At 71.9% G+C, this 56,319-nt stretch carries 53 protein-coding genes (1 of these 53 only partly in view); 14 read left to right on the top strand and 39 right to left on the bottom strand.

Features of this window, described 5'->3' with window-relative positions:
* The 9 genes from LUM46_RS24965 to LUM46_RS24925 form a co-directional block, all read right to left on the bottom strand.
* On the bottom strand, positions 1–2,586 hold the 5' portion of the coding sequence (locus LUM46_RS24965) for an NADH-quinone oxidoreductase subunit G (protein ID WP_274997805.1). The gene continues 9 nt to the left of window position 1, outside the view; only the first 2,586 of its 2,595 coding nucleotides appear in the window; its start codon is at positions 2,584–2,586; its stop codon lies off the left edge, out of view.
* Positions 2,586–3,929, bottom strand: a complete 1,344-nt coding sequence (nuoF, locus tag LUM46_RS24960; protein WP_274997804.1) for an NADH-quinone oxidoreductase subunit NuoF — start codon at positions 3,927–3,929, stop codon at positions 2,586–2,588. The genes LUM46_RS24965 and nuoF overlap by 1 nt, the downstream gene beginning before the upstream one ends.
* Positions 3,926–4,744: an NADH-quinone oxidoreductase subunit NuoE gene (gene nuoE, locus LUM46_RS24955; protein ID WP_274997803.1), complete on the bottom strand. Its 819-nt coding sequence runs from the start codon at positions 4,742–4,744 to the stop codon at positions 3,926–3,928. The genes nuoF and nuoE overlap by 4 nt, the downstream gene beginning before the upstream one ends.
* Positions 4,741–6,042 (bottom strand): NADH-quinone oxidoreductase subunit D, encoded by a 1,302-nt coding sequence (locus tag LUM46_RS24950; RefSeq protein ID WP_374727007.1) that lies wholly within the window; start codon positions 6,040–6,042, stop codon positions 4,741–4,743. Before LUM46_RS24950 ends, nuoE begins: the two co-directional genes overlap by 4 nt.
* 62 nt (positions 6,043–6,104) lie before the next feature.
* Positions 6,105–6,869: an NADH-quinone oxidoreductase subunit C gene (locus tag LUM46_RS24945; RefSeq protein WP_274997801.1), complete on the bottom strand. Its 765-nt coding sequence runs from the start codon at positions 6,867–6,869 to the stop codon at positions 6,105–6,107.
* Entirely contained in the window at positions 6,866–7,417 is a 552-nt protein-coding gene (locus LUM46_RS24940; protein WP_274997800.1) for a NuoB/complex I 20 kDa subunit family protein, read from the bottom strand. Before LUM46_RS24940 ends, LUM46_RS24945 begins: the two co-directional genes overlap by 4 nt.
* A 79-nt stretch (positions 7,418–7,496) precedes the next feature.
* On the bottom strand, positions 7,497–7,856 hold the full coding sequence (locus tag LUM46_RS24935; RefSeq protein WP_253876038.1) for an NADH-quinone oxidoreductase subunit A: 360 nt from the start codon (positions 7,854–7,856) through the stop codon (positions 7,497–7,499).
* A 58-nt stretch (positions 7,857–7,914) separates the two neighbouring features.
* Positions 7,915–9,219, bottom strand: coding sequence for a geranylgeranyl reductase family protein (locus tag LUM46_RS24930; protein WP_274997798.1), 1,305 nt, complete (start codon positions 9,217–9,219; stop codon positions 7,915–7,917).
* 146 nt (positions 9,220–9,365) lie between these two features.
* Positions 9,366–9,809 carry a hypothetical protein gene (locus LUM46_RS24925; RefSeq protein ID WP_274997796.1) on the bottom strand — a complete coding sequence of 148 codons (444 nt, stop codon included), beginning with the start codon at positions 9,807–9,809 and terminating at the stop codon, positions 9,366–9,368.
* A gap of 109 nt (positions 9,810–9,918) precedes the next feature.
* Between LUM46_RS24925 and LUM46_RS24920 the strand changes: the two genes are divergently transcribed.
* Complete coding sequence (locus tag LUM46_RS24920) at positions 9,919–10,944, top strand: helix-turn-helix transcriptional regulator (RefSeq protein ID WP_274997795.1); 1,026 nt, start codon at positions 9,919–9,921, stop codon at positions 10,942–10,944.
* A gap of 10 nt (positions 10,945–10,954) precedes the next feature.
* Here LUM46_RS24920 and LUM46_RS24915 read toward each other — a convergent pair whose 3' ends face one another.
* Positions 10,955–11,707, bottom strand: a complete 753-nt coding sequence (locus LUM46_RS24915; protein WP_274997794.1) for a response regulator — start codon at positions 11,705–11,707, stop codon at positions 10,955–10,957.
* A complete protein-coding gene (locus LUM46_RS24910; RefSeq protein ID WP_274997793.1) occupies positions 11,704–12,957 on the bottom strand; it encodes a sensor histidine kinase in 1,254 nt (417 codons plus the stop codon). Before LUM46_RS24910 ends, LUM46_RS24915 begins: the two co-directional genes overlap by 4 nt.
* A gap of 133 nt (positions 12,958–13,090) precedes the next feature.
* Between LUM46_RS24910 and LUM46_RS24905 the strand changes: the two genes are divergently transcribed.
* Positions 13,091–13,897: an ABC transporter ATP-binding protein gene (locus tag LUM46_RS24905; protein WP_274997792.1), complete on the top strand. Its 807-nt coding sequence runs from the start codon at positions 13,091–13,093 to the stop codon at positions 13,895–13,897.
* Complete coding sequence (locus LUM46_RS24900) at positions 13,882–15,582, top strand: hypothetical protein (RefSeq protein WP_274997791.1); 1,701 nt, start codon at positions 13,882–13,884, stop codon at positions 15,580–15,582. Before LUM46_RS24905 ends, LUM46_RS24900 begins: the two co-directional genes overlap by 16 nt.
* A gap of 40 nt (positions 15,583–15,622) precedes the next feature.
* Here LUM46_RS24900 and LUM46_RS24895 read toward each other — a convergent pair whose 3' ends face one another.
* On the bottom strand, positions 15,623–16,318 hold the full coding sequence (locus tag LUM46_RS24895) for a demethylmenaquinone methyltransferase (RefSeq protein WP_274997790.1): 696 nt from the start codon (positions 16,316–16,318) through the stop codon (positions 15,623–15,625).
* A gap of 98 nt (positions 16,319–16,416) precedes the next feature.
* On the opposite strand from LUM46_RS24895, the gene LUM46_RS24890 reads away from it, so the two are divergent.
* Positions 16,417–17,871, top strand: a complete 1,455-nt coding sequence (locus LUM46_RS24890) for an isochorismate synthase (RefSeq protein WP_274997788.1) — start codon at positions 16,417–16,419, stop codon at positions 17,869–17,871.
* A gap of 87 nt (positions 17,872–17,958) precedes the next feature.
* Here LUM46_RS24890 and LUM46_RS24885 read toward each other — a convergent pair whose 3' ends face one another.
* Both LUM46_RS24885 and LUM46_RS24880 read right to left on the bottom strand, forming a co-directional pair.
* Positions 17,959–19,674, bottom strand: a complete 1,716-nt coding sequence (locus LUM46_RS24885) for a DUF6114 domain-containing protein (RefSeq protein WP_274997787.1) — start codon at positions 19,672–19,674, stop codon at positions 17,959–17,961.
* On the bottom strand, positions 19,665–20,258 hold the full coding sequence (locus LUM46_RS24880) for a DUF6230 family protein (protein ID WP_274997785.1): 594 nt from the start codon (positions 20,256–20,258) through the stop codon (positions 19,665–19,667). The genes LUM46_RS24885 and LUM46_RS24880 overlap by 10 nt, the downstream gene beginning before the upstream one ends.
* 128 nt (positions 20,259–20,386) lie before the next feature.
* Between LUM46_RS24880 and LUM46_RS24875 the strand changes: the two genes are divergently transcribed.
* Entirely contained in the window at positions 20,387–21,016 is a 630-nt protein-coding gene (locus LUM46_RS24875) for a TetR/AcrR family transcriptional regulator (RefSeq protein WP_274997783.1), read from the top strand.
* Positions 21,017–21,054: 38 nt separating this feature from the next.
* On the opposite strand, the gene LUM46_RS24870 is transcribed toward LUM46_RS24875, so the two are convergent.
* The 5 genes from LUM46_RS24870 to LUM46_RS24850 form a co-directional block, all read right to left on the bottom strand.
* Positions 21,055–21,594, bottom strand: coding sequence for a GNAT family N-acetyltransferase (locus LUM46_RS24870; RefSeq protein WP_274997782.1), 540 nt, complete (start codon positions 21,592–21,594; stop codon positions 21,055–21,057).
* 164 nt (positions 21,595–21,758) lie between these two features.
* Positions 21,759–23,330, bottom strand: a complete 1,572-nt coding sequence (locus LUM46_RS24865) for a S1C family serine protease (RefSeq protein WP_274997781.1) — start codon at positions 23,328–23,330, stop codon at positions 21,759–21,761.
* An 84-nt stretch (positions 23,331–23,414) separates the two neighbouring features.
* Positions 23,415–25,205: a 2-succinyl-5-enolpyruvyl-6-hydroxy-3-cyclohexene-1-carboxylic-acid synthase gene (menD, locus tag LUM46_RS24860; protein ID WP_274997780.1), complete on the bottom strand. Its 1,791-nt coding sequence runs from the start codon at positions 25,203–25,205 to the stop codon at positions 23,415–23,417.
* Positions 25,202–26,179, bottom strand: coding sequence for an o-succinylbenzoate synthase (locus tag LUM46_RS24855; protein ID WP_274997779.1), 978 nt, complete (start codon positions 26,177–26,179; stop codon positions 25,202–25,204). The genes menD and LUM46_RS24855 overlap by 4 nt, the downstream gene beginning before the upstream one ends.
* A 104-nt stretch (positions 26,180–26,283) precedes the next feature.
* On the bottom strand, positions 26,284–26,907 hold the full coding sequence (locus tag LUM46_RS24850) for a gamma carbonic anhydrase family protein (protein ID WP_274997778.1): 624 nt from the start codon (positions 26,905–26,907) through the stop codon (positions 26,284–26,286).
* 77 nt (positions 26,908–26,984) lie between these two features.
* On the opposite strand from LUM46_RS24850, the gene LUM46_RS24845 reads away from it, so the two are divergent.
* Both LUM46_RS24845 and LUM46_RS24840 read left to right on the top strand, forming a co-directional pair.
* Positions 26,985–27,617, top strand: coding sequence for a MarR family transcriptional regulator (locus tag LUM46_RS24845; RefSeq protein WP_274997777.1), 633 nt, complete (start codon positions 26,985–26,987; stop codon positions 27,615–27,617).
* Between the two features lie 303 nt (positions 27,618–27,920).
* Entirely contained in the window at positions 27,921–28,874 is a 954-nt protein-coding gene (locus tag LUM46_RS24840; RefSeq protein ID WP_274997776.1) for a 1,4-dihydroxy-2-naphthoyl-CoA synthase, read from the top strand.
* 91 nt (positions 28,875–28,965) lie between these two features.
* On the opposite strand, the gene LUM46_RS24835 is transcribed toward LUM46_RS24840, so the two are convergent.
* The 3 genes from LUM46_RS24835 to LUM46_RS24825 form a co-directional block, all read right to left on the bottom strand.
* Entirely contained in the window at positions 28,966–30,621 is a 1,656-nt protein-coding gene (locus LUM46_RS24835; protein WP_274997775.1) for an ABC transporter transmembrane domain-containing protein, read from the bottom strand.
* A complete protein-coding gene (locus LUM46_RS24830; protein ID WP_310243009.1) occupies positions 30,608–31,816 on the bottom strand; it encodes a P-loop NTPase family protein in 1,209 nt (402 codons plus the stop codon). The genes LUM46_RS24835 and LUM46_RS24830 overlap by 14 nt, the downstream gene beginning before the upstream one ends.
* 117 nt (positions 31,817–31,933) lie before the next feature.
* Complete coding sequence (locus LUM46_RS24825; protein WP_274997772.1) at positions 31,934–33,013, bottom strand: DUF3048 domain-containing protein; 1,080 nt, start codon at positions 33,011–33,013, stop codon at positions 31,934–31,936.
* A 113-nt stretch (positions 33,014–33,126) separates the two neighbouring features.
* Between LUM46_RS24825 and LUM46_RS24820 the strand changes: the two genes are divergently transcribed.
* Both LUM46_RS24820 and LUM46_RS24815 read left to right on the top strand, forming a co-directional pair.
* A complete protein-coding gene (locus tag LUM46_RS24820) occupies positions 33,127–34,383 on the top strand; it encodes an AMP-binding protein (RefSeq protein ID WP_274997771.1) in 1,257 nt (418 codons plus the stop codon).
* A gap of 85 nt (positions 34,384–34,468) precedes the next feature.
* Entirely contained in the window at positions 34,469–35,338 is an 870-nt protein-coding gene (locus LUM46_RS24815; RefSeq protein ID WP_274997770.1) for a 1,4-dihydroxy-2-naphthoate polyprenyltransferase, read from the top strand.
* A gap of 12 nt (positions 35,339–35,350) precedes the next feature.
* Here the strand turns inward: LUM46_RS24815 and LUM46_RS24810 are convergent, their stop codons facing one another.
* Positions 35,351–35,632, bottom strand: a complete 282-nt coding sequence (locus tag LUM46_RS24810; protein ID WP_274997769.1) for a DUF4229 domain-containing protein — start codon at positions 35,630–35,632, stop codon at positions 35,351–35,353.
* Positions 35,633–35,738: 106 nt separating this feature from the next.
* On the opposite strand from LUM46_RS24810, the gene LUM46_RS24805 reads away from it, so the two are divergent.
* The gene (locus LUM46_RS24805) at positions 35,739–36,125 is read left to right on the top strand and encodes a PLDc N-terminal domain-containing protein (protein WP_274997768.1); all 387 of its coding nucleotides are present in this window, start codon (positions 35,739–35,741) and stop codon (positions 36,123–36,125) included.
* Positions 36,126–36,217: 92 nt separating this feature from the next.
* Here the strand turns inward: LUM46_RS24805 and ccsB are convergent, their stop codons facing one another.
* The 6 genes from ccsB to LUM46_RS24775 form a co-directional block, all read right to left on the bottom strand.
* Positions 36,218–37,201, bottom strand: coding sequence for a c-type cytochrome biogenesis protein CcsB (ccsB, locus tag LUM46_RS24800; RefSeq protein ID WP_274997767.1), 984 nt, complete (start codon positions 37,199–37,201; stop codon positions 36,218–36,220).
* 2 nt (positions 37,202–37,203) lie between these two features.
* Entirely contained in the window at positions 37,204–39,051 is a 1,848-nt protein-coding gene (gene resB, locus LUM46_RS24795) for a cytochrome c biogenesis protein ResB (protein WP_274997766.1), read from the bottom strand.
* Complete coding sequence (locus tag LUM46_RS24790; RefSeq protein ID WP_274997765.1) at positions 39,051–39,860, bottom strand: cytochrome c biogenesis CcdA family protein; 810 nt, start codon at positions 39,858–39,860, stop codon at positions 39,051–39,053. The genes resB and LUM46_RS24790 overlap by 1 nt, the downstream gene beginning before the upstream one ends.
* Positions 39,860–40,456 (bottom strand): TlpA family protein disulfide reductase, encoded by a 597-nt coding sequence (locus tag LUM46_RS24785; protein ID WP_274997764.1) that lies wholly within the window; start codon positions 40,454–40,456, stop codon positions 39,860–39,862. The genes LUM46_RS24790 and LUM46_RS24785 overlap by 1 nt, the downstream gene beginning before the upstream one ends.
* Positions 40,456–41,100: a histidine phosphatase family protein gene (locus tag LUM46_RS24780; RefSeq protein WP_274997763.1), complete on the bottom strand. Its 645-nt coding sequence runs from the start codon at positions 41,098–41,100 to the stop codon at positions 40,456–40,458. Before LUM46_RS24780 ends, LUM46_RS24785 begins: the two co-directional genes overlap by 1 nt.
* A gap of 77 nt (positions 41,101–41,177) precedes the next feature.
* Positions 41,178–41,690 carry a MarR family winged helix-turn-helix transcriptional regulator gene (locus LUM46_RS24775; protein WP_274997762.1) on the bottom strand — a complete coding sequence of 171 codons (513 nt, stop codon included), beginning with the start codon at positions 41,688–41,690 and terminating at the stop codon, positions 41,178–41,180.
* A 135-nt stretch (positions 41,691–41,825) separates the two neighbouring features.
* On the opposite strand from LUM46_RS24775, the gene LUM46_RS24770 reads away from it, so the two are divergent.
* Positions 41,826–42,377 (top strand): YceI family protein, encoded by a 552-nt coding sequence (locus tag LUM46_RS24770; protein ID WP_274997761.1) that lies wholly within the window; start codon positions 41,826–41,828, stop codon positions 42,375–42,377.
* An 87-nt stretch (positions 42,378–42,464) separates the two neighbouring features.
* On the opposite strand, the gene LUM46_RS24765 is transcribed toward LUM46_RS24770, so the two are convergent.
* The 4 genes from LUM46_RS24765 to LUM46_RS24750 all read right to left on the bottom strand — a co-directional run bounded on the left by LUM46_RS24765 (position 42,465) and on the right by LUM46_RS24750 (position 45,948).
* Entirely contained in the window at positions 42,465–43,661 is a 1,197-nt protein-coding gene (locus LUM46_RS24765) for a hypothetical protein (RefSeq protein ID WP_274997760.1), read from the bottom strand.
* Positions 43,662–44,305: 644 nt separating this feature from the next.
* Positions 44,306–44,953 (bottom strand): redox-sensing transcriptional repressor Rex, encoded by a 648-nt coding sequence (locus LUM46_RS24760; protein WP_274997759.1) that lies wholly within the window; start codon positions 44,951–44,953, stop codon positions 44,306–44,308.
* A gap of 60 nt (positions 44,954–45,013) precedes the next feature.
* Positions 45,014–45,262 carry a glutaredoxin family protein gene (locus tag LUM46_RS24755; RefSeq protein WP_274997758.1) on the bottom strand — a complete coding sequence of 83 codons (249 nt, stop codon included), beginning with the start codon at positions 45,260–45,262 and terminating at the stop codon, positions 45,014–45,016.
* A 14-nt stretch (positions 45,263–45,276) separates the two neighbouring features.
* Positions 45,277–45,948 (bottom strand): Pr6Pr family membrane protein, encoded by a 672-nt coding sequence (locus tag LUM46_RS24750; protein ID WP_274997757.1) that lies wholly within the window; start codon positions 45,946–45,948, stop codon positions 45,277–45,279.
* Between the two features lie 77 nt (positions 45,949–46,025).
* On the opposite strand from LUM46_RS24750, the gene LUM46_RS24745 reads away from it, so the two are divergent.
* Complete coding sequence (locus tag LUM46_RS24745; protein ID WP_274997756.1) at positions 46,026–46,820, top strand: HAD family hydrolase; 795 nt, start codon at positions 46,026–46,028, stop codon at positions 46,818–46,820.
* Between the two features lie 83 nt (positions 46,821–46,903).
* Here the strand turns inward: LUM46_RS24745 and LUM46_RS24740 are convergent, their stop codons facing one another.
* The 3 genes from LUM46_RS24740 to LUM46_RS24730 all read right to left on the bottom strand — a co-directional run bounded on the left by LUM46_RS24740 (position 46,904) and on the right by LUM46_RS24730 (position 49,342).
* Positions 46,904–47,002: a 30S ribosomal protein bS22 gene (locus LUM46_RS24740; protein WP_003792170.1), complete on the bottom strand. Its 99-nt coding sequence runs from the start codon at positions 47,000–47,002 to the stop codon at positions 46,904–46,906.
* Between the two features lie 206 nt (positions 47,003–47,208).
* Positions 47,209–47,877: a potassium channel family protein gene (locus LUM46_RS24735; protein WP_274997755.1), complete on the bottom strand. Its 669-nt coding sequence runs from the start codon at positions 47,875–47,877 to the stop codon at positions 47,209–47,211.
* Between the two features lie 64 nt (positions 47,878–47,941).
* Positions 47,942–49,342 carry a TrkH family potassium uptake protein gene (locus LUM46_RS24730; RefSeq protein ID WP_274997753.1) on the bottom strand — a complete coding sequence of 467 codons (1,401 nt, stop codon included), beginning with the start codon at positions 49,340–49,342 and terminating at the stop codon, positions 47,942–47,944.
* 112 nt (positions 49,343–49,454) lie between these two features.
* On the opposite strand from LUM46_RS24730, the gene LUM46_RS24725 reads away from it, so the two are divergent.
* Complete coding sequence (locus LUM46_RS24725) at positions 49,455–50,627, top strand: acetoin utilization protein AcuC (RefSeq protein WP_274997752.1); 1,173 nt, start codon at positions 49,455–49,457, stop codon at positions 50,625–50,627.
* A 146-nt stretch (positions 50,628–50,773) separates the two neighbouring features.
* Entirely contained in the window at positions 50,774–52,087 is a 1,314-nt protein-coding gene (locus tag LUM46_RS24720) for a phytase (protein WP_274997751.1), read from the top strand.
* Positions 52,088–52,158: 71 nt separating this feature from the next.
* Here the strand turns inward: LUM46_RS24720 and mmsB are convergent, their stop codons facing one another.
* The 3 genes from mmsB to chvE form a co-directional block, all read right to left on the bottom strand.
* Positions 52,159–53,340 carry a multiple monosaccharide ABC transporter permease gene (gene mmsB, locus LUM46_RS24715; protein WP_274997749.1) on the bottom strand — a complete coding sequence of 394 codons (1,182 nt, stop codon included), beginning with the start codon at positions 53,338–53,340 and terminating at the stop codon, positions 52,159–52,161.
* A complete protein-coding gene (gene mmsA, locus LUM46_RS24710) occupies positions 53,337–54,908 on the bottom strand; it encodes a multiple monosaccharide ABC transporter ATP-binding protein (protein ID WP_274997748.1) in 1,572 nt (523 codons plus the stop codon). Before mmsA ends, mmsB begins: the two co-directional genes overlap by 4 nt.
* A gap of 155 nt (positions 54,909–55,063) precedes the next feature.
* Positions 55,064–56,236 carry a multiple monosaccharide ABC transporter substrate-binding protein gene (gene chvE, locus LUM46_RS24705; protein WP_274997745.1) on the bottom strand — a complete coding sequence of 391 codons (1,173 nt, stop codon included), beginning with the start codon at positions 56,234–56,236 and terminating at the stop codon, positions 55,064–55,066.
* Positions 56,237–56,319: the final 83 nt, after the last annotated feature.

Here is a 56,319-nt window from a genome sequence, read left to right as displayed (position 1 = left end):
GGTTCCTTCCGAGCGATCTGCGACGGCGACGGCGACCGTGACGGTGACGAGGTCGCCGGCCGCCGCGCCGAGCGTGTCGTGCACGCGGCAGCCGGCGCTGTTGAGCGGCAGCCACACGACACCGTCGACCATGCCGTCGGTGACCACGGCGGGCGCCTCGATGGCACCGCGCTGCGTGCTGACGGTGACCCGGTCGCCGTCGGCCGCACCGAAGCCGGCCGCCGTGGCGGCGGACATGCGGGCCACGGGCCGCTTGGCCGTGCCGGCGAGGAACTGCTCGCCGTCCTGGCCGCGCCCCGCGTCGAGCTGGAGCCGCCAGGTGGCGAGCACCGCCTGACCCGGACCGATGGTGGGCGGCTCGGCCGGCGCGCCGGCCTCGACCGCCAGACGGTCACCCGCCCAGGCGCTGCGCTGCGTCACGGCGATGGACAGGTGGGCGTCGGTCGGCGACGCCGCCTGCAGGTCGACGTCGAAGTGCTGGGCCAGCACGTGCAGCACGCGGTGGTCGGGCAGTGCGCTCGACTCGAGCGCGGCGCCGAAGGACCGCACGCGGCCCTCCCAGTTCCAGTACGAGCCGGCACGCTCCACGGGCGGCGCGACGGGCAGCACGATGTCGGCCCGCTCGGTCACCTCGGAGGCACGTACCTCGAGGCTCACCACGAAGCCGGCTGCGTCGAGCGCCGCACGTGCGGCGGCCGGGTCGGGCAGGTCGGCCAGCTCGACGCCGCCGACGACCGCACCGCCCAGCGTGCCGTCCGCCAGCGCCGCGAGGATGCCGGCGGTGTCCCGGCCCGGGGTCTCCGGGACCTCGGTACCCCAGGCCTGGGCGACCTCGGCGCGTGCGGCGGCGTCCGCCACCGGGCGACCGCCCGGCAGCAGGCCGGGCAGCAGGCCCGCCTCGACGCCGCCCCGCTCACCCGCACGGCGCGGGATCCACGCGAGCCGCGCGCCCGTCGCCTCAGCGAGGCCGAGAGCCGCGGCGTACGCACCGGGCGACCCCGCGAGGCGCTCGCCCACGAGGATCACGGCGCCCGGCTGGGCCAGGGCGCTGGTGTCGATGTCCGACGTCGGTGCGTCGGCCGGGGACAGACCGCCACCGAGCGTGGTGGTCAGGCTGGTCAGCCACTCGGCCTCGGTGCCGGGCGCGGCCGGCAGCAGCGTGCCGTTCATGCGGGTCAGACCACGCGTCGCGTAGGGGGCCACCGCGAAGACCTTCGTCCCGGCCTTCCCCGTGGCTCCCTTGCGCAGCCGCAGGAACGTGATGCCCGCCTCCTCCTCGGCCTCCAGGCCGACGAGCAGCACCGCGGGCGCCTGCTCGAGGTCGCCGAACGTGACACCGACGCCCGAGCCGGCCACCACGTGGGCCAGGAACGCGGCCTCCTCGGCGGAGTGCACGCGCGAGCGCTGGTCGACGTCGTTGGTACCCAGCGCCGTGCGCGCGAAGCGCGACCAGGCGAAGGCGTCCTCGACGGTGAGCCGGCCGCCGGGCAGCACTCCGACGCCGCCGTCCTGCCGGGCCTGCGTCAGGCCTGCCGCCGCGATCTCCAGGGCCTCGACCCAGGAGGCCGGCCGGAGCTCGCCGTTCTCCCGGACCAGCGGCGTGGTGATGCGGTCCGCGGAGGACTGCCAGGTGAAGGCGAAGCGGTCCTTGTCGGTGATCCACTCCTCGTTGACGACCGGGTCCTCGCCCGACAACCGGCGCAGCACCTGGCCGCGGCGGTGGTCGATGCGGATCGCGGAGCCGCAGGAGTCGTGCTCCGCGATGCTCTCGGTGCTGACCAGGTCGAAGGGGCGCCCTCGGAAGCGGTAGCCCGCGCCCGTGAGCGCACCCACCGGGCAGATCTGCACGGTGTTGCCGGAGTAGTAGGACGAGAACGGCCGGCCCGAGGTGTCGTTGGTGGCCTCACCGACCGGGCGGTCGACGGGACCGACGGGCTCGCCCGCGAACCCGAGCACCCCCTCGTCGAACCGGCCGATCTGCTGGTGCGCGCCGCGGTCCTGCAGCGCGATGAACGCGTCTCCGGCGATCTCCTCGCTGAACCGCGTGCAGCGCTGGCACAGCACGCAGCGCTCGCGGTCGAGCAGGATCTGCGTGGAGAGCGCGATCGGCTTGGGGAACGTCCGCTTGACGTCGGTGAACCGCGAGTCCGGACGGCCGTTCGACATCGCCTGGTTCTGCAGGGGGCACTCGCCGCCCTTGTCGCACACCGGGCAGTCCAGCGGGTGGTTCATGAGCAGCAGCTCCATGACGCCCTGCTGCGCCTTGTCGGCGACCGCGGAGGTGTGCTGCGTCTTGACGATCATGCCGGGCGCGACCGTCATGGTGCAGGACGCCTGCGGCTTCGGCATGGGCCGGACGTTGCCCTCCCGGTCCGGCATGGACACCTCGACGAGGCACTGCCGGCAGGCGCCGGCGGGCGCCAGGAGCGGGTGGTCGCAGAACCGGGGGATCTGGATCCCTGCCTGCTCGGCGGCCCGGATGATCAGCGTGCCCTTGGGGACGCTGATCTCCGTGCCGTCGATGGTGAAGGTGACCAGCTCGACCGGTGCGGCCTCGGTGCTGGGGTTGTTCGTGGTGACGGTCATCAGTGACCTCCCGCGCCGGCGCCCGCGAGGGCACCCGGAGTGCGTGTCTTGGGGGTGTACGCGAAGAGTGCCGACGCGCTCGGGTCGAACGGGCAGCCGTGGCCGTCGATGTGCGCCTGGTACTCCTCGCGGAACAGCTGGACGCTGGAGGTGATCGGCGAGGTGGCGCCGTCACCCAGGGCGCAGAACGCCCGGCCGAGGATGTTGTCGCACAGGTCGAGCAGCAGGTCGAGATCGCTGTCCTGCCCCTCGCCGGCCTCGATGCGGTGCAGCACCTGCTTGAGCCAGTAGGTGCCCTCGCGGCACGGCGTGCACTTGCCGCACGACTCGTGCGCGTAGAAGTCGGTCCAGCGCGACACCGCGCGGACGACGCACACCGTCTCGTCGAAGATCTGCAGCGCGCGCGTGCCGAGCATCGACCCCGCGGCGCCCACGGACTCGTAGTCGAGCGGGACGTCGAGGTGCTCGGCCGTGAAGATCGGCGTGGAGGAGCCACCCGGGGTCCAGAACTTCAGCTCGTGCCCCTGGCGCACGCCGCCCGCCAGGTCGAGCAGCTCGCGCAGCGTGATGCCGAGCGGTGCCTCGTACTGGCCGGGCTTCGTGACGTGCCCCGACAGGGAGAACAGTCCGTGGCCCTGCGACTTCTCGGTGCCCATCGAGGAGAACCAGTCGGCACCCTTCGCGACGATCGCGGGGACCGAGGCGATGGACTCCACGTTGTTCACCACCGTGGGCCGCGCATACAGACCGGCGACCGCGGGGAACGGCGGCTTGAGCCGCGGCTGGCCGCGCAGACCCTCGAGCGAGTCGAGCAGCGCCGTCTCCTCGCCGCAGATGTAGGCGCCGGCCCCGGCGTGCACCGTGACGTCGAGGTCGTAGCCCGAGCCCAGGATGTTCTTGCCCAGGTAGCCCGCCCTGTATGCCTCCTCGACGGCGTTCAGCAGCCGGCGGTAGACGTGCAGCACCTCGCCGCGCACGTAGATGAACGCGTGGTCGCAGCCGATCGCGTAGCTCGTGATCGCCACGCCCTCGATCAGGTGCTGCGGGCTGGCGAGCATGAGCGGGATGTCCTTGCAGGTGCCCGGCTCGGACTCGTCGGCGTTGACGACGAGGTAGCGCGGACCGCCGTCGGGCGGGGGGAGGAAGCCCCACTTCATGCCCGTGGGGAAGCCGGCGCCGCCGCGGCCGCGGAGGCCGGAGTCCTTCACGGCCTGCACCAGGTCGGCGGGCTCCGTCTTCAGGGCCTTCTTGAGGCCGGCGTAGCCGCCGGCGCGCTCATAGGTCGCCAGGCGCCACGAGCGGTCCTTGTCCCACGTGTCGGTCAGTACCGGTGTGAGGGTCACTTCGCGTCCTCTCCGGGCTTCTTGTCCTTGCCGACCTGGGTGTCCGACGGCGTCGTGGGCGGGCGTTCCGCGCTCGACCCGGGCTCGCCCGTGATGGTCTCGCCCCGCTTGTCGGGCTCGGAGTCCGGGCCCTCGGGCGCCGTCCAGCCGCGTTCGCGGGCGATCCGCAGGCCGGCGAGCGTCGGCTCACCCGTGCCGGCGTCCTCGTCGGCGCGGCCGTCGTTGAACCCGGCCAGGACCCGGCTCATCTGCTTGAACGAGCACACCGACGCCGCGCCCCGGGTCGGGGCGACGTCCTCGCCGAGGCGCAGCCGGTCCGCGAGCGCCGTCGCCGTCTCGGGCGTCTGGTTGTCGAAGAACTCCCAGTTGACCATCACGACGGGGGCGTAGTCGCAGGCGGCGTTGCACTCGACGCGCTCGAGGGTGATCGCGCCGTCGTCCGTCGTCTCGTCGTGCCCGACGCCGAGGTGCTCGCTCAGCTCGTCGAAGATCGCGTCGCCGCCCATCACCGCGCACAGCGTGTTCGTGCACACGCCGACGGTGTAGGTGCCGTTGGGGTGGCGCTTGTACTGGGTGTAGAAGGTGGCGACCGCCGAGACCTCGGCGGCGGTGATGCCGAGCATCTCGGCACAGAACAGGATGCCGTCCCGGCTCACGTAGCCGTCGACCGACTGCACGAGGTGCAGCATCGGCAGCAGGCCGGAGCGAGGGTTCGGGTAGCGCTCCATGATCGCCGTGGCGTCGGCGGTCAGCGCGGCCAGGGTGTCCGCGTCGTAGCGGGTCCTCGTCGCGGTCTCGACCGGTTCTGCGGTCATCGGTCCACACCTCCCAGCACGGGGTCCAGCGACGCGACGGCGACGACGACGTCGGCCACCTGGCCGCCCTCGCACATCACGGACACGCCCTGGAGGTTGTTGAACGAGGGGTCGCGGAAGTGCGCGCGGTAGGGGCGGGTGCCGCCGTCGGACACGACGTGCACGCCCAGCTCCCCCCGCGGGTGCTCCACGGTCTGCCACGCCTGGCCGACGGGGACGCGGAAGCCCTCGGTGACCAGCTTGAAGTGGTGGATCAGGGCCTCCATGGAGGTGCCCATGATCTTCTTGATGTGCTCCAGCGAGTTGCCCTGGCCGTCGCCGCCGACCGCGAGCTGGGCCGGCCAGGCGATCTTCTTGTCGGCCACCATGACCGGCTCGCCCTCGGTGCGGTCGAGCCGCTCCAGGGCCTGCTCGACGATCTTGAGGGACTGGTAGCACTCCTCGACGCGGAGCACCACGCGGTCGTAGCAGTCGGCACCCTTCGAGGTGGGGACGTCGAAGTCGTACGTCTCGTAGCCGCAGTACGGGTTGTCCTTGCGGACGTCGTACGGCAGGCCGGTGGAGCGCAGCACCGGGCCGGTCATCGCGAGCGCCATGCACCCGGAGAGGTTGAGCACGCCGACGCCGGTCAGGCGCGCCTTGAAGATCGGGTTGGCGAGCATGAGGTCGCTCAGCTGCTTGAGGTAGCCGCGCACGTTCGTGAGCGCCGCGCGGGCCTGCGTGGTGAACCCCTCGGGCACGTCGACGGCGACACCGCCGGGCCGGATGTACGCGTGGTTCATGCGCAGGCCGGTCACGGCCTCGAAGAGACGCAGGATCTCCTCGCGGGCGGTGAACCCGATGGTCATCACGGTGGTGGCGCCCATCTCGTTGCCGCCGGTGCCGAGGCAGACGAGGTGGGAGGCGATGCGGTTGAGCTCCATCATCAGGACGCGGATCACGGAGGCGCGCTCGGGCACGTCGTCGGTGATGCCGAGGAGCTTCTCCACCGCGAGGCAGTAGGCGGCCTCCTGGAACAGGGGCGCCACGTAGTCCATGCGGGTGCAGAACGTGGTGCCCTGCGTCCACGTCCGGAACTCCATGTTCTTCTCGATGCCCGTGTGCAGGTAGCCGATGCCGGCGCGGGCCTCGGTGACGGTCTCGCCGTCGATCTCCAGCATCAGGCGCAGCACGCCGTGCGTGGACGGGTGCTGCGGACCCATGTTGACGACGATCCGCTCCTCGCCGATCGCCTCGCGCGCGATGTCGTCCCAGTCGCCGTCGCCGTACGCCTCGAAGGCGCGCACCGTGGACGCCATGTCCTCGTTCCCGGCGGGCCTGGTCGCATGCGGCGCGTGCGGCCGGTGGTCTGTCGGAGCGCTCATGAGTAGCTCCTCCTCGTGTCCGGCGGGGGCACCGTGGCCCCCTTGTACTCGACGGGGATGCCGCCGAGCGGGTAGTCCTTGCGCTGCGGGTGGCCGACCCAGTCGTCCGGCATCTCGATGCGGGTCAGGGCGGGGTGGCCGTCGAAGACGATCCCGAAGAAGTCGAACGTCTCGCGCTCGTGCCAGTCGTTCGACGGGTACACGGACGTGGTCGACGGGATGTGCGGGTCGTCGTCGGGCGCCGCGACCTCGAGCCGCAGCCGGCGCGAGTGCGTGATCGAGGCCAGGTGGTAGACCGCGTGCAGCTCCCGGCCGGTGTCGTGCGGGAAGTGCACGCCGCTCACCCCGAGCGACAGCTCGAACCGCAGGTCCTGGTCGTCACGGAGGGCCTGGCAGACGGCGACGAGGTGCTCGCGGGCGACGTCGATCGTCAGCTCCGCCTGCTGCGCCTCCGCGCTGTCGGCGCCGTGCAGGTCGACGACCACCTTCTCGATCGCTGCCTCCGGCGGCACGCCCGCCTCGGTCAGCACCTCGGTCAGCACGTCGACCACCTGGTCGAACCAGCTCCCGTACGGGCGGGGCGACGCGGCGGGCATCGCCACCGGGGTGACCAGGCCGCCGTAGCCGGACGTGTCGCCCGGCCCGTCGGCGCCGAACATGCCGCGCTTCACCTCGACGATCTCGAGCGTGGACGCGCCCTCGGGCGGCTGAACCGTCTCGGCCACCGCTTTCTGGTCGCCGCCCGGCGTGACGTCGCTCATCGCAGCAGCCCCTTCATCTCGAAGGTGGGCGTGGCCTCCATGGCTGCCGCCTCCGCGGCACGCGCGGCCTCGACCCGGTTCACGCCGAGCGGCGCGTTCTGGATCTGGTCGTGCAGCCCGAGGATCGCGTTGATCAGCATCTCCGGCCGCGGCGGACAGCCGGGCAGGTAGATGTCGACCGGGATCACGTGGTCGACACCCTGCACGATCGCGTAGTTGTTGAACATCCCGCCGGACGACGCGCAGACACCCATCGAGAGCACCCACTTGGGCTCGCTCATCTGGTCGTACACCTGGCGCACCACCGGGGCCATCTTCTGGCTCACCCGGCCCGCGACGATCATCAGGTCGGCCTGGCGCGGCGACGCACGGAACACCTCCATGCCGAACCGCGACAGGTCGAACCGCGACGCACCCGCCGCCATCATCTCGATGGCACAGCAGGCCAGGCCGAACGTGACCGGCCACACCGAAGCCTTGCGCAGGTACCCGGCGAGATCCTCGATCGTCGTCAGCAGGAAACCTGACGGCGCTTCCTCGACACCCATGTCCCCTCCTTGCTGCCGGGACCCGCCCGGCGTCGCTGCCCGGCGCCGTCAGGCGCCGCGCGTGAAGTCGCTTGCTTGCTCAGACCCAGTCGAAACCGCCGCGGCGCCACTCGTAGACGAACGGCACGGTGATCAGCGCCAGGAACGCCAGCATCGCCACCAGCCCGAACGTCGCGAGCGTCGTGAAGTCCACGGCCCACGGGTAGAGGAAGACGACCTCGATGTCGAAGACGATGAATGTCATCGCCACCAGGTAGTACTTGATCGGCAGCCGCCCGCCGCCCACCGCGTGCGGGGTCGGCTCGATGCCGCACTCGTACGAGTCGAGCTTGGCGCGGTTGTACCGCTTGGGGCCGATGACGGCGCTCGCGGCGACGCCACCGAGCGCCAGGACGGCCCCGATCGCCATGAGGATCAGGATCGGTACGTAGGGGTTCATGCTGTGCCCTTCGTGGACGACGTGCCCTTCGGATGCGTGATGCGCTGCGTGCGACTGCTCATGAGCTCGGGACCACCCTGGTCAGACCCGCGATGACGCGATCGATCCAGTCGCCGCCCTGCGGCTCGTAGCAGTCGGACAGGAGCTTGAGCGTGAACTGCATGACCACCTTGCGGGGCAGTCCGTACCGGACGCAGAGCCGCATGATCTCGGGGTGCTCGATGAGCCGCACGAACCAGCGGCCCAGCGTGTAGTAGCCGCCGAGGTCCGCGCGCATGCGGTCGGCGTAGGTACCGAGCGTGGCCTCGCGGGCCGAGTCGGTGCTCTGGTGGCGGGCCTGGCTGATCGCCTCGGCGGCGACCCGGCCGGCCTGCAGCCCGTAGGCGATGCCCTCGCCGTTGAACGGGCTCACCATGCCGGCGGAGTCGCCGGCCAGGAGCACGCCGTCCGCGTACAGCGGGCCGCGGTTGTAGCCCATCGGCAGAGCCGCACCGCGGATCGGGCCGCGCTCCGGCTCGTGCACCAGGTCCCAGCCCTCCGGCGCGCTCTTGGCCAGCCAGGTCTCCATGAGGCGCCGGTAGTCGATGCCCGCCGCCGACTGCCTGGCGGGGGTGGAGTGGACGCTGCCGAGGCCCACGTTCACCGTGCCGTCACCGAGCGGGAAGATCCAGCCGTAGCCCGGGAGCAGGTCGCTCTTGCCGGGCTCGCCGTCCCACAGCTCGAGGTGGGACTCCATGAACGGGTCCTCGTGCCGCGGTGTGCGGTAGTACGCGCGGACGGCGGTGCCCATCGGGCGGTCGTCGCGGCGCTCGCGCCCGATCGCGAGCGAGAAGCGGGAGCTGACGCCGTCGGCAGCCACCACCACGGGGGCGCGCAGCTCGGTGACCGGGCCGTCGGCGCGGCCGCGCGGGTCGAGCGGCTGGGCGGTGACACCGACCACCCGCCCGTCGTCGTCGCGGAGCGGTCCGGTGACCTTGGTGCGCTCGAGCAGCTTGGCGCCGCTGGCCTGCGCGTGCTGGGCCAGGGTGTGGTCCAGCGTCATCCGGGCGCGGGCCATGCCGTAGCCCGGGTAGGTCGTGAGGGTCGGCCAGTCCAGCTCGTAGGAGCGACCTCCGCCGTGGACGCGCAGGCCGCGGTTGCGGATCCAGCCGTCCTCCTCGCGGGTGGGGACGCCCATGCGGACCAGCTCGGCCACGGCGCGCGGCGTCAGGCCGTCGCCGCAGATCTTGTCCCGCGGGAACTCGCCCTTCTCCAGCAGGAGCACGTCGAGGCCCGCGGCGGCGCACCAGTGCGCGGTGGACGACCCGGCCGGGCCGGCGCCCACCACGATGACGTCCGCGTCGTCGCGTCTTGCAGTTCGCACGTTCACCCCCGTTGGGAACCCGCAGCCGGTCGGTGCTGACCATGCTGTGCGGGATTCGACAGGGCTTCACGACAAGCCCTTGTGAACCCTGTCACAACACCGACACCCTAGCCACACTTAGGGGGGATTGTGTAGGAAGGTTCCCCTTACTTTGCGGTCGACGCCGCGCGCCAGGGCTCACGTCCTCGGAGGAGGTCACGGGCCAGTGCGCGCCAGGGGATGATGAAGACGAACGGGACCGCGAAGGAGAAGGCGAACAGGGTCTCGGAGGCCTCCGTGGTCAGGCCGCCGCTCCACAGCATCGGCACCGCGACCACGAGCACCCAGATCGCCTTCCACAGCACCTCGAACACGAGCATGGCGGCCATCCGCACCGGAGCGAACAACCCGACGACCGAGAGCAGCTGCAGAGCGCACAGCACGGCGTCGAAGGTGCCTTCGATCAGTGGCCGGTCGAACCCGGACGTGAGCAGCCGTGGCCAGGCGACGAGGGCGAGCCCCACCACCATGAGCAGATAGCAGGCACGCATCAGGTTGCGCCGCAGGGGTGTGATCGTGTCGATCGTCGCCGACCTGGTCGAGGTATCCATGCGGCCAGTCTTGTCCCGGTGTCCCGGCACCGGAATGATCCGCTGTGTCAGGGTCCCTGATCCTGCGGGTCAGGAGTCTCCGGGACCCCGATCCGAGGAGGAGCACACGGTGCGACGAGCGACGATAGCGGCCGGTCTGGTCGCCGGGCTGCTCACCTACGCCGAGGCGCACGGCGCCGACGCCGACGCCCTCGCCGCGGCCTCCGGCCTGTCGCGTGCGCGGCTGCGTGACCCCGACGAGCGCGTCCCGCTGCCGCGCTACCTGGAGCTCCTGCGCGCGGCCCGTGTCGCTCTGGACGACGAGGCCCTGGCGCTCCACCACGGGGCCGAGGTCGCGATGGCGGACGTCTCGATCGTCGGTCTGATCATGGAGGCCGCCCCCGACATGGCCACCGCCCTGCACCAGCTCCAGCGGTACGGACGGCTCGCGCTGGAGATCGACACGGGCGACGACGGTCCGCGGTTCGAGGCCGAACGCTCCGGGGACCGGCTGCTGCTGGTCGAGCGCCGACCGGTGGGACCGGGGCCCGAGCTGTCCGAGGAGGCCGTCGCGCGCCTGGTCTGCGGTCCGCGGCGGTTCCTGGACCGGTCCCACGTGCTGCGCGTGGACCTCACCCGCGAGACACCGGAGCGCCCGGACGAGTACGAGCGCGTGCTGGGCTGCCCCGTCCGGTTCGCCGCCCCGCGCACCGCGATCGAGCTCCACCCCGAGGTGGGTTCCTGGCCGGTGGCGCGGCACCCCCGCTACGTCTTCGGTGTCCTGCGGGAGAAAGGGGACGCGCTGCTGGCCCGGCGTCCGCCACCGGAGACCTTCCACGAGCGGGTGGAGGACCTCGTGCGCACGGTGGTGCACGAGGGAGAGGTCAGCGCGGACGCCGTGGCGGCCCGGCTCCACTGCAGCCGCTCGACGCTGTTCCGTCGGCTCCGTGCCGAGGGCACCGGTTTTCGGCAGGTCGTCGACGACGTGCGCCGGGAGCTCGCGACCGACTACCTGCGGGCGGGCCGGACGTCCGTGGGCGAGGTCGCCTACCTCGTGGGGTTCTCGGACGCCGCCTCCTTCTCGCGGACGTTCCGGCGGTGGACGGGGCAGCCGCCCGGCCGGTTCCGGGAGACCGCCGCCGCCGGCGCGGGATGACGGGTCCTGCTCAGATGACGGGTCCTGCTCGGGGACCGGGCGGGGCCGAGGGCCGTGTACCGGCGATCCCCGCGGTGTGGGCGGCGATCGCGAGCTGGGTGCGGTTCTCCAGGCCCAGCTTGGTCAGGGCGCTCGAGATGTGCGCCTTGACCGAACCGTGCGACAGGTACAGCCGGCGGGCGATCTCGGCGTTGCCGAGGCCCTCGGCGACGGCGGCCGCGACCTGCCGCTCCCGGTCCGTGAGCGGTGCGAGGCTGTCCGCTCCGGCCTCCGTCGCGGCGCCGGACGTCGCGGCGCCGGCACCCGCCCGGGCGGCCCCGACATCCCCTGACGTGTCGGCCACGTGATCGATCAGCCGCCGCAGCACGGCGGGCGACACGGTCGGCTCGCCGTCGGCCGCCGAACGGATCGCCCGGACGATGTCGGCCGGCGGGGTGTGCTTGAGCAGGAACCCCGACGCACCGGCGCGCACAGCGTCGAGGACCACCGGCTCCGCGTCGAACGTGGTCAGCACGATCACCGCGGGTTGCGGGACGTCCGGAGCCCTCCGGAGGTCGCGGAGCGCGGCGACACCGTCGAGCCGCGGCATGCGGAGGTCCAGCAGCACGACGTCCGGCGTCGCCTCGCGCACCAGGTCGACCAGCCCGTCGCCGTCGTCCGCGTCACCGACCACGTCGATGCCCGGCGCTCCGGCGAGCATCAGGCGCAGCCCCTGGAGGACCAGCGCGTCGTCGTCCACCAGCACGACCCGGACCGGCGTCATGCGCGGTCCCACGGCAGGTACGCGGCCAGGCGGAACGCACCGTCGCGGACGCCGTGCTCGAACCGGCCGCCGTCCAGCCGGACCCGTTCGGCCAGCCCGACCAGCCCCGCACCGATGCCGGGGATCTCGCTCGCGGTCACCCCGACCGGCAGCACGTTGGCCACCTCGACGCGCACCTGCCCGTCGCCCGGGCCGACGTCGACGGTGACGACCGCCCCGGCCGCGTGCTTGCGAGCGTTCGTCAACCCTTCCTGCACCAACCGGTAGACCGTGCGCTGCACGTTGTCCGGGAGCTCGGCGAGCGGTTCGAGGTCCAGCCGCGCGCTGACCCGCTGCCCGGCGCCCTGTGCCTCGTCCACCAGCTGCGGGACGTCCCGGAGCAGCGGCTGCGGGCGCTCGGGTGGAGCGTCCGGCGCCTTCTCGGGCGCGGTGCCCGTCGCCGCGGGGCTCCGCAGCACCACCAGCACCTGCCGCAGCTCCTCGACGGCCAGGTGCGCGTTGTGCCGGATCACCGCCGCCGCCGCGCGCACCTCGTCGAGCGTGGGCGGCGCCTCACCCGCCGTGCGGTACTCCAGCGCCCCGGCGTGCACCGAGAGCAACGAGACCCGGTGGGCCAGCACGTCGTGCATCTCGCGGGCGATGCGTTCTCGCTCCACCCGGCGCGCTCCCTCGAGCCGTGCCGCCGCCAGCGCCCGCTCCCGCGCGGCCTCGGCGTGCAGGCCCTCCAGCACGAGCCGTCTGGACCGCGCGAGCAGCCCGAGGCTGAGCGCCAGGAGGTGCAGGAGCGTGATCACGATCAGGTACGACGGCCAGTCCACCCCCGGGATGGGAAAGAGAGCGTGGTACGGGATCGCCGCCGCGAGGTACCCGACGACGAGCGGTACCGAGACCTGGGGGCGCAGGTGGGCCGCCATCCGGTAGATGACGACGACGACGGCGAATGCCGCGCTCGCGGACAGCGCCGCCGGCACGAAGACCACCAGACCGACCGCCAGCGGGTGGCTGCGGGTCCACCAGAGCGCACAGCAGGACAGGATGCCCATGGCGTAATCCCAGGGCAGGAACCAGTCCGGGATCCCCGGTGTCAGGTCCCGCGCCGGGTCCAGGTACGAGGCCCAGACCAGGAGCGCGAGGACGAACAGCAGGCAGTCCACGACCCACTGGACGCCGGTCCGCGGCGCCCGTAACGGGCTCAGCCCGGCGAGCGCGGACCGCCGTCCGCCCGCGACCGGGAGTGCCTCGCTGACCATGCGTCGAGAATAGGTACCCGCCGCGTGCCACGGCCACGGATCGGGGCAGGTCTGGCCGATCGGCCAGACCCCGCGCCACGGCGATGGCCGATCAGCCGATGCGCGTTCCGTCCCCACCCGGCAGGTTGGGTGCATGACCCCAGAGCCCTCGACCCCGAACAGCGCGCCACCGGGTGGCGCGGTCCCCGCGCTCGAGCTCGCGGGCCTCCGCCGCGAGTTCGCCGACAAGGTGGCGGTGGACAGCATCGACCTCCGGGTACCGCCCGGCTCGTTCTTCGGCCTCGTCGGCCCCAACGGTGCCGGCAAGACCACCGCCCTGTCGATGGCGGTCGGTCTGCTGCGGCCGAGCGCCGGCCGGGCGCTCGTGCACGGTGTCGACGTGTGGTCCGACCCGATCGAGGCCAAGCGGCTGCTCGGTGTGCTCCCCGACGGCCTGGCCCTGCCCGAGCGGCTGACCGGCGGTGAGCTGCTGACCTTCTGGGGCCGGTTCCGCCGGCTGCCCACGCAGACGGTCGCGGACCGCACCGCCGAGCTGCTGCGCATCCTCGAGCTGGAGGAGGCCGAGGCGCTCGGCACGCTCGTGGGCGAGTACTCGACGGGCATGCGCAAGAAGATCGGGCTGGCCACCGCGCTGCTGCACTCACCCCGACTCCTGGTCCTCGACGAGCCGTACGAGGCGGTGGACCCGGTCTCGGCCCGGGTGCTCACGGCCATCTTGCGCCGGTTCACCGACGCCGGCGGATCCGTGATCATCTCCAGCCACGTGATGAGCCTCGTCGAGCAGCTGTGCGACCGGGTGGCGATCATCGCCCGCGGCCAGGTCCTCGCCGACGGCACCCTCGACGAGGTCCGCGGTGGCGGCAGCCTCGAGGACCGGTTCGTGGAGCTCGTCGGCACCACCGATCTCGCAGAGGAGGACCTGGCGTGGATCGGGAGCTGATCTCACTCAAGCTGACCACGCTGCGCCACACCGCCCCGGGCATGCGCCCGGCCGGCTGGGTGATCGGCAGCCTGCTGGCCGCGGCCACCTGGGCGGCCGCGTTCGTCGCCGGCGGTGACGACGCCCGGCACTCGATCCTCACCCTCGGCCTGCTGTTCTGGGGCCTCGGGGCGGCCATCGGCCCGGTGCTGATGAGCGGGGCGGGCACGCTGCGGCCCAGCTGGTTCGCGTTGCTGCCCATCCCCCGGCGCGCACTGGGCCGGGGGCTCCTGGTCAGCGTGTACGTGAGCATCGCCGCCGCGCTGGTGCTCGTCGCGCTGCTCGCGGTCAGCCTGCACGCCGCACTGCTCGACCCCGTCACCCTGGTCGTGGCGATCCCCGGAGCCCTGCTGACCTGGGTGTTTGTCATCGCCCTGTCCCGCCTGGTCTACGGCCTGCTCGGAGCCGCGATGGGCTCGCGCATCGGCATCGAGATCGCGTCGATCCAGTTCGGCCTGATGTTCGCGGGGATGTTCGCCGGCTGGATCCCGGTGTCGATCGCCATCCAGCGCACGCCCGACCTGCTGGCCACGGGCATCACCGACCCCGCCGTGACGAGCGGTCTGGACATGAGCCCCACGTCCTGGTCCGTGCTCGCGGTCGAGCGTGCCGCGCGCGGCGACTGGGGCGGAGCCCTGCTGCTGCTAGGTGCCCTCGCGCTGTGCGCGGGCGCGGCGATCGTGGCCGCCGTGCCGCTCCTGGTGCCCTCGACCAGCCCGCGCACCCGGCGCCGTCGTGGCCGCCGCCGGTCCGCCGGACTGGTCGCGGGAGCCGGGCTCCTGCCCCGCACCCAGACCGGCGCGGTGATCAGCAAGGAGCTCCGGCAGTGGAGCCGCGACGGCTGGCGGATGGTCGAGGTGCAGTCCGCCGTCTGGGGCGGCGTGTTCATCGGGGCGCTCGCGCTGACCAGCGAGGACCTCCGTGTCATCGCCGCGTTCTCCGGCCTGTTCGTCGCCTTCATGCTCGGCATCGCCGCGTGCACCATGTACGGCCAGGACGGCAGCGCCGTGTGGCTCGACGTCGTCGGGCAGGACGAGACCTCGGTCCGGGCGGACGTGCGTGGGCGGCAGTGGGGCGCGGTGCTGGTGTTCCTGCCCAAGGTGCTGGTGGTCACGGCGCTCTTCGTGGTGCTCAGCCAGGCCTGGTGGGCGGTCCCGATCCTGCTGGCCGCCCTGCCCGCCCTGTTCGGAGCCGCCTCCGGCGCGGCGGTCCTCGTGGCCGCCGTGGGCGTGTCGCCAGGCGTCGACCCGCGGCAGCGGGTGGGCCCCAACGACGCCGTGGGGAACATCAGCCTGCACGTCTGGGTGGTGATCCTGCTGATCTCGGTAGCGGTGGCACCCACCGCCGGGATGGTCGCCCTCCTCGCGATGTCGCCCTCGGCGTGGCTGGCGGCGCTCACGGCCGTCGTCGGGCTCGCGAACGGCTTCGGCGCCGCGTGGCTGCTCGGCCGGATCACGATCGGCTACCTGACCGCCCGCCTGCCCGACCTCTTCAGCCGCATCCGGTACGGCCAGGTGTTCCGCGACCCCGCCACGTCGGGCGCGCTCGACTGGTTCGAGTCGGCCACGCTGAAGGGGGAGCAGGAGGCCAAGGCGCGGCAGCAGAAGGAACGTGCGGACCGGGTCGCCAAGAGCTCGGCCCGGTAGGACGTCGCCGTCCGTCCGGCGTCCGGCCGGGCGGACCGCGTCAGGCCGGGCGGACCGCCCGGTGCAGCGCCACGATGCCGGCGGACACGTTGCGGTACGCGGCGTGCTCCCAGCCGGCCTCGAGCAGGAGGTGCGCCAGCTCGACCTGGGTGTGCCAGGTGCGGATCGACTCGGCCAGGTAGTCGTAGGAACCCTTCTCGCGGGTCACGAAGTTCGCCACCACCGGCAGGGCCCGCATCAGGTACTCCTGGTAGACCACCCGGAACGGCGTCCACGTGGGGGTGGAGAACTCGCAGATCACCACGCGCCCGCCGGGCCGGACCACACGCAGCATCTCGCGCAGCGCCACGCTGGTGTCCGCGACGTTCCGCAGCCCGAAGCTGATGGTCACGGCGTCGAAGGACGCGTCGGCGAACGGCAGCCGCATGGCGTCACCCGCCACGAACGGCAGGTCCGGCCGACGCTCCTTGCCGACCTGCAGCATGCCGGTCGAGAAGTCGGAGGGGACGACGAACGCACCGTCGGCGGCGAAGGGCTCGCTGCTGGTCCCGGTGCCTGCCGCGAGGTCGAGCACCCGCTCGCCCGGCATGGCCGCGACCGCCTCGACCGTGAGCCGGCGCCAGCGCCGGTCCTGGCCCAGGGAGATCAGGTCGTTCGTCAGGTCGTAGCGGGCGGCGATCCCGTCGAACATCGACGCGACCTCGGCCGGCTTCTTTTCCAGGCTTGCGCGGGACATGCCGCCATCGTTTCATGTCGCCAGGACGCGGTCACGCGCGCTGTGACCTCCGCTACGGCTCGCGCTTGCGCACGTCGCACACCCTTATCCTGAAGCGGATGATCGTTTCACCTGCCGGACGCACCCCTGGTGCGCCGACCGGCACCACCGCGTCCAGCACCTGGGCAACCCGCGCACCGGCCTCGCCGGACGCCCCGCCAGGCGCGTCGCCGGACCCGCAGCTCGTCGTCCGCACCGTCGCGGTCGACGACCTCCCCGACGGCCCGACCGCGCTCATCGACCGGCTCCCCGACACCCGCGCCCTCGCCTGGGTCCGGCACGGCGACGGCCTCGTGGGCTGGGGCGAGGCACTGCGGTTCGAGACGTTCGGCCCCGGCCGCTTCGCCGACGCCGACGATGCCTGGCGCCAGGTGCTCGACCGCGCCGTCGTGCACGACGACGTGGTCCTGCCCGGCAGCGGCCTCGTCGCGTTCGGGAGCTTCGCCTTCGACGACGTCTCGCCGGGTGACGAGTCCGAGGACCCCGCGCGGGCGAGCGGCGCGCTGATCGTGCCGCGCGTCGTCGTCGGACGGCGGGGCGACCGCGCCTGGATGACGACCATCTCGCTGGTGGGCGACCGGTCCGCCCCGGTGGGCGAGGACCTGCTGACCGCGTACCCGCACCAGCCGGTCGCGGTGCCGGGCCGGGTGGTGCTGGCCGACGGCGCCGTCGGGGCCGCCGACTGGCCGGCGGTCGTCGCGGAGGGGGTCGCTCGGATCCAGACCGGCGAGCTGGAGAAGGTGGTGCTCGCGCGGGACGTCGTCGCCACCGCCGAGCACCCGATCGACGCGCGTCACCTGCTCGGCCGTCTCGCGTCCGCGTACGACGCCTGCTGGGCGTTCAGTGTGGACGGCATGGTCGGCGCGACGCCGGAGCTGCTGGTCCGCAGCGAGAAGGGCCTGGTCGCCTCGCGCGTGCTGGCGGGCACGATCCGCCGCGAGCACGGGCCCGGTTCGCCCGTCGTGCCCGCCGACGCCGACCTGCTGCACGCGGCCCAGCTCGCCCGCTCCTCGAAGGACCTGGAGGAGCACGAGTTCGCGGTGCGCTCGGTGGCCGCCGCCCTGGAGCCGTTCTGCTCGTCGATGAACGTGCCCGAGGCGCCGTTCGTGCTGCACCTGCCGAACGTGATGCACCTGGCGACCGACGTGACGGGGGTGCTGACGGGCCAGACCCCGGCGTCGGGCCGGCGTCCGCCGTCGTCGCTGTCGCTGGCGGCCGCGTTGCACCCGAGCGCCGCGGTGTGCGGCACGCCGACCACCGCCGCCCGCAGCCTCATCCGGGAGATCGAAGGGCTGGACCGGGCCCGGTACGCCGGACCGGTGGGCTGGGTGGGGGCCGACGGGGATGGCGAGTGGGGCATCGCGCTGCGCTCGGCCGAGATCTCGCCGACGGACAGCCGGCACATCCGGCTGTTCGCCGGCTGCGGCATCGTCGCGGCCTCGGACCCCGAGGCGGAGCTGGCGGAGTCCGAGGCCAAGCTGGAGCCGATGCGCTACGCCCTCGGCGCCACCTGACCCCAACCGTTGAGTGCGGGGTATGTGTTGGATCGCTACGGCTGATCCAGCAAATACCCCGCACTCAACGGCGTCGGCTCAACGGTGTCAGGGGGTGCCGGCCGTCGGGCCCTTGCCGATCGGGTCGGTCGGGTCGCCCCAGACCTGCTCGCGGAAGCCGTCCCAGACCTGGATGTCGGACGTCGCGCCGAGGAAGCCCATCCGCGCGTCCGTGGCGGTCAGCAGGATCTCGATGAGCGAGGCGCCCTCGAGGACCTTGGTGGCCACCTCCAGAAGGTCCTGCCCGTCGGGCAGGTCGGCGTGGATCGACGACACGTACATCTGCGCGTCGCCCTCGAGCGAGACGAAGTTTGCCCGGGTGTCCGTGCCCGCCGTCGTGCCGTGGTCGTAGGCGTACGACTTGAGCCAGAACCCGTCGACGACGACCTTGTCGGCCGAGATCTTGATGGCGTCCCTGCGGCCGCCGCCGTCCCCCTTGACCGGCACGTTCGCCAGGCCGATGCCGTTGATACCGGTGAGCGGGATCGTCAGGTCCCGGCTCTCCAGGTCGGCGGGGAGCGAGAAGACGGAGCCGTCCTCCTGGGCGCCGCACTGGCCCGGTAGGTCGACGTTGAGGTCATACTTGCCGCCGAAGCTCACCTTGACGCAGGTACCGAGCTCGGTCCGCAGCGCCTCCTCGATGGTCTCCTGCGGGTCGATCTCGCCGCACGGGTCCGACGGCGCGCTGTCCCCCGCCTCGGGCGGCACCTCGCCGTCCTGCGTCGGCTCCTTGCACTCGGCGGTGTCGTCGCTCGTGTCCCCCGGGCCACCGTCCGCCGCGTCGCCCGCCTTGTCCTGGTCGCCGGCGTCCTTGTCGCTGCCGTCAGCCGGTCCGGTCACGCCGTCGGTGACGTCGTCCGCCGCGTCCCCGACCGGATCCTCGGTCTCGCCGCCGCCCGGCTCGGACGCGCCGGGGTCGGAACCGCTCGGCGCCGGGGTCGCCGAGGCGGACGGGTCCGCCTCGGCCTCGTCGCAGGCGCCGAAGACCACGCACCAGAAGGAGTCGTCCTGCGTGGTCTCGGCGCCCGACGCCGACGCGGGCATATTCGTACCGCCGAGCACCATCGCGCTCGCCACCATGACCGCCGCCGACTTCTGCGACAGCGCGCGCAGTGCGGTGCTGAGCGACTCGACCCGCGGGATCGCCTCCGTGTCCGGGGCGGGCTCGTGCCCGGCGGGCGGGTCCTTCTCGTCGCCCCCAGGGGAAGGGTCCGACGCCGGGGCGTCGTCCTCGACCACGGGGCCCGACGCAGGGTCCGTCGACGCAGGAGCGGCCGCGGCGTCGTCCTCGGCGCCCTCCTGCGTGTCACCCGCGTCGGTGCCGTCGGCCGCCGCGACCGTCTCGGCCGGCGCCCAGGACACGACGATGATGCCGCCGACCACGCCGAGCAGGAACCCGACGACCCAGCCGCCGAGGTTCACTCCGGCGAGCGAGTAGACCGCGATCGACAGCGCGATCACGCCGTAGAAGATCCGATGAACGGGCTGAGCGATCGACAGGATCCCGAGCATGATCAGGGCGATCGGGAGGATCGTCGCCTGGGCGCCCTCCACCCCGAACTGGAGCATGATGTTCATGCCGAGCTGGTCCAGTGTGATCGGGCCGGACAGAAGCATCTCCAGACCAGCGAGCGCTACCAGCACACCCCCGACGAACGGCCGCTGCTTGCGCCAGGGACGGAAGTCCCGGCGCCAGTCAGCAAGCTTCGTACGAAGTCCGGGGCGGCCGGCGTTCGCCTGGCCGTCACCCGGACTCAGAAGCACTCGGTGCCGTCCGTGATCTTGAGGCTGAGGTCCGTCAGCTGGAAGACGGCGGCCTGGGTGCTCCACGAGACCTGCTCGAGGTTCGAGATGTCCACCGAGTCGGAGTCCATCGCGAAGTCGCCGGCGTCGCCCTTCTTGGCGGTGTTCACCGTCGAGGCGTCGACGCCGATGCGGATGTTCTTGAAGATGGCGGTACCCGAGAGGTCGTTCATGCCGATCTGCAGGTCGGTGGCCTTCGCGGGCTCCTTGCCGGTGCCCGCCGAGATCAGCAGCCCGACCTTGCCGAGCGGCGTGTCCTGCACGACCGACTGGCACAGGTTGTAGAGCTGGGCGTCCTTGATGTTGGCGATGGCAGCGGGGTGCTGCGTGCCGTCGGAGGCGGTCGCGACGCCTGCGTACTGGGAGAAGCCGGTCCCGGCGAGCTTGTCGGCGCCGATCTTGAACTGGCTGCCGGAGATGGCGAACGAGACGGGCACCGCGCCCTGAGCAACCCCACCGAGCAGAATGCTGGCGGCGATCGTGACCGGAATGACTGCGAGAGCCACGCGACCCTTGCGCGACCCCGTGAGCTTGCTGAGCTTCATTGGTTTCCCCTCGATGCCAATGTGAGGACGACTACGCCGTCGCCCCGACGCGACGTTAGCGCGACTACTGAATGAGCGTCAATTGCCCCGCTGACAGCGCCGCAAAGCATGCCGGATATGCTCGAACCATGGCAACAGCCCGTCGCACGCGACTTCGCCCGGAGGAACGCCGCAACCAGCTCGTGGCACTGGGAGTCGCCACTCTCGCGGACCGACCGCTGGCCGACGTGACCGTCGAGGAGATCGCCGCCGAAGCCGGTGTCTCGACAGGTCTCGTCTACTACTACTTCGGTTCCAAGAACGGCCTGCACCACGAGATCGTGCGCCGTGCGCGCGACTCGATGCTGCACGCCTCGGAGCCCCAGCCGGAGCTCCCGCCGGCTGAGCGCCTGGTCAGCACGCTGACCAGGCTCGTCGCGTACGTCAAGGAGCACGGCCCCACCTTCTACTCGCTCGTCCGCGGTGCGGCCAGCGGTGACGAGGAGGTGCGAGCCGTCATCGAGGACGCCCGGCGCCAGCAGACGGAGCGCGCCCTCGCCGTGCTCCTGGAGCTGGGCGTGCCCGAGACGGAGCTGCTGCGCGTGGCGGTCCGCTCCTGGGTGGCGCTCGCCGAGCAGGCGCTGGTCGACGGTGGCATCAACTCGGACCTCACCGACGAGGAGCTCGTCGGTTACCTCGAGCGCAGCCTCGGCGGCGTCGTCGCCGCCGTCGTGCCGGGCGCCTCGGAGGCGCTGTTCGGAGTCCCGTCCACGCTCTGAGCCAGGCTCCGGTCCGGCAGGAGCGGCCGGCTCCGGGCTCAGAGCGCCTTGACCATCAGCAGGCAGGGGTCGTCGACCCAGAGGTCGGGGAACTCCTCCACCGGGTGGAATCCACAGGCTGTGTAGAACGCGCGGGTCTGGTCGAACCCCGGGTCGTGCGCCGAAGGACCGAGCGTCTTGACGCTCAGCAGCCGCACGCCCTGGGCACGGAGGTCCTCCTCGACGCGCTCCAGGAGGGTCCTGCCGATTCCTGAGCGGTGATGCTTGCGCCGGACGGCCAGCAGGTGCACCTCCGCCGACGTCGGATAGCGCTGGTCGAGGAGCAGCACGCCCAGCACGTCCTCGAACGGGATCTTGCCACCGTCGGCGTCGATCCCCGGAGCCGGACCGCCCGGCACGGCTCCCGGGGGCGGGGCTCCGGGCGCGGGAACAGCCACATAGTTGGGGAACGTGGCCGCCGCCTCGACGTACTCGTGCGTGAACCGGTCTATGCCGAACCACTCCGGCAGCTCCTCGAGGATGTCGTGCGCGGCATCCGATCGGCCGAGGGTCCTGACCACGGTAAACGTCCCAGACACGCGGCCTAACTTAGACCGGGCGGGCCAAGTTCACCCGCTGAACGCGAATACGCGAGGCAGAGCTCTGGCGAGCTGGAACGAGAGCGAGGTAGAACGCCGGATCGCGTTCTACCTCGCCACGGTTCTACCTCGGCTCGCCACGGTTCTACCTCGGCGAGAGGGGGTCAGCCCTGGTTGCCGAACCACTCCTGCATCCAGTCGGGGATGTTGTTCGGCGCGCTCTGGTCCGAGCCGGAGTCCGGCTGCTGCTGTCCCTGCGAGCCCTGGTCCTGGGTCGCCGACTCCTCCTTGACCGCGAGCGTGACGGTGACCTCCTCGGTGCTGCCGTCACGCACCACGGTCAGCACCGACTCGTCCCCGGCCTGCTTCTCCCGGACGAACGCCGTGAGCGACGCCGAGCCGTTGACCGCGTCGCCGTCGATGGCGACGATCACGTCGCCCTGCTGGAGGCCCGCGTCGCCGGCCGGCGAGTCCGCGGTGACCTCCACGACCCCCGCGCCGCGCCGGGTGACGTCGTCGGCCGTGGCGGTGGCGTCCTGGAGCGAGACGCCGAGGAACGCGTGCTCGGCGGTGCCGTCCGCCTTGAGCTGGTCACCGATCTGCGTGGCGAGGTTCGACGGGATGGCGAAGCCCAGCCCGATCGAGCCGGAGCCGCCCGACGACATCCCGCCCGACAGGGTGGCGATCGAGGACGTGATGCCGATGACCTCGCCCGACGCGTTGAACAGCGGTCCACCCGAGTTCCCCGGGTTCACCGCGGCGTCGATCTGGATGGCGTTGGTGACCACCTGGTCCGAACCGTCCTCGGCGCTGGCCGTGACCGGGCGGTCCAGGGCGGACACGATGCCCGTCGTGGCGGTGTTCGCCAGGCCCAGCGGGTTGCCGAGCGCCATCACGGGCTCGCCCACCACGACGTCCGACGAGTCCGCGAACTTCGCGGACCTGAGGTCGGACGGCGGGTCGGAGAGCTGCACGACGGCGAGGTCGGTGGCCGGGTCGGTACCGACGATGTCGGCCTCGAACACCCGGCCGTCGCTCAGCGTCACCTGGACCGTCGACGCGTCGGCGACGACGTGGTTGTTGGTGAGGATGCGGCCCTCGGCGTCCAGCACGACGCCGGAACCCTCCGCGCCGCCGCCCTGGCTCTCCACCTGGATCGCCACCACGGACTCCTGCACCGCCGAGGTGACGGACGTCCAGTTCGGGTTCTCGACGGTCGAGCTCCGTACGGGCACGTTCTCGCCGGCCGTCTGCCCGACGTCAGCCAGGGAGGCGACGCCGTCCGAGTCGTTGGTGAGCGAGATGGCGCCGGCGGTGCCCAGGCTGGCCAGCAGCGCGGCGGCTGCGGCCGCGCTGACCACGGGGACCCAGGTGCGGTTCCTCGTCCGGGGCTCGTCGGACGCCGTCTCCGTGGCCGGGGCGGCGTAGGGGTTGACGTAGCCGGACGTCGAGCCGGTGGTAGGCGCCGCGTTCTGCACGGGCAGCGGGTGCTGGACCGGCCCGCCCACGGGTACGGACGCGGGTAGGGACGCGGGTGCCGGGGACGGCGCGGCGCCCGGCTGCGCCGGGTTCGAGGGCTGCGCGGCGTTCGAGGACTGCTCAGGTGCCGCGTCGTGTGCCGGCGCCGCGACCGGCAGCTGCCGGGTGGGCTGCGTCGCGGGCGGCAGTTGCTCGGTGGGCTGCGCCGCGGGCGGCTGCTGGTCCGGCTGCGGTGTGGTGCTGTTCTCGTCGGTCATCGTGACCCTCCTTGAAGTCAGAACCAGTTGACACCCCCATCCTTGCTCCAGCCTTGGACGAGTCTGTGAGTTTCCTGCACGCCCTCACGGCTGGACGGCGGCGACCAGGCGGCGCGCCAGCTCCCTGGTCTCCGCCTGCCGGTCCGCACGTGGCACCCGCACCTCGATGACCTTGATGCCGTGGCTCGGCGCCTGCAGCGCGTGGCGCAGGGTCGGTACGTCCTTCACCAGCTGATGGTCCACGCCGTACCCCGCGCACAGCTGCGCCAGGTTCGACCCGTGCGGCGTCCCGAAGACCCGCTCGAACGTGGCGCTCGCCGCGCTGCCGCTGTCGGCGAGCGCGCCGTGCTCCAGCGTCGCGAAGATCGAGCCGCCGTCGTCGTTCACCACGACGATCTCGAGGTCCACCGAGGGCTCGTGCGGCCCGCGGAGCAGACCGCCGATGTCGTGCAGGAACGTGAGGTCGCCCAGGAGGGCGCGCGTACGCAGGCCGCGGCGCGCGGCGGCGAGCGCGACCCCGACCGCCGTCGACACGGTGCCGTCGATGCCCGCGAGGCCGCGGTTGGCGAGGACCGCCGGGCCCGGGCCGTCGAGGCCGAGCACCAGCTCGAGGTCCCGCACGGGGTTGGACGAGCCGACCACCAGCAGGTCGTCCGGCCCGAGCACCGCGGCGACGGCCCGGGCCACGGAGAGCGCGGTCGGCCCGCCGAGGACGGCGTCGTCGCAGGTGACCTCGTCGAGCACGCGGGCAGCCTGTGCCCCGGCGGCACGCCAGCGCTCCAGGAAGGCGGACGGCGGCGGCGTGGACGTCTCGAACCAGGCGGGCGCCACGCCGGGCAGCACGACAGCGGCGTTGCGGGCGGCGTCCGGCCACGGACCGGCGCCCGGCGCGACCACGGAGACCGTGACGTCGGGCCGGGCCAGCAGCCGCTGCACCGGCCGCGAGAGCGTGGGCCGGCCGAGGACGACCACCTGCTCGATGCCTGCGGCGAGCTCCTCCGACCCGAGCAGCACCCGGTACGCGGCGATCGCGTTGGGCCCGCCGGCCGCGCCCGACGACGGTTCCGCGAACAGCGGCCAGCCCTGCACCTCGGCGAGCTGCCGGGCATCGGTGCCCGCACCGTCACCCGCGACGACGACGGTGCGCGCCGGGTCGCCCGGCAGCGCGGGTGACGCGACGTGCTGCAGCACCGCGGGTACGACGAGCGGCGGATCCGGCGTGGGGTAGCCCTCCTGCGCGGTGTCCGCGGGCAGCCCCGGCAGGGGGGCCGACGGCGCCAGCGGGTCCCGGAACGCCAGGTTGAGGTGCACCGGCCCGGGATGCCCCGACCGGAAGCCGAGGGCGGCGCTGACGGCGCGCCCGGTGATGCTCCGCAGGTCCCGGAGCTCCTGCTCGCTCGCGGTGCCCGGCTCGATGTCGGGCTCGCCCGTCAGGCCCTGGCTGCCCGACGGCGCCGGCACGTCCACGGCGAAGCGCACCGCCGAGCCGAAGATGCCCACCTGGTCGGTGGTCTGCGAGGCCCCGGTGCCGCGCAGCTCGTGCGGCCGGTCGGCGGTGAGCAGGATCAGCGGCAGCCCGGTGTGGCTCGCCTCCAGCACGGCGGGATGCAGGTTCGCGACGGCGGTCCCCGACGTCGTGACGACGGCGACCGGCGCACCTTCCGAGGCCTTCGACAGGCCGAGCGCCACGAATCCCGCCGACCGCTCGTCGATCCGCACGTGCAGGGTGACCCGGCCGGCGTCGGCGGCCTCCGCGACCGCATAGGCGAGAGGGGCGCTGCGCGAGCCGGGCGCGAGCACGATGTCCTCCACACCCCGACTGACCAGGTCCGCGACCAGTGCACGAGCGGCGGTGACGGCGGGCGGGATGGTCATGCGTCCTCCAGGATCCGGGTCAGTCGGTGATACCGCGCGAGCCAGCGCTCGGCGGTCAGGTGGTCGGCCGCGGCGGCCGCGAGCGCCCCGGGCGAGGGCTCGGGGCGGCGGACGGGGAGCGCGCCGTCGACGGGCAGCAGCGGCTCGGTGACGACGTCGTGCACCAGGAGCTGGGAGGTCGCGAGCCCGCAGGCGTAGCGCAGGTCGGGCAGGGCGGCGGCGAGGGCGACGCCGGCGGCGAGGCCGACCGAGCTCTCCAGCGCGGACGAGACGACGACGGGTAGCCCCACCTGTTCGGCGAGCTCGAGGCACGCGCGGACCCCGCCGAGGGGCTGGACCTTGAGGACCACGATGTCGGCGGCTTCCTCGCGCACGACGCGCAGGGGGTCGGAGGCGCGGCGGATGGACTCGTCGGCGGCGACGGGCACGTCCTGCTTGCGGCGGACGAGGGCCAGGTCCTCGACCTCGGCGCAGGGCTGTTCCACGTACTCGAGCCCGCCCGCCGCGCGGTCGATCTCGACCAGGTGGGCCAGGGCCTCGTCGGTGGTCCAGGCGGCGTTGGCGTCGATCCGGAGGGCGCCGTCGGGCCCCAGTGCCTCGCGGACGGCGGCGACCCGCTCGACCTCCGCGGACACGGGCTCGAGCGTTCCGTCGGGGCCGCGCTGGGCGACCTTGACCTTGGCGGTACGGCACCCGCCGGACGCCAGGACGATCTCCCGTGCCCGTTCCGGACCGACGGCGGGGACCGTCACGTTCACCGGGACGCGCTGCCGGACCGGTTCGGGCCAGCCGACGAAGGCGGCCTCGCGGGCCGCACGCAGCCACGTCGACGACTCCGCGTCGTCGTAGTCCCAGAACGGCGACAGCTCGCCCCAGCCGGCGGGGCCGCGCAGCAGGACGCCGTCACGCACGTCGATCCCGCGAAAGCGGGTCCGTAGGGGCGTCGACCAGACGACGGGTTCACCGATCAGCACAGGGCCAGGCTAACGACCCCGGCGAGCCGGAAACGGCTCCGCCGGCTGCTGACATCGGTTCAGCAGGCTTCAGGACGCCGGAACCGCCGGCCGGATGGTCCGACCTAACCTGCTGAACGAGAATCAGCGCCGCCCTCCTCGACCGGCTCGTCCGCGCGGTGGGCGCCGTAGTAGGCCGACTGGCGGCGCATGAGCTCGCGCATCGGGACGTCCCTGCCGGTCCCATACACGGTGCCCGGGAAGTCGAGCTCGCGCTGGATCGCCCAGATCTCCTCGTGCCGGTCCGGCGGCAGGATCGTGGCGGGGGTGCCCACCGCTACCCAGCCGATCGGCACGACCGCTCCCGGGGCGACCGTGGTGTTCACCTGCACGACGCCGTGGATGCGCACCTCCGCGCCCGCCCCGATGACGCTGCCCGGGAACAGCGCCGCGCCGGTCGCGATGAAGGCCTCGTCCTCGACGGTGCTGCCGTTGACGTGAGCGTGGGGGCCGACCAGCACGGCGGACCCGATGCGGGCGGGATGGTCCCGGCGCCCGCGGACGAGCGCGTTCTCCATGACGACGGTGTCCTCACCGATCACCACGGCGCCGTCCTCGGCCGTGAGCACGGCTCCGTGCAGGATCCTCGCACCCGCGCCGACGCGGACGTCACCGACGACGGTCGCCGACGGGGCGACGTAGGCGGAGGGATCGATCGAGGGGTCGAGACCGCGATGGCGGATCAGCATGTCAGGGTTCCTCTCGCCGCCGTCACACTGGTGCCGACGTCTGGTGTGTTCTTAAAAGCAACGCTAGCGTTCATTTTATGAAACAAGCCGCACCGTTGCTCCTTCCCTTGCTGCGCACCCGGGCGCAAGGCGACATTCTCGCCGCGGTGATCCTGCAACCGGACAAGGAGCAAAGCCTCACCGACCTCGCGAGGGCTGTCGGGACTTCGCGCCTGACAGTCCTGCGTGAGATCGACCGCCTCGAGGACGCCGGCCTCGTGTCGACGCGCCGTTTTGGCAACACCCGCCTTGCCCGCGCACGGACAGACAACCCGGTTTACGCTCCTCTAGCAGAACTTCTGGCCGTGACTTTCGGTCCCCTCGCAGTGCTCCGCGAACTTCTGGCTGACGTCGATGGCATCGAGCATGCCTTCATCTACGGATCGTGGGCGGCTCGGTACCACGAGCGTCCAGGTTCGGTTCCTGGTGACATCGACGTGCTGGTGATCGGCGATCCTGATCGTGAACGACTCGCCGACGCCGTAGAGGAGGCCGAGAAGGCGCTGCACAGAGAAGTCAATGCGCGTCGGGTCGCTGCTTCTGTGTGGGCAAACGACGACGGCCCGTTCAAGCGGACAGTCACGAGCTCGCCGATCGTCGAGCTCGTCGAGAACAAGGGAGAAGCGGGTGGCCGGGACGACGGCGGAGAAGGGTCGCTGGCCAGTCGGTGAGCCCGAGGTCGCGGCCAACCAACAAGAACGGCCACCGCGCGGTCCAAGAAGGCGTCGAGGCTCAGCTCGGGGCCAACGCGCGCAAGGTGGTCCGTACGTTTCGCGCTCTCCGCCTCCGTCGCCACGACTCCGAGTATCCCGGCGTGGAGACGCCGACGATCACGACTGAAGAGGTAACCCTCGCCCTCGAAGACTCGCGAGACATCGTCTCCGCGATGAGGAAGTTCGTTCCGAACGTCGGTCCGTGGTAGCAACGAGCACACGCTGCCGTTCACCGTCACCGCCCGAACTAGGCTTTGCCGCGTGAGCACGAGCACCGAACTGCCCCAGCAAGTCTCCGAGACGTTCGACCCGCAGCGCTGGCGCGCGGTGTCCGGCTTCGACGACCTGACCGACCTCACGTACCACCGCGGCGTCGACCGCACCGGTCCCGAGCCGCGCGACCTGCCCGTGGTCCGCGTCGCGTTCGACCGGCCGGAGGTCCGTAACGCGTTCCGCCCGCACACGGTGGACGAGCTGTACCGGGTGATGGACCACGCGCGCATGACGTCCGACGTCGGCACGGTGCTGCTGACCGGCAACGGTCCCTCCCCCAAGGACGGCGGCTGGGCGTTCTGCAGCGGCGGTGACCAGCGCATCCGCGGGCGCGACGGCTACCGCTACGCGGAGGGCGAGAACGCCGACTCCATCGACCCGGCCAAGGCCGGCCGCCTGCACATCCTGGAGGTGCAGCGCCTGATCCGGACCATGCCCAAGGTCGTGGTCGCGGTGGTGGACGGCTGGGCGGCCGGCGGCGGGCACTCCCTGCACGTCGTCGCCGACCTCACGGTCGCATGCCGTGAGCACGGCAAGTTCAAGCAGACCGACGCCGACGTCGGCTCGTTCGACGCCGGGTACGGGTCCGCGTACTTCGCCCGCCAGATCGGGCAGAAGCGCGCCCGCGAGGTCTTCTTCCTCGCCCGCGAGTACTCCGCCGACGACGCCGAGCGCTGGGGCTCCGTCAACGAGGTGGCTGCCCACGACGACCTGGAGGAGCTCGCGCTCGAGTACGCGCAGATCATCGCCACCAAGTCGCCGCAGGCCATCCGGATGCTGAAGTTCGCGTTCAACGCGGCCGACGACGGCATCGCGGGCCAGCAGGTATTCGCGGGCGAGGCGACGCGCCTGGCGTACATGACGGACGAGGCGGTCGAGGGCAAGGAGGCATTCCTGGAGCGCCGCGCCCCGAACTGGACCCCCTTCCCCTACTACTACTGACCGTCACCATGTCGTCGAACCGAAAGCTGGACCTCTTCCGGAGCCCGGATCGACGGACAGGTCTCGGTTCGGCGCATCCGGGGCCGGCGTGTCAGTCGTCGGCCGGGGGGCGGCCCGTCGGGGTGAGCGGGACCGGCGTCGGGTCGAGCCGGAACTCCTCCGTGCCCAGCGATCGCGCCAGCTCGTCGGACCCGGTGAGCACCACCACCCCCGGGTAGCCCGCCAGGAGCCGCTCCAACCGGTCGCGTCCCTCCTGGTCCAGGTCGCGGTCCAGGTCCGCGACCAGGAGCAGCGGCGGCTCCCCGTAGATGGCGCGGGCCAGCGCGAGCCGGGCACGTGCGTCGGTCGTCAGCGGCTCCCCGCCGGAACGCAGCACGGTGCGCGGCCCGTCCGGGAGGCGGTCGACGGCGAGGCCGACGGTCTCGAGGACGGTGAGGGCCGTCTCGTTGTCGAGGTCAGGACGCCGGTAGCGCAGCGCCCGGCGCAGCGGACCTCGCTCGAACACGGCGCCCCGTGTCGCGAGCCCGACGAGCGCGCGACCTCGTGCCGGCGCGACGGCCCCCAGGTTCTCGCCGCCCACCCAGACCGCGTCGACGAGGCGCGGCGGGGCGGCGTCCAGCCCGACGACCCTGCGCATCAGGCGCAGAGGGGCCTCGGGGTCGGCGCTGGTCAGGCGGATCCGGGCACCGGCGACCGCGCGCAGGGGCGAGCCGTCCGGGGTGAGCCCGGGGACCGCCACGTGCACCCGGCCCGGCCCGGCCGCGCCGTCCGGCACGGGGGCCGACGCCGCGGCGTCGCGGGACCGCTCGTACTCGGTGCGCCGGCGTGCGGCGTCGGCGAGCGCCGGGCCCAGCACGGCGCGGGCGGCCAGGTAGGTCTGGCGGTACTCGACGATCCGGCCGATGTCGATGATCGGGGTCGACGCGATGCCGGCGACGGCCATCGCGGCCATCGTGACGGCGGGATCGAGGCCCCGGAGGACGCCGATCGCCGCGACGGCGAGGGTGGCCAGCATCGCCGCCACGGTGCCTCCGGCCCGGATCAGCCCGACGATCTCCGAGCGGTCGACGGCCCGGTCGACGACGGTGTCCGAGGCGGTGTCGATGTGGCCGAGCTCGCGGTCCGTGCCGCGCGCGGCGATGATCCCCTGCGCGGCGCCGACCGTGTCGGCGATGCGGGTAGCCATGCGCCCGCGGGCTCGCCGGAGGCGGCGCGACTTCTGGTAGGCGGTCCGCGCCCAGGGCACGAGGACCGCGGCGAGCACGCCGAGCGGGAACAGGAACCCGAGGCCCAGGAACGGGTCGATGACGGTGAGGACCACGGCGGAGCCGACGATCAGCGGGATCCCCGCCGCGAGCGGTCCGACACCCTGCGACACCCAGTTGCGCACGCTGGAGAGGTCGTTGGTGGTCCGGGCGACGGTGATGCCGAGGTGGGTACGGCTGCCCGGGGTGAGCTCGGCCTCCACCAGGTCGCGGCGCACGTGCCGCACGTAGTCCTGGCCGAGCCGTTCCGCGGCGATCCGCTCCTCCACGCGCAGCCCACCGAGCGCCACGGCTGCCGCGACGATGCTGAGGATCACGGCCGCCACCGGCCACGAGCCGCCCCCACGGAGCTGCGTGAGGGCCCACGCGCTGACGGCGCCGAGCGCGCCCTGGCCCAGGCCGAGCCCGACGAGCCCGAGTACCCAGCCCCGCCGGGCTCCGGCAAAGATCGGCGGCAGGGCGCCCGGTTCAGGCGACCGCATGCCCGGCACCCGTGCGCCCGGCGGGAGCCAGGCCCGCCGCGGTCAGCGCGACGGACGGCAGGCAGAGGTCGAAGGTCGGCACCACCTCGACGTCGAGCGCCGCACGTGCCTCGGCGGTGGCGAGCGGTGAGGCCGTGAGCACCCCGGACACCACGGACGGCAGGCAGCCGAGGGCACCGAGCGCCGCGATCCCGCCGCTCGCGCCCAGCGCGTCGCCTGCGGCGAACACGACCCGGTCCACCACCGAACGGAACGCGGCGTCCGTGAGGAGGCGGCTCGTGTCGCCCTGGAAGATGCCGTCGGCGATCTCGACCAGCACGACGTCCGGCGCACCGTGCCCCGCCGGGGACGCCAGCACGTCGGTCATCGTCGCGAACACGTCACGGACTTCCTCGAACGACAGGCCGAACGTGCTGGGCAGGCCGAAGTCGGTGAAGTCGACGACGCGGGCCGCACCCGCGTCGGTGTAGTGGTTCGCGTCGTTGCCCGCACCCGTGCCGGTCGCCTTGCCCGCATGGACGGTCAGGCCGGCCGCGGTGAGACCGCGGGCGAGGCAGGCCAGCACGGTGGACTTGCCGGAGTTCATCGACGTGCCGACCACCGCGACGACCGGGACCCGCGACGCCGCACCCCGGACCCGCGATGCCGCGCGCACCGGGTGCGGCGCGAAGGCCGACAGGTTCACCACCCGGTTCGCGCGGGAGAGCAGCCCGATCGGCTCGATCACGGTGGCGTCCTGGATCGACGCGTGCTGGTCGACCACCCGCGAGGCGAGCCCGCCGCCCGCGGCGAGATGGCACGGCCCCAGATCTTCCGGGATGACCGCGTGGAACTGGTCCGCCGCATAACGTGACCCGTAGGAGACGACGATCTCGTCGCCCTCGAACAGGATCTGCCGGCGGGACACCGGCGACTCGAGCCGCTTGTGCTGACCGATCGTCACCACCCGGGCCAGGACGACGTCGCCGGGCCGTGGTGGGTGCGCCAGGTCCGTGACCAGGCCGAACGCGGCAGGATCCGCCTCGATCGCCGCGGCGACGAACCGCGTGGAGTAGGCCTTCTTGGCACGCAGCAGACGACGCACGAGCGGGTCGGGCGTTCGCGACGCCACACCGGCGACGTCAGCCCGCAGCGGGGTGGCCACAGGGCGCGGAGCGTAGCCGCGCAAGCCAGGGGACGTGTCGAGAATGCTCATGGCAGCCACGGTTTCGTGTCGAGGGACGGACGGTGCAACACCGTCACTCAACTGCGCCGCCATGAAGCCGTCATGAGACCGCGATGAGGGGTCTCTCATCGGGCGCCCGCCGACCCGTCAGCGCGGCGTCCAGCTCCCCGTGCCGCGCGGAACCAGCTCGATCCACGTGTTGCCCGGGTCGAGCAGCGCTTCCTTGCCGTTGGGCGTCCTGAGCACGATCGGCGCCTGGTGGTCCTTCTTCGACCAGCGCACCGGGATGCTGCGCCCCATGGAGACCAGCGTGCCCTCGCCCGTCCGCTCGGCGAGCCGGTGCTCGGGGACGGGGGCACCGGACGGGTCCACCCACTTGGTGTTGAACACCTCGGTGGCCAGCACCAGCACGTTCCGGGCGGAGTGCCGTCGGCCGTCCGCCGCGACGGACGCCGCCAAACCCTCGCTGCGCAGGTACCGCTTGTTCTCCGCGTCCCATGTCCAGACGGTGCGTTGGGCGCGCGACAGCCGTACGTCCACCTCCCGCGCGGGCTTCCCGGCCCGCGGCGCCGATCCTTCGCCCGGCTTCCGCGCGTACTCGAACTGCGCGGGCGGGGGGCTCGTCCGCCGCCCGTCGGCCTGCTCCAGGAACGTCGGGACGCTCCCGATCACGTTGTGCGGCGCCACCCGGCCGGGATCGCGTGTGAAGCCGGGGTCGCCGTCGTCCATGATGACCGTCTGGGTGCCCTCCCGCTCGATCGCGGCGATGAACGGCCCCTGCCCGCCCGAGAACGCCAGGATGCCGTCGAGCGGCGCCACGATCGCGGGGTCCATCGGCCGCACGGAGCGCACCGGCTCCACGGCGTCCGGGATCTTCGAGTGATAGGTCGCCACGAACCGGGTGATGCCGCCCTCGACCACCTCCTCCCAGACGATGTCGGCCTCCACGAGGCCACGCTGGGGCCGGGCCTCGACCGCGTTCTCGATCTTGACCGACACCGCCGGACGGTTCTCGACCTTCTCCGTCCGCACGCCGGTGAGCGGCCACACGAGCGGTACGTCCGGCTTCGGCGGCCCGTTCCGGTCACCCCGGACGGGGGCGTCGACGGTGGTGGTGGGGGTCGGTTCGGGTTCCTCGGGGCGGTCGGGCCCGCAGGCCGCCAGCGCCAGCACCATCGCCAGCGCCGCCGCCGTGGCCCGCACGACCGTCGTCCAGCACGTCGTCATGCCACCTCCTCCGCCGGCACTCGACCCCGGGCCTTCCCTGGAGCCGTCCCGCGTGGCGCACACCCTACCGACACGGTAGTCCCGCGCTCGCCGGACGCGCTTACTCTCAGGAGGTGGCCTCGACCGACCCCTTGCCCGCCCTTGTGAGCGGCGTCGCGCGCGCCGTCCGGGACGCCCTCGACGGCGGCCCGGCGTACGCCCCGCAGCCCCGGCTGTCCGACGCCGACCTGCCGCCCGGCACTGCGCTCGTCCTGCGGACCTCCGGTTCCACGGGAAACGCCCGTGAGGTGGCGCTGAGTGCCGACGCCCTGCGTGCCTCCGCCGAGGCCACCCACGAACGGCTCGGTGGCCCCGGACGCTGGCTGCTCGTGCTGCCGCCCACCCACGTCGCGGGGGTCCAGGTCATCACCCGCTCCCTCGTGTCGGGCCGCGAGGTGCACCCGGACACGCTCGACCACTTCACCGCGGCAGGGTTCGCGGCCATCGCCACCGACTTCGCCGCCGCGCAGGGTGGACGCGCGTACGTCTCGCTGGTCCCCACCCAGCTGCACCGCCTGGTCGCGGCAGCCGACGACGGCGCCGGCGCCGGCCTCGACGCCCTCGCCCGGTTCGACGCCGTGCTCGTCGGCGGTGCCGCCGCACCGGCACCGCTGCTGGCCCGTGCCCGCTCCGCCGGGGTCCGCGTCGTCACCACCTATGGCATGTCCGAGACGAGCGGCGGCTGCGTGTACGACGGCGTGCCGCTGGACGGCGTGCGCGTCCGGTTGGCCGGCGCCGGGTCCGACGCCGGGCCCGGGACGGGCGTCGTCGAGCTGTCCGGCCCGATGCTCGCCGAGGGCTACGTGGGCGACCCCGAGGCGACCGCCGCCGCCTTTCGCACGGACCTCGACGGCACCCGCTGGTTCCGCACCTCGGACCTCGGCCGCCTGGGCGACGGCCGGCTCACGATCCTTGGTCGCGCGGACGACGTCATCCTCACCGGCGGGGTCAACGTCGCCCCGGCGGCCGTCGAGGACGCGATCGCCGAGCACCTCGCGGGCCTCGGCACCCCGGGTGAGTCCTGCGTCGTCGGCGTGCCCGATGCCGAGTGGGGCCAGGCGGTCGTCGCGGTCGTCGTGATCGGGGCCGCCGGCCGGACGCCGGACACGCCCGAACCGTCGGCGGCGACGAGCCTCGCCGACGGCGGTCAGCTGCTCGCCGGGCTGCGCTCCGCCATAGGGCGGCGGCTGGGGGCGCCGAGCGCGCCGCGCCGTGTGTACGTCACGACGGCTCTGCCGACCCGCGGCCCCGGCAAGACGGACCGCCGGGCGGTGCGGGACGCCGTCGTGCGGGCCGAGCGGGAGGCGGCCGGGGAACCCGTGCGACCATGACTTCGTTCCTCCGCCAGGACCGCGCACAGGCCCGGACCTGGCGTCTTGAGCAACCAGACGCACCCCACGAACGAAGGACACGCTGATGGCGACTGCCGCCGAGTGGATCTCCGGGGCCCGGCCCCGCACGTTGCCGGCGGCGGCGGCCCCGGTCATGATCGGCACCGGCGCGGCCGCCCAGGTCGACTCGTACGCCTGGCTGCCCGCACTGCTCGCGCTCGGTGTCGCCCTCGCGCTGCAGATCGGCGTCAACTTCGCCAACGACTACTCGGACGGCGTGCGCGGGACCGACCTCGACCGGGTGGGCCCGATGCGGCTGACGGCATCCGGCGCCGCCGCCCCGGGCGCCGTGAAGGGCGCGGCGTTCGCGGCGTTCGGTGTCGCGGCGGTGCTCGGGCTGGCGCTCAGCGCGGTCTCGGGCCACTGGTGGCTGCTCGCGGTGGGCGCGGTGTGCGTCGCGGCCGCCTGGTACTACACGGGCGGCAAGACGCCGTACGGGTACCGCGGGCTGGGCGAGATCGCCGTGTTCGTCTTCTTCGGCCTCGTCGCGGTGCTCGGCACCACGTACACGCAGGCCGACCGCATCACCTGGCCGGCGGTGCTCGGCGCCGTCGGGGTGGGCCTCATCGCCTGCGCTCTGCTCATGGTGAACAACCTGCGCGACATCCCGACCGACGTGCTGGCCGGAAAGCGCACCCTGGCCGTGCGGCTCGGCGACCACCGCGCCCGCCGGGCCTACGTCGCGATGCTGTGGGTCCCGGTGCTGCTCGGCGCGGTGTGCGCGTTCTGGGCGCCCTGGACGCTCGTCGTGCTGCTCCTGCTCGGACCGGCCATGCTGCTGGCCATCCCGGTGCTCGCCGGGGCGCGCGGCAAGCTGCTGATCCCCATCCTGGCCGGCACCGGCCTGTACGAGCTCGGCTACGGCCTGCTGCTCTGGTTCGGGCTCTCGATCTGACCCCGGCGGGACTCAGTCGGTCCGGAACCTCTGGTCGACCTGTGCGTCCTCGTGGGCCGCGTCCGCGTCGACGTTCGGGAAGACCGCGCGCTCGGCGGCACGGCGGTCGGCCCGTGCGGCGATCCATCGGGTGGCGGCGTCCCGCGGCTTGGTCAGCGTCAGGTACGACAGGGCCAGCGCTACCACCACCGCCACGATCGGGAGCAGCCAGCCCCGCAGGCCGACCACGTAGAGCAGGCCGAGAGCCGCGCCGAACAGCGCGAGGCGGAGCAGGGAGTAGATCAGAAGGGGCACCCACCCATGGTAGGCCGCGGCTGGGTCACACTCCGACGAGGGGCGACGCGGCGAAGGTCACCCTCCAGGCTCACGCGAGGCCGCCGACCCGCCGTAGGCTGGGGGGATGGCACGCATACTCCTGATCCTGGTCGTCGTCGGACTCATGGCGTATGCCCTGGCCGACGTCTGGGGAGCGGACGAGGACGAACGCGGCGGGCTGCCCCGCTGGCTCTGGGTGCTCCTGATCGTGCTGCTGCCCCTGCTGGGCGCCATCTCGTGGATCGTCATGCGGGTCGCGGCCCGCAGGTCCGGCGCCGGCCCGTCGGCCGGTGGCAGGCCCGGCGGCAGCCGCCCGAAACCGCCGACCCGCCCCGGCCCGCGCCGTCCCTCCGGCCCTGTCGCCCCTGACGACGACCCCGAATTCCTCTGGCGGCTCGAGCAGGAGAAGCGCAAGCGCGAGCGCGAGGCGCGCGGTCACCAGGAGGCCAAGGACGACGAGTCGGAGAGCTGACAAGGCCCGCATCTGCCCAGCAGCTGGGCCCACAACTCACGTGAGTTGTGGGCCCCATCGCTAGGCAGAACCTTTCGACGAGCAGCCGCTCGTCACAGGCCCGAGTACGAGTGCTTTCCGTTGAAGATCAGGTTCACGCCGGTGAAGTTGAACAGCACGCACGCGTAGCCGGCCACGACGAACCATGCGGCACGGGTCCCGGACCAGCCGCGCGTGGTGCGCGCGTGCAGGTAGGCCGCATAGACCACCCACGCGATGAAGGTCCAGACCTCCTTGGGGTCCCAGCCCCAGTACCGGCCCCAGGCGTCCTCGGCCCAGATGGCACCGCCGATGAGGGTGAAGGTCCACAGCACGAACGCGACCGAGTTCAGCCGGAACGAGAGCGACTCCAGCGCCGACGGCGCCGGCGTGTGGTCGAGCCAGCCCCAGTGCCGGCTGCCCAGCATCACCGAGCCGTTGTCCCGGCCGTCCCGCAGGAGCTGCAGCACCGAGGTCACGAAGGCGACCGTGAAGATACCCGTCGCGCAGATGGCGACGCCGACGTGGATCACCAGCCAGTACTTCTGCAGGGCGGGCTGCACACCCGTGGCCGCCACGAAGAACTGCTGCTGCGCCAGCACGAGGAAGAGCACGCTGATCCCGGTCACGAAGGCCCCGAGGAACCGCACGTCGCGCCGGGTGCTGACCGCGGCGAACACCGCGACGGCCACGAACGTGCCGACCAGCGCGAACTCGTACATGTTGGCCCACGGCGCGCGGCCGGCGGCGATACCGCGCAGCACGATCGCGACGAGCAGCAGCGCGGTGGCCAGCCAGGTCACGGACATGCCGACACCGGCGAGCCTGCGGTTCACCGGCCCAGGGGCCGCGGGGGCGTCCTCGGGCGCATCGACCGGGGCATCCTCGACGGGGCCGCCGGTGCCCACGGCCACCGTGTCGCGGGTCCGTGCCGCGTCCCGCGCGTCGACCTTGGCACCCGACAGGCGCGACAGGTCCACCGCGAACGCGACGAGCGCGACGGCGAGGGCCGTCGCCGCGCCCCAGACGAGCAGCACACTGAGGTTTGCCAGCTCCATGTTCAGTCCTCTTCCGATCCGGTCTCGACACGCGGTTCCCGTGCCTGTCGGCGTGCGGCCGCCGACGTCTCGGCGGACGTGTCCGCCCCATCTGGTCGTTCCACTCCTCGGGGCACCGCCGCCAGCGCGCGGTCGACCTCGGCCTGCAGGCCGGCGTCGTCCCCGCGGGCAAGCCCTGCGACCTCGACCACGGTAGCCCCATCCTGCGCCACGTACGCTCGCGCCCAGACGCGCCGCCGTGGCGTGAAGAGCGAGACGGTGAGCCCGCCGAGCGCGAGCAGCGAGAACACCAGCACGAACCCGAGCGAGGGGTCGTGCCGCAGGTCGAGCGCCACGTAGCGCGGCAGCTCCTCACCGAGGGTCAGGGTGCCGAGCCCGTCCGGCAGGTCCACCGTCTCGCCGGGACGGGCCAGCACCTTGACCCGCTCGCCGGACTCGTCGACGGCGGGGGTGAGCGACGCCGTGTCGAGCTCGTACACGTTCTGCGGGGCGCCCTCGTCGAGCCCCAGGTCGCCCGTGTACACCTCGAGCACGAGCAGCGGGTCGACGGGCTGCGGGAACGCCGAGCGGGCGGACCCGTCGGGATCGACCTCGGCGGTCGGCAGGAAGTAGCCCACCAGCCCGATCTGGTCGAGCCCGGGGGCCACGTCCGGCACCTTCACCACGCCGCGCGACGTGTACATCGTGTCCTGCGGGATGAACGTGACGCGCCCGGAGAAGGCGACCTCGCCCTCGGCGTCCCGCACCGTGATGTCCGGCGCGAACCCGTTGCCCTGCAGGTAGATCTTGGCGCCGTCGACGACCAGCGGGTGGTTCACCTTCACGATCTCGGGCCGCTGCTCGCCGGAGGGCTCGGTCACGGTCACGTGCGCCGTGAAGTCGCGCGCCTGCGCGAAGGCCACGGTGTCGCTCGCGAACTCCGACACGAACCGGTCGAGCGTCATCGAGAACGGCACCAGCGACTCGGGCCGGAACCAGGCGCCCTTCTCGAACGTGTCGTAGTCCACGACGGCGTTCGCGAACCCGCGCCCCTCGGTGACGATCGCCTGGCCGCGGTAGTGCAGCAGCTGGCCGGTCGCCACCGACACGAGCAGACCGACCAGCGCCAGGTGGAACACCAGGTTGCCGGTCTCGCGCAGGTACCCGCGCTCGGCGCTGACGGTGGCCGACGGCTGTCCCGATGGTCGCTCCGGCCCTGCGCTCGCAAGCTCGCTCCGGCCCGACGCTCCACGGGCACCCCGCGCGGGCTCCGCACCCCGGTCCACGCGGAACGTGGGCAGCCAGGAGACCTTGCCGCGCAGGCGGGCGGCCACGGCGTCGGCCGCCTCCTCGGGCGAGGCGTCGGTGGTCGCGAAGGCCTTGGCGGGGAACCGGTTGAACCGCGACGGCACGCGCGGCGGGCGGCCGCGCAGGGCGCGGTAGTGCGCCATGGAGCGCGGCAGGATGCAGCCCACCAGCGACACGAACAGCAGGATGTAGATCGCGGAGAACCAGACCGACGTGTAGACGTCGAAGAACCCGGCCTTGTCGAGCCACTCCCCCGCCGTCGGGTGGTCGGCGAGGTACTCGATCACGGCTGCCGCGTCCTGGTTGCGCTGCGGCAGCACCGACCCCGGCACGGCCGCGACAGCGAGCAGCATGAGGAGCATGAGTGCCACGCGCATGGAGGTGAGCTGCCGCCACATCCAGCGGAGCGTGCCCACCAGGCCCAGCGCGGGGGCGTTGGGCCGGTTCGGCTTCTGGTCCTTGTCGCCCGACGACGGCGCACCCCGGGCCGGCTCCCCCTGCGTGAACTCGTCCGCGATGCCCTCGGGGACGTAGGTGCCGTCCCTGCTGGTACGACCGGCCATCAGATCACCGTCTCGAATCCGCCGATCCACAGCTGCATGGCACCGGTGAGCCGCGTCCACAGCCCCGTGACCAGCAGCAGCCCGACCAGCACCAGCATGCCCCCGCCGAGGCGCATCGCCGCGAGGCGGTGCCGGCGCAGGAAGTCCATCATGCGCTCGGAGCTCTGCAGCCCGAGCGCCACGAGCAGGAACGGCACGCCCAGGCCGATGCAGTAGGCGACACCGAGCAGCGCGCCGCGGCCGGCGGACGCCTCGTCGATCGCGAGCACCTGCACGGCGGCGAGCGTCGGGCCGATGCAGGGGGTCCAGCCCAGGCCGAACACGACGCCGAGCAGCGGTGCCCCCCACAGGCCTGCGCGGGGCGTCAGGTGGAACCGGGCCTCACGCTGCAGGAAGGGGACGGCGCCGAGGAACCCGAGCCCGAGCAGGATGACCACCGCGCCGAGCACACGGGTGATCACGTCCTCCCAGCGCACCAGGTAGGCGCCGAGGCCGCCGAACACGGCACCGAACGAGACGAACACGGCGGTGAAGCCGAGCACGAACAGGGCCACGCCGCCGACGACGCGGGAGCGCACGGGCTTGACGCGCGTCCCCACGGCCCCGCCCTCGGCGGTGGCGTTCATGGAGGCGGCGGCCATGCCGCTCACATAGCCGATGTACCCCGGCACGAGCGGCAGCACGCACGGCGAGGCGAAGGACACGAGGCCCGCCAGCGCCGCCACGGGCACCGCGAGGAGCAGCGACCCGCTGAACGCGGTGACGGCGAGCCCGTCACCGACGGCGGACGCGACAGTGCCGGGCAGCATCAGGCGGCCTCCGCCAGCACGTCGTCGATCAGCGCCTCGAGCGTCGAGCCCTCCACCTGACCGATGACCCGCGCGGCCACGTAGCCCTCCTGGTCCAGCACCACGGTGGTCGGCACCGCCTGCAGCGGCACGACGCCGTTCAGGCCGGCGATCACGGTGCCGGTGCGGTCCTCGATGCTCGGGTAGGGCACCTCGAAGGTGCGCTGGAACGCCTGGGCGGCGCCGGCGGCGTCCTCGGTGTTGATGCCGAGGAACTGCACGCCGTCCTTGGAGCCGGCCAGGTCCACGAGGTCGGGAGCCTCGGCGCGGCACGGGGCGCACGCGGCGTACCAGGTGTTCACGACGACCACGTCACCGGCCCAGTCGACGGTGTCGACGTCCTCGCCCTCGAAGTCGGTGCCCGCGATGGCCACCGGACCCTTGCGCTCACCGGCGTCGTACGTCTGCACCGACCCGTCGCCGGAGACGTACCCCTGCCCGACGACGTCGCCGGCACCGGACTCCTCAGGAGTGCACCCGGCGAGGGCGGCCACCAGGCCGATGACGATGCCGACTGCGAAGATCCACCGCACGACCCGGAAGGTCTTTCCCCGCATCACGCGCCGGCAACCTTGCTCGCGCCGTCATAGAGCTCCGCTGCGGGCTCCGTGTAGTGGAGGCCGACGAACCGGTCGTCCTCGAAGTGCAGGGACGTCAGGGAGGCGAGGTTGCACTGGCGGTTACGGGGGTCGTGCCAGAGCTGGCCACCCTCGAACGAGCGACGGGTGAGCCACACCGGGAGCTGGTGGCTGACCAGCACGATCTCGTGCCCTTCGGCCGCCCGGCGCGCGTCCTCGACGGCGCTGCGCATGCGCTCGACCTGCTGCGTGTACGGCTCGCCCCACGAGGGACGGAACGGGTTCCACATGTACGGCCAGTTGCGCGGGCTCCGGAGCGCGCCGCCGCCGTGGCCGACGGGCAGGCCCTCGAAGCGGTTCTCGGCCTCGATGACCCGGTCGTCCGTGGCAAGCTCCAGCCCGAAGCCCTCCGCCAGCGGGGCGGCGGTCTCCTGCGCGCGCTGCAGCGGTGAGGCCACCACCCGGGTGACGTCCCGGCCGGTGCTGGTGAGGTGGTCGGCGACGATCTTGGCCATCGCCTGACCACGGTCGGAGAGGCGGTAGCCAGGCAGCCGCCCGTACAGGACACCGTCGGGGTTGTACACCTCGCCGTGACGCAGCAGGTGAACCGTCGTGGAAACCATGGCGCCCAGTCTCCCACCCGACCCTGGGTGCCGGTGACCTGGGGCGTGTGGATTACGTCATGGCGCAGGGCCGGCCGCTAGTCGCAGTGGGCCGTCAGACCCTCCTCCGTGCCGCCCGAGAGCTTCGAGGACTCCGCGACCTTGGCCATGATGCGGCCGAGCATCGCGAACTCCTCCGGCTCCAGCGCCTCGACCATGATCCGGCGCACAGCCGCGACATGGCCGGGCGCTGCCGCTTCCAGGACCGCACGGCCGGCGTCGGTCATCGTGCAGTTCACGCCCCGCCGGTCGCCCTCGGCGGCGCGGCGCTCGACCAGCCCCCGCGACTCCATGCGCGCGACGGTGTGGGTGAGCCGGCTGCGCGACAGCACCAGGCCGTCGGCGAGCGTGGACATCCGCATCGTGAGCTCCGGCGCCTCCGACAGCTGCACCAGCAGGCTGTACTCGCCGAGCGAGAGGTCGAGGGTCCGGTCGTGGACCGCGCTGAGCGCCTCGACGAAGCGCGCCGTGCCCTCGAGATAGTGCCTCCACGAGCCCTGCTGCTCCTCGGTCAACCAGATGTCCTGCTGCTCGACCGTCTCTGTTGCCATGCTGCCCACCACCTTCGTGCCTGCTCCGACACCTCTGGGAATACGTTACGGGACCCGCTATGTTGGACCTCATCGTGACTAGTTGATCTCTCAACTATCCGTCCTGAACGCCGAATCACCAAGGAGTCCTCTCTCATGGCTACCCCGCTCCCCGCCGGACTCACCACCGGCACCTACGACCTCGACCCCTCGCACACCACCGCCGCCTTCTCGGTCCGGCACGCAGGTATCGCGAAGGTGCGCGGCACGATCGGCGTCTCCTCCGGCACCATCACGGTCGGCGACGACCTCGAGTCGTCGAGCGTCACGGCCGAGCTGGACGCGCAGTCGGTCAACACGGGCGACGCCGGTCGCGACGGCCACCTGAAGAGCGCCGACTTCTGGCACGCCGAGGAGAACCCGGCCTGGACCTTCGCCTCCACCACGATCCGCCCCGACGGCGACGCGTACATCATCTCGGGCGACCTGACCATCAACGGCGTCACCAAGGGCGTCGAGCTGGAGACCGAGTTCGCCGGCACCGCCAAGGACCCGTTCGGCAACGACCGCGCCGGTTTCGAGGCCTCGCTCGAGATCAACCGCAAGGAGTTCGGCCTGACCTGGAACGCCTCGCTGGAGACCGGCGGCTTCCTGGTGGGCGACAAGATCAAGATCACCCTGGACGTCAGCGCCATCGCCAAGGCCTGACCCGCGCAGATCCTGATCCTGGTTCAGCAGGCCAGGGGCGACCGGAATCCCCCGGGACACGGTCGCCCACGGCCTGCTGAACCGCTGTCAGGAGCGTTCGCCGGCCGGACGCCGGGCGCGGCGGACCAGCACCATCCAGGCCAGGAACCACGGGACACCCCACAGGGCGGACATCCCCGCCGCGCGGCCGAGGTCCGCAGCCATGACACCCGGCCCCGCGCCGGCGATGTCGGTCTCCGCGACGACGAAGTCGGGATCGTCAGGGTCGTACAGCACGATGAACGTGCCGTCGTACGGCGCGGGTGCGTCCGTCCAGGTGGACTGAGACCCGGTAGGCGTATCGGGGTTCCGGTCGTAGTCCAGGCGAACCTGCCGACGGCCGTCGCCGTAGTCGACGACGGCCCGTACGAGGCTTCCCGTGCGAGGCCTTGCCCTGACCTCCGCGTCGTGGGCCGTGACCCGGACGCCGTCCGACTCGAGCCGTGCCAGCCCCCCGTTCTCGACGGTGCAGTACACGAAGCCGCCGGCCGTGACCAGGGCCATGGCGAACACCATGATCCAGATGGTCAGCACGGTTCTCCGGGCGATCGGGCCCTCACCGTCCACCAGGACGGCATCGGCCCTGCGCATCGAGACGACGAGCACGACCGCCCCGACGACCGCTCCCACCAGCACCACGCGGAGAACGATCGTGGCCGCGGAGCGCGTCGCCGCCGCCTCTGCGGCGACGAACACGGCGGTGACCAACCCCAGCGGGGCCCCGACGACGAGGAGCAACCCCCACATCACCCCCAGGCGCACGGTCCCCGGCAGCGTGACGAAGGTCCTGGGGTGCCCGGCGAAAAGGGCCTCGTCCCCTGCCGCCGCACCATCGTCGACCACGGAGGGCGTCCTGTCCGGCTCCCGGGTACCGAGGACGCCGCGCCTGGCGTCGGCGCGGACCGCCTCGACGCGGGACCGACGCTCGGCGCCCGTCAGGTCCTCACCGGCGAAGCTGACGAGCCGGCCGGTCTGGGGGTCGACGTGCTCGACGTCGGCGGGTCCCGTCCCGCGGATCCGCGTGACGTAGCCCGCCGCGCGTTCCCTCGCCTCCCGCGTGCTTGCGACGCTGAGGACGACTCGCCCGGTGGTCACGCCCACGATCCCGGGCACGGCGACCAGGCCCGCCGGCAACGGTTGGTCGACGCCCCAGAGCAGGACCAGCGCCAGGACGAGGCAGGCCATACCAGGCCACAGCAGCCAGTCGCCGACCGTCGACAGGCGGTGCGCGGAGACACCCGACAACCTCGGGCGACCGATTCTCGGATGCCATTCGTCGCTCACTCGGGCCCTCCGGTCCGTCACAGCCAGTACATCAGCAGATCAGCACGGCCATGTCTAGCAGCACGGACCCGCCCGCGCCCGCAGGGTTCAGAGCGCCGCGGCCTCCTGGTGGGCGACAAGATCAAGATCACCCTGGACGTCAGCGCGATCGCCAAGGCCTGACCCCAAGTCAACCCCCCACTGATCGTTCAGCCCCGACACGGCAGAGCGCACCGAGGCGAGGGTCAGCAAAGCAGCAGAGCGCCTGTGTATCTGTGCGCCGCCGCGGCTCTCCGACGGCCTGCTGAACCAAAGTCAGGAGAGGTGTCCCTGTGCAGCCCGGGAGGCCGCACGACGCGACACCAGGTCAGCACTGTTCTGCCAGGTCAGCACGGCGCTCTCGTGCAAGGGACCGAACTCACCGACTTCGGTCCTTTGCACTGAGATCGGTCCATCAAACGACCGATCTCAAAGCAAGGGACCGAAGTCGTGCAATCGACCGAACTCAAGGCGCCGCCCGACACGCAACAAACCGACCCCACCAGCCCAGCCCGTCCAGCCCCCTTGAGCCCAGCCGATCCGGGCGACTTCAGCCCAGCCCGTCCAGATAGCCCAGGCTCGGACCCTCAGACCGCCGCGGCCCGCGTCGCCGCGTGGAACGCCAGGATCTGCAGCTCGCCACCGACGTCGACCGAGCGCACCACCACGTCGTCCGGCACCTGGAGCGCGACCGGCGCAAAGCTGAGGATCTCGCGCACACCCGTGGCCACCACGGCGTCGGCCACGTCCTGCGCCACGTGACCGGGCAGCGCGAGCACCACCATCGTGACCCGCTCGCGCTGGATCACCTCCGCCACGCCGCGCACGTGCTCCACGGTCACGCCGGCCACGCGGGTGCCCACGACGTCGGGCGAGGCGTCGAGCAGGGCGACCACCTGGAAGCCGCGCGTCGCGTAACCGGAGTAGTTCGCGAGGGCGTGCCCGAGGTTGCCGATGCCGACGATCGCGAGCCGGTGCTCCGTCTCGAGGCCCAGGGCGACGGTGATGTACGAGGCGAGCGACTCGACGTCGTACCCCACGCCGCGCGTGCCGAACGAACCCAGGTACGACAGGTCCTTGCGCAGCTGCGCCGAGCTCACGCCCGAGCGTTCGGCGAGCTCCGTCGAGGAGGTGAGTGCGACCCCCTCGGCCGCGAGGTCCCGCAGGGCGCGCAGGTAGTACGGCAGCCTCCCTACGGTTGCTGCCGGAACTGTCCCGTCACTGAGTTCGACCACGTGCTGCTCCCCTCCCCGCGACCACTGTGTCGCGGGCGTACGCACACACTGCCGGGACGATCATGCCAGGAGGCGGGCCAGGCGCGCACCGTCCACGCGCCAGAACCCTTGCTGGACGCCGTCGACCTCGAGCACGGGGACGTATTCCCCGTACTTCTCCCGCAGTGCGGGCGCGCTGTCGATGTCGACCTCGCGCCATCCGGCTCCCGCACCAGCGCACACCTGGACGACGACGGCGCGTGCGTCCTCACACAGATGGCACGCCGCGCGCGTGTACAGGACTACCCGGGCCTCGGCAGGACTTGTCACGACCCGAGGTTACGTCACGCGCGGCCTACCGAACGGTCGGTGTCCGGGAGCCGTCCGTCCACCCAGCGCACGCCCCAGGCCAGGGCGAGGAAGACGACGGCGACGAGGGCCGCGTTCGTCAGCGCGCCGCCGTAGCCGAGCACGTTCACGTCGAGGAACGGATACGGGTACCAGCCGGTGACCGCGCCCCGGAGGAAGGTGTAGACCAGCCACGCGATCGGGTAGACGACGGACCACCACACGGTGCGCGCCGACACGCGGGGCCGCGGCCCGAGCCACAGCCAGACGATGACGGCGAAGAGAGGCGCCAGGACGTGCAGCATCGTGTTCGCCACGGCGCCCGACGGCGTCAGCGTCGTGAGGCCGCGCAGCACCGTGTTGTAGACGATCCCGGTGACCGCGATGCACAGCAGCGCATCCAGCCGCAGGACGCGGAAGACCGGCCCGTCACGGCGCGGGTCCGCCGCGAGCGCGAGCGAGACCCCGCCGATCAGCAGGTTCGACTCGATGGTGAAGTAGCTGAAGAGCCGGACGATGCGCTCGGCGTGGGTCGGCGCGATGCCGGGGCCGCTGACGAGCGCGGTGACGAGCTCGATGGCGACGCCACCGAGGGCCAGCGCGGCCACCAGAAGGTGGAGGAACCGAGCGAGGGTGGCCCGCTCGCGCGTGCTGGTCTGGTACGTCACGTCCTGGTTGTATCACCGGCCGACCCGGGGTGCCCGGTGTGACTTGCACGACGTGGCACGCGGATAGAGTGACCTCCATGCCGTCGACGCACCCCTCGTCCGCCACCGCGGCGTTCTTCGACGTCGACAACACGATCATCCGCGGTGCGAGCGCCTTTCACCTGGCCAAGTCCGCGTATCAGCGCAAGTTCTTCGGTACGCGGGACATCCTGAGGTTCGCCCTGATCCAGGCGCGCTACCTGGTGTGGGGCGAGAACCGCGAACAGATCGACGAGGTGCGCAACCGCGCCCTGTCGCTCATCGCCGGCCGCACCGTCGCGGAGGTCGCCACCCTCGGCGAAGAGGTGTGGGACGCCGTGCTGTCCCTGCGGATCTATCCGGGCACGCGCCGGCTGCTCGACGAGCACATCGCTGCGGGCCACCAGGTCTGGCTCATCACCGCCACGCCGGTGGAGATCGCGCAGCTCATCGCGCGCCGGCTGGGCGCCACGGGGGCGCTCGGCACCATCGCGGAGCACAAGGACGGCTTCTACACGGGCCGGCTCAACGGCGACCTGATGCACGGCCAGGCCAAGGCGGACGCCATCGTCACACTCGCGGAGGTCAACGACATCGACCTCGACGAGAGCTACGCGTACGGGGACTCGCTGAACGACCTGCCGATGATGCGGGCAGTGGGACACCCGTGCCCGATCAACCCCGACCTGCGGCTGCGACGGCACGCGCAGGAGGTGGGCTGGCCCATCCGCGAGTTCCGCGGGCGGTCGCAGCGTGCGGCGGGCCGTGGCGTGCGGACCGCGTCGTGGGCCGGCGCCGCGTGGGTGCTCGGCCTGGTGCTGCGGGCGGCCCGCCGTCGGCTGCAGGGCCGCTAGCCCGGCCGCCTCGGCCCGGGCACGAAGAAGGCCCGGCCCACGAAGGGCCGGGCCTGCTCGTCACGCGCCAGAGGGCGCGAGCGTCACTTCTTGTTGCGGCGCTGGTGGCGCGTCTTACGAAGCAGCTTGCGGTGCTTCTTCTTCGCCATACGCTTGCGGCGCTTCTTGATGACGGAGCCCATAGGTCCTCGCAATGTTCGATCGGTCGGCGGCAGCCCGACGACGGGCCGCTCAGCGAAATGGTCCACGGTTGGTCCGGGACAGTGACGCCAGAGTGACGATGGCCGACCAACACGAAACGGAGTCCGCTCCCTAGGCTACCTGGTCTGACGCGCGCTCCGTAATCGGCAGCGGTGTGAGGTGCGCCGAACCGGTCCTGGCGACCGTGTCACGGCCGTGCGGCGAACCGTTCCAGGAGCTCCGCGTGACCGGAGCAGACGAGCAGGTCGTTGGCCGAGACGCGGGTCTCCGGCGTCGCGTAGACGAAGTCGACACCCGGGGACTTCACGCCGATCACCGTGACGCCGTAGCGCTTGCGGATGTTCGACTGCGCGAGCGTGAAGCCCTGCGCCTCCTTGGGCGGGCGCATCTTGACGATGGTGAACCCGTCCTCGACCTCGATGTAGTCGAGCAGCTTGCCGCTCACGAGGTGCGCCACGCGCGAACCGGCGTCGGCCTCCGGGAAGACGACGTGGTGGGCGCCGATCCGGGTCAGGATGCGGCCGTGCTCCGCGGAGATCGCCTTGGCCCAGATCTGGGGTGTGCCCAGGTCGACCAGGTTGCCGGTGATCAGCACCGACGCCTCGAGGGACGAGCCGACGCCGACCACCGCCACGCCGAAGTCCTTGGCGCCGAGCTGCTCCAGCGCCTCCGGGTTGGACGCGTCGGCCTCCACCAGCGGCAGGCGGCCGGACCACTGGGCCACCAGCACCGGGTCCTGCTCGACGGCGAGCACGTCCTGGCCCAGCCGGTCGAGCGTCGAGCCGATCGCCGACCCGAACCGGCCGAGGCCGATCACCAGCACACCCGCATCCCGCTCGGGCTTCTTCTCCGGCACGGTAGTCCTCTCTGGCCGCTCGTTCGACGTACGGGCCACGATAGTGACCGGACGTCGGACCGCGTCATCCGATGATGGGTCGTTCCTCGGGGAAGCGTACGATGCGTCGCCGGTCGCGCAGTGCCAGCACCGCCACCACCGTCACCGCTCCGGTGCGCCCCACGAACATCAGGAGCGCCAGCACGTACTTGCCGGAGTCGGGCAGACCCTGCGTGATCCCTGTGGACAGGCCGACGGTCGCGAACGCCGACAGCACCTCGAACAGCACCACGGACAGCTGGAGCTCCGTGATCTCCAGCAGAGCGACGCACGAGACGAGCACGATGCTCGCCCCCGTGAACACCACCGCGATGGAGAGCCGGAGGACGTCGCGCGGGATACGCCTGCCGAAGGCCTCGATGTCGCGGTCACCGCGCGCCTCGGCCATGATCGCGAGCAGCATGACGGCGAGCGTGGTCACCTTGATGCCGCCCGCGGTCGACGCGGACCCACCGCCCACGAACATCAGCGCGTCCTGGATGAGCCAGCTCGACTGTGTCATGGCGCCGACGTCGACGGTGCTGAACCCACCGGAGCGCGGCATGATCCCGGCGAAGACGGACGCCAACAGCTTGTCGCCGAAGCTCAGCGGCCCGAAGGTGTCGGGGTTGGACCACTCCAGGACCAGGAGCAGGAGCGCACCCACGACGAACAGCACGCCGCTCGTCACCAGCGTGAGCTTGCTGTGCAGGGACAGCCGCTTGGTCCAGTTGCGCCAGCGGTGGCCCGGGCGGGGCAGTGCCCGCTGCATGTTGAGGATCACGGGAAAGCCGAGTGCGCCGATGAACACGCCGAGGGCGATCGGCAGCAGGAGCGCCCAGTCGCCGACGTGCGGCATCAGTCCCTCGGGGGTGGGCACGAACCCCGCGTTGTTGAAGGCGGAGATCCCGTAGAACAGCGCGTGCCAGGCGGCCGTGCCCACGTTGTCCTCGATGACCACCAGCCGCGGGAAGATCAGCAGGGCGATCGACAGCTCGAGCGTGGTCGCCGTGACGATGATGACCCGGACGAGCGAGCCGACGTCGCCCAGCCGGCTCGTCTTGGTCTCGGACGCCGTGAGCAGCTTCTGCGTCAGCCCGATCTTGCGCGACACGATCATGCCGAGCAGGGAGGCGACGGTCATGATGCCGAAGCCGCCCACCTTGATGCCCGTGAGGATGACGATCTGCCCGTACAGGGACCAGTAGGTGCCCGTGTCCTGGACCACCAGACCCGTCACGCACACGGCCGAGACGGCGGTGAACAGAGCGTCGACGAAGCGCGCGCCCTCGCCGTCGGCGGTCGCGAAGGGAACCATCAGGAGCGCCGCGAACAGCCCCACCACGCAGGCGAAGACGCTCACCGCCAGCCGCGCGGGTGCCCGGAAGGCCAGCTCGTCGACCAGCTCCCGGAGCCCGAACAGCCGGTGCCGCAAGCTCCGCGCCATCCGACCCGCTCCCTCCACCCATGTCTTTCGATCGACGCCTAACTCTGCCACGCCGCCGAGACGGTTCTGAGCAGAAACCCTCGGGCGGTCGCCAGTCCGTTACCGTGGGCGGGTGCACCTCGCCCGGCTGGTCTGGAGTCCGCGACTGCTCGAGTACGACTTCGGACCCGGGCATCCCATGTCGCCCACCCGACTCGACCTCACGATGCGGCTCATCGAGGCGCTCGGCCTGCTGGACCAGCCCACGCTGGTGCTCGCGGACGCCGAGCAGGCCTCCGACGCCGTGATCGAGACGGTGCACGACGCCGACTACGTGGCCGCCGTCCGGCACGCGGGAACCACGCTGGAGCCCGACGTGGCGCGCGGGCTGGGTACCGACGACGACCCGCTGTTCACCGGGATGCACGAGGCGGCCGCCCGTCAGCTCGGCGGGTCCGTCGATCTTGCCGAGGCCCTCTGGGCCGGCGAGATCGCGCACGGCGTGAACGTCGCGGGCGGCATGCACCACGCGATGCCGGGGGCGGCGTCGGGCTTCTGCGTCTACAACGACGCCGCTGCGGCGATCCGGCGCCTGCTGGACCGCGGCGCGGAGCGAGTGGCGTACCTGGACTTCGACGCCCACCACGGCGACGGCGTCGAGGCGATCTTCTGGGACGACCCGCGCGTGCTCACCCTCTCGATCCACGAGGACGGCCGCACCCTGTTCCCCGGCACGGGCGCCTCCGCCGACGCCGGCCGGGGTGCCGCCGAGGGCAGCGTCGTCAACATCCCCGTACCGGCGCGCACCACCGGCGCGGCCTGGCTACGGGCGATCGACGCGGTCGTCCCCGCGGTCGTCCGGGAGCACCAGCCGCAGGTGATCGTGTCCCAGCACGGCTGCGACGCCCACGGGCGCGACCCCCTCTCGAACCTGAACGTCTCGGTGGACGCGCAGTGGACGGCGCAGCAGTGGGCGCACGCGCTCGCGCACGAGCACGCCGAGGGCCGCTGGCTGGCCCTGGGCGGTGGCGGGTACGCGGTGTCCGACGTCGTCCCGCTCGCCTGGGCTGCCCTGGTCGCGGAAGCGGCGCACGCGCCCTTGGAACGGGGCGGCGAGCTGCCCGAGGTGTGGCGCGCCGCCGTCGAGGCCATGGGCCTGGAGGCCGCGCGGACGCTCGGCTCCGGGGAGGTGCCGTTCCGCAGCTGGCGCGACGGCTACGACCCCGCCGACGCCGTGGACCGCGCCGTCCAGGCCACCCGCCGGGCAACCTTCCCCGCCTGGGGCCTGGACCCGCTCCTGGACTGAGGGAGAAACCACCCCGGCTGGGTGGTCGGCAGTTCGTCAGGTGGTCGGCAGTCCAACCTGCCGACCACCTGACGTACTGCCGACCGCGCAGCGCAGTACATGCTCCGTTCACCCCTGTTACACCCGGGTCCGGGAACCTCTGGCACATGCGACGTCGCTTCGCCGCCCTGCCGGCTGCCCTGCTGCTCCTGTCCGCACTGGTCCCGGCCTCGGCCGCCGCGAGCGGCGGGCACGGCCGGCCGGCACCCGGCCCGGCCACCGTCACCACGTCGGTGGAGACACCCCCGCTGTACGACGACGAGGCCGGCGGCAACGCGTCCGGCGACGACCCCGCCATCTGGGTGCACCCGGAGGACTCGGACCGGTCGCTCGTCGTCGCCACGGCCAAGGAGGGTGGCCTGCGCGTCTACTCCGTGGCCGCGACCGAGCTGCAGTCGGTCGCGGCCACTCCGGCGCCGCGCGCGGACGGCGTCGCGGGCCGGTACAACAACGTGGACATCGCCTACGGCCTGGACGTCGCCGGCGTGGCGACCGACGTGGCCGTCGTCTCCGACCGGTACAACGACCAGCTCCGTTTCTTCGCCATCGACCCGGCCGGGGCCGACGCGGCCGCACCGCTGGCCGAGATCACCGCACCCGAGCTGGCGTTCCTGTTCAGCCCGGACCGGGAGACGGTCGCCGAGGACCAGACGGCGTACGGCCTGGCGGTCTACCAGCCGAACGACCGCGAGACCTACGCGGTGGTCACGCAGGAGGGCAACGCCACCCTCGCGACCGCCCGGCTCACGACCGGTCCGGACGGCGTCGGCTACACCGACGTCGAGCACCTGGCGATGCCGAGCGAGTTCGCCCTGCCCGACGGCACCACGTGGGTGCCGTGCGAGGAGCCCGGGGTCGGGCCGCAGCTGGAAGGGCTGGCCGTGGACCGGCGCACCGGGACGCTGTACGCGGCGCAGGAGGACGTCGGCCTCTGGCGGGTGCCGCTCCCCCTGGGCTCGGGCGAGCCGCGCCTGGTCGACAAGGTCACCGACTTCGGTGTGCACGACGCCTACGACCCCGAGACCGAGGAGTGCGCACCGGTGGACCCGGAGGCGCCGTCGTACGGGGGCAGGAACCTGACGGCCGACGCCGAGGGCGTGGACATCTGGTACGGCCCCGGACGCGCGGGCTACGTGCTCGTGTCGAGCCAGGGGGACGACACCTACGGCGTCTACGACCTGCGTGGACGCAACCGCCCGCTCGGCAGCTTCCGGGTGGCCGGGGACGGCGTGGACGACGTCGACGGGTCGGACGGGATCGCGGTCTCCAACGCGCCGGTCGGCGAGTACGGGTCCGGGCTGCTGGTCACCCACGACGAGCCCGAGACGGGCCCCGACGTGGACCCCGACCGCGAGGAGGACGCCACGGGCTTCTCCTACGTCCACTGGTCCGACGTCACGAAGGCTCTCCGCCTCCGCTGAACCCTCTGCTCCGCAGGTCGAGCCCGCCGAGGTAGTCGTCTGGCGAGGACTACCTCGGCGGGGTGGGCGGGTCAGCGGGCGGCTGCGGCCCGCCTCTTGTTCCAGACGTCGAACGCGACGGCCAGGAGCAGGACGATGCCCTTGACGACCTGCTGCACCGACTGGTCGACACCCATGAGCTGCATGCCGTTCGACATGACGGCCATGATCAGACCACCGACCATCGCGCCGGTCACGGTGCCGATACCACCGGTCACGGCGGCACCACCGATGAAGCACGCCGCGATCGCGTCGAGCTCGAACATGTTGCCGGCTGCCGGCTGAGCGGCGCTCGATCGCGCGGAGTACACGATGCCCGCGATGGAGGCCAGGAAGCCCATGTTCACGAACATCCAGAAGTTCACGCGCTTCACCCGGACACCGGACAGCTGCGCCGCGGCGAGGTTGCCACCGATGGCGTAGACGTGGCGACCGAACACGCTGTGCTTCGTGACCAGCGTGTAGACCATGACCAGCACGGCGAGGATGATCAGCACCGCGGGCAGGCCGCGGTACGTGGCGAGGTTCCAGGCGAACCACATGACGACGGCCGCGACCACCACGAGCTTCAGCACGAACAGCACCGGCGCCTCGACGGTCTGCTTGTAGGCGATGCGCGCGCGGCGCTGGCGCCACGCGTTGTAGGCAAAGCCGAGCACACCGATGGCGAAGATGACGAGCGTGAAGGTGTCGTAGCCGTAGCCACCGAACACCCCGTTGAGGAAGCCCGAGGCGATGGCCGAGTACTCGGAGGGGAACGGCGAGAGGGAGACGTTGTTGAGCACCTCGAGCGTGAGGCCGCGGAACAGCAGCATGCCCGCCAGCGTCACGATGAACGCTGGAATCCCTACGTAAGCCACCCAGAACCCTTGCCAGGCTCCGACCAGCAGTCCCGTACCGATCGCGGCGAGCACGCCCACCCACCAGGGCTGACCGCCACGGATGACGATCACGGCGGCCACGGCTCCGGTGAGCGCGACCACCGAGCCCACCGACAGGTCGATGTGCCCACCGATGATGATGATCACCATGCCGATGGCAAGGATCAGGATGTACGAGAACTGCAGCACCAGGCTGGTCAGGTTCCGGGAGCTGAGCAGCAGGCCATCGGTCAGCACTGAGAAGAGCAGGATGATCAGGACGAACGCGATGTAGATCCCGCTGGTACGCAGGTTGCGCGTGAACAGCTCTTTGAGGTTCGCGATGCCGGTCATGCCTTCGTCTCCTGTGTGTGCTCCTGGGTCATGAGAGCCATGAGTCCTTCCTGGGTGGCTGAGGCCACGTCGACCTCGCCAGTGATGCGGCCGAAGGCCAGGGTGTAGATGCGGTCGCAGATCCCGAGCAGCTCGGGCAGCTCGGAGGAGATGACCAGCACGGCCTTCCCCGCCGCGACCAGCTTGTTGATGATGGTGTAGATCTCGTACTTGGCACCGACGTCGATGCCGCGCGTGGGCTCGTCGAGGATCAGCACCTCAGGAGCGGTGTAGAGCCACTTGGACAGCACCACCTTCTGCTGGTTGCCGCCCGAGAGCTTGCCCACCTGCACCAGCACGTTGGGGGTGCGGATGTTCATGGACTCGCGGTACTCGCCCGCGACCTTGAGCTCCTCGTTCTCGTCCACGAAGCCGTTCTTGGACAGCTTGCCGAGGCCGGCCGCCGAGACGTTGCGCTTGATGTCCTCGATGAGGTTGAGCCCGTAGTGCTTGCGGTCCTCCGACACGTACGCGATGCCCGCCTTGATGGCGGCCGGAACGGTCCCGACGTTCACTTCCTTGCCGTCCAGGAACACCTTGCCGGTGATGTCCCGGCCGTAGGAGCGGCCGAACACCGACATCGCGAGCTCTGTGCGCCCTGCGCCCATGAGGCCGGCGATCCCGACGACCTCTCCGGCACGGACCGTCAGGTTCGCCCCGTCGACGACGACGCGACCGGGCTGGGTCGGGTGCTTGACCGTCCAGTCCTGGATACGGAGCACCTCTGCGCCGGGGTGCGACTCCCGGTCGGGGTACCGGTTGTCCAGGTCACGGCCGACCATGCCACGGATGATCCGGTCCTGGATCGCCTCGGACGACTCACCCGCGTCCGCGAGGTCGAAGGTCTCGATCGACTGACCGTCCCGGATGATCGTGGTGCGGTCCGCGATCTCGGCGATCTCGGCCAGCTTGTGGGAGATCATGATCGACGTGATGCCCTGGCCCTTGAACTGCCGGAGCAGCTCGAGCAGGTGCTCCGAGTCGTTGTCGTTCAGCGCCGCCGTCGGCTCGTCGAGGATGAGCAGGCGCACGTCCTTGGAGATCGCCTTGGCGATCTCCAGGAGCTGCTGCTTGCCCACACCGAGTGCGTAGACCGGAGTCGTGGGCGACTCGCTGAGGCCGACCCGCTGGAGCAGCTCCGCCGCTTCCGCGTTGGTCCGGTTCCAGTCGATCGCGCCACCCGCCCGGCGGCGCTCGTTGCCGAGAAAGATGTTCTCGGCGATCGACAGGTGCGGGACGAGGGCGAGCTCCTGGTGGATGATCACCACGCCGCGGGCCTCGGAGTCATTGATGGTGCCGAACTTGGCGATCTCGCCGTCGAGCACGATGTCGCCGTCGTAGGTGCCGAACGGGTACACGCCCGAGAGCACCTTCATCAGGGTGGACTTGCCCGCCCCGTTCTCGCCGCAGATCGCGTGGATCTCGCCTCGACGGACGGTGAGGTTGACGTCCTGGAGCGCCTTGACCCCAGGAAATGTCTTGGTGATGCCGCGCATCTCGAGGATGTCGGTCGGCGCCGAATCGGCCATGCCAGTCCTTGTCGCGTACTTGTCGCCGGTGGGGGTGTTACGGGGTGCCCGACGCCGGTGGTCGAGCTTGTCGAGACCTAGGTCCCGACAAGCTCGACCACCGGATGACCGCAGGAAGTCAGCGGTGTCGGAGCGGTGTCGCCAGGAGGTCGGTCCTACTCGTCGACCTGACCGGAAGCGACCTCTTCCTCGGTGAGGTAGCCGGACTCGACCAGCTCGGCCTCGAGGTTGTCCTCGGTGACGATCACCGTGGGGAGGAGGTACGACGGCACGACGAGCTCGCCGTTGTCGTACGTCTCGGTGTCGTTCGCCTCGGGGGTCTCGCCCTCGAGGAACGACGTGGCGGCGACGACGGCCTGCTCGGCGAGGAGGCGGGTGTCCTTGAAGATGGTCGAGTACTGGTCGCCGTCCACGATCAGCTTGGCCGACGCGGCCTCCGCGTCCTGGCCGGTGATGATCGGCATATCCTGGTCACCCTTGCCGTAGCCCGAGTTCTTCAGCGCGGTGATGATGCCTCGGGACAGCACGTCGGCCGGGGCGAGCACACCGTCGATGGTCTGGTCGCCCTTGGTGTAGGTCGACGTCAGCAGGTTCTCCATCCGCTCCTGGGCGCCTTCCTGCTCCCAGCGCTGGATGGCGACGGTGCCGAAGTCGGTCTGCTCGGAGGGCACGACCAGCGTCTTGTCGTCGAGGTACGGCTGGAGCACGGACATCGCGCCCTCGAAGAAGAACCCGGCGTTGTTGTCGTCGGGCGAACCGGCGAAGAGCTCGACGTTGAACGGGCCCTCGGGCGCGTCAGCGGCCTCCTCGCCGTTCTCGTCCAGGATGCCGAGCCCGGTCAGCAGCGAGGTGCCCTGCTGCACGCCGACCTCGTAGTTGTCGAACGTGACGTAGAAGTCGACGTTCTCCGAGTCGCGGATGAGGCGGTCGTACGAGATCACCGGGATGTCCGCAGCAGCGGCGGCGTCGAGCTGGCTGCCCAGCGCGGTGCCGTCGATGGAGGCGATGATGAGCGCCTCGGCACCCTTGTTGATCATCGCGTCGATCTGCTGCTGCTGGGTCGGGATGTCGTCACCCGCGAACTGCAGGTCGACGTCGTACCCGGCCTCCTCGAGGCCGGTCTTGACGGCGTCGCCGTCCGCGATCCAGCGCTCGTACGTCTGCGTCGGCATGGCGACGCCCACGAGGCCGCCCTCCTCGCCGTCCCCGGCACCACCGCCGCCACCACCAGCGCCGGCGCCGCCGCCGCCACATGCAGCGAGCGAAACAGCCATCGTTCCCGTCGCCAGCGCAGCCAGACCGCGCTTGGCCCACAGCTTCCTTGCCATGACATCTCCTCTTCGAGTTTGCCCGGGCACGTCTCTGCGACCCGGCCGACTTCACATTGTGAACGCAACAGATTGTGAACGCT

It is taken from the genome of Promicromonospora iranensis, assembly GCF_028994805.1.
Classification (GTDB): Bacteria; Actinomycetota; Actinomycetes; order Actinomycetales; family Cellulomonadaceae; genus Promicromonospora; species Promicromonospora iranensis.
The sequence above is the reverse complement of the archived record's forward strand: the minus strand, read 5'-3'. Positions and strand labels throughout refer to the sequence as shown.

Coding starts and splice junctions, on each gene's coding strand:
- nuoE (WP_274997803.1), bottom strand. CDS start 4,744: ATGACCGCAGAACCGGTCGAGACCGCGACGAGGACCCGCTACGACGCG.
- LUM46_RS24950 (WP_374727007.1), bottom strand. CDS start 6,042: ATGGCGTCCACGGTGCGCGCCTTCGAGGCGTACGGCGACGGCGACTGG.
- LUM46_RS24945 (WP_274997801.1), bottom strand. CDS start 6,869: ATGAGCGACGTCACGCCGGGCGGCGACCAGAAAGCGGTGGCCGAGACG.
- LUM46_RS24940 (WP_274997800.1), bottom strand. CDS start 7,417: ATGGGTGTCGAGGAAGCGCCGTCAGGTTTCCTGCTGACGACGATCGAG.
- LUM46_RS24935 (WP_253876038.1), bottom strand. CDS start 7,856: ATGAACCCCTACGTACCGATCCTGATCCTCATGGCGATCGGGGCCGTC.
- LUM46_RS24925 (WP_274997796.1), bottom strand. CDS start 9,809: ATGGATACCTCGACCAGGTCGGCGACGATCGACACGATCACACCCCTG.
- LUM46_RS24915 (WP_274997794.1), bottom strand. CDS start 11,707: ATGACGCCGGTCCGGGTCGTGCTGGTGGACGACGACGCGCTGGTCCTC.
- LUM46_RS24910 (WP_274997793.1), bottom strand. CDS start 12,957: ATGGTCAGCGAGGCACTCCCGGTCGCGGGCGGACGGCGGTCCGCGCTC.
- LUM46_RS24905 (WP_274997792.1), top strand. CDS start 13,091: ATGACCCCAGAGCCCTCGACCCCGAACAGCGCGCCACCGGGTGGCGCG.
- LUM46_RS24895 (WP_274997790.1), bottom strand. CDS start 16,318: ATGTCCCGCGCAAGCCTGGAAAAGAAGCCGGCCGAGGTCGCGTCGATG.
- LUM46_RS24890 (WP_274997788.1), top strand. CDS start 16,417: ATGATCGTTTCACCTGCCGGACGCACCCCTGGTGCGCCGACCGGCACC.
- LUM46_RS24880 (WP_274997785.1), bottom strand. CDS start 20,258: ATGAAGCTCAGCAAGCTCACGGGGTCGCGCAAGGGTCGCGTGGCTCTC.
- LUM46_RS24875 (WP_274997783.1), top strand. CDS start 20,387: ATGGCAACAGCCCGTCGCACGCGACTTCGCCCGGAGGAACGCCGCAAC.
- LUM46_RS24865 (WP_274997781.1), bottom strand. CDS start 23,330: ATGACCGACGAGAACAGCACCACACCGCAGCCGGACCAGCAGCCGCCC.
- menD (WP_274997780.1), bottom strand. CDS start 25,205: ATGACCATCCCGCCCGCCGTCACCGCCGCTCGTGCACTGGTCGCGGAC.
- LUM46_RS24850 (WP_274997778.1), bottom strand. CDS start 26,907: ATGCTGATCCGCCATCGCGGTCTCGACCCCTCGATCGATCCCTCCGCC.
- LUM46_RS24845 (WP_274997777.1), top strand. CDS start 26,985: ATGAAACAAGCCGCACCGTTGCTCCTTCCCTTGCTGCGCACCCGGGCG.
- LUM46_RS24835 (WP_274997775.1), bottom strand. CDS start 30,621: ATGCGGTCGCCTGAACCGGGCGCCCTGCCGCCGATCTTTGCCGGAGCC.
- LUM46_RS24830 (WP_310243009.1), bottom strand. CDS start 31,816: ATGAGCATTCTCGACACGTCCCCTGGCTTGCGCGGCTACGCTCCGCGC.
- LUM46_RS24825 (WP_274997772.1), bottom strand. CDS start 33,013: ATGACGACGTGCTGGACGACGGTCGTGCGGGCCACGGCGGCGGCGCTG.
- LUM46_RS24815 (WP_274997770.1), top strand. CDS start 34,469: ATGGCGACTGCCGCCGAGTGGATCTCCGGGGCCCGGCCCCGCACGTTG.
- LUM46_RS24805 (WP_274997768.1), top strand. CDS start 35,739: ATGGCACGCATACTCCTGATCCTGGTCGTCGTCGGACTCATGGCGTAT.
- ccsB (WP_274997767.1), bottom strand. CDS start 37,201: ATGGAGCTGGCAAACCTCAGTGTGCTGCTCGTCTGGGGCGCGGCGACG.
- resB (WP_274997766.1), bottom strand. CDS start 39,051: ATGGCCGGTCGTACCAGCAGGGACGGCACCTACGTCCCCGAGGGCATC.
- LUM46_RS24790 (WP_274997765.1), bottom strand. CDS start 39,860: ATGCTGCCCGGCACTGTCGCGTCCGCCGTCGGTGACGGGCTCGCCGTC.
- LUM46_RS24785 (WP_274997764.1), bottom strand. CDS start 40,456: ATGCGGGGAAAGACCTTCCGGGTCGTGCGGTGGATCTTCGCAGTCGGC.
- LUM46_RS24780 (WP_274997763.1), bottom strand. CDS start 41,100: ATGGTTTCCACGACGGTTCACCTGCTGCGTCACGGCGAGGTGTACAAC.
- LUM46_RS24775 (WP_274997762.1), bottom strand. CDS start 41,690: ATGGCAACAGAGACGGTCGAGCAGCAGGACATCTGGTTGACCGAGGAG.
- LUM46_RS24770 (WP_274997761.1), top strand. CDS start 41,826: ATGGCTACCCCGCTCCCCGCCGGACTCACCACCGGCACCTACGACCTC.
- LUM46_RS24745 (WP_274997756.1), top strand. CDS start 46,026: ATGCCGTCGACGCACCCCTCGTCCGCCACCGCGGCGTTCTTCGACGTC.
- LUM46_RS24740 (WP_003792170.1), bottom strand. CDS start 47,002: ATGGGCTCCGTCATCAAGAAGCGCCGCAAGCGTATGGCGAAGAAGAAG.
- LUM46_RS24730 (WP_274997753.1), bottom strand. CDS start 49,342: ATGGCGCGGAGCTTGCGGCACCGGCTGTTCGGGCTCCGGGAGCTGGTC.
- LUM46_RS24720 (WP_274997751.1), top strand. CDS start 50,774: ATGCGACGTCGCTTCGCCGCCCTGCCGGCTGCCCTGCTGCTCCTGTCC.
- mmsB (WP_274997749.1), bottom strand. CDS start 53,340: ATGACCGGCATCGCGAACCTCAAAGAGCTGTTCACGCGCAACCTGCGT.
- mmsA (WP_274997748.1), bottom strand. CDS start 54,908: ATGGCCGATTCGGCGCCGACCGACATCCTCGAGATGCGCGGCATCACC.
- chvE (WP_274997745.1), bottom strand. CDS start 56,236: ATGGCAAGGAAGCTGTGGGCCAAGCGCGGTCTGGCTGCGCTGGCGACG.